This window comes from Ruegeria sp. BHSC037 (assembly GCF_059613045.1).
This window is the reverse complement of sequence record NZ_JBXWRT010000009.1, coordinates 53,726-108,378: the sequence shown is the minus strand read 5'-3', so window position 1 is coordinate 108,378 and position 54,653 is coordinate 53,726. Positions and strand designations below refer to the sequence as shown.

Genomic DNA, 54,653 nt, shown 5'->3' with positions numbered 1-54,653 from the left:
CGAAATTGCACACGTTGATGACAATCGGCGTCTGCACCTTGGGAAACTTGGCCTGCGCCCGCATCGCGCTGCACCATGCGCCAGACCGTTTCGAGCCGCGCGCGAAATAGTCGCCGATGAAAACGGCCACATGCTGGCCATTTCGGGTGACCTCCCAGGCCCGGCAATCGGGATGATACAGCGGCACATCCAGCGGCGCGAACTCCAGCCCGAACAGACGGTTGGCACAAGAAAACGCGGCCTCGATCATCCGGTCCAGTTGCAGAAAGGGCTTCAGCGCCGCCTCATCAAGGTCATGCTCGGCCTTGCGGCGCTTTTCAGCATAATAGCGCCAGTCCCACGGTTCGAGCGGACCGTTGATGCCGTCGGCCTGCATCATCTGCGTCAGCACCGCGGCATCGGCCTCGGCGCGGGCCTTGGCGGGGGTCCAGACCTGCATTAGCAGTTCGCGCACGCGCTGGGGGCTGCGGGCCATCTCGGTCTCCAGCTTGAAGGCCGCGAAATTCTCATAGCCCAGCAGCCGGGCGCGTTCCTCGCGCAGCTTCAGGATCTCGGCCGCGATGTCGCGGTTGTCGGTTTCACCCCCGTTCGCCCCACGCGCCGTCCAGGCGCGATAGGCCTTCTCGCGCAGGTCGCGCCGGGGCGAGAATTGCAGGAACGGCACGATCAGCGACCGCGACAGGGTCACGATAGGGCCATCCGCCCCCTTTTCCCGGCCCGCGGCCCGCGCGGCGTCGATCACGAAATCGGGCAGCCCGTCCAGATCATCCTCGGAAAGCGGCATGAACCAGTTGCGCTCGTCCGCCAGCAGGTTCTGGGTGAAGGCGGTGCCAAGGCTGGCCAGACGCGCCTTGATGTCCTGCATGCGGGCATCCGCCTTGCCCTGCAGGGCCGCCCCCGAGCGGACAAAGCCGCGATGGGTCAGCATCAGCACCCGCGCCTGTTCCTCGGTCAAGCCCAGGTCGTCCCGCTGCGCCCACAGGTCCGCCACCCGCCGGAACAGGGCCTTGTTCGACGAGATCGCCGCGAAATGGGCCGCCAGCTTGGGCGAAAAGTCGCGCTGCAGCGCCTCGCGCGCCGGATTGCTGTCGGCTCCGGCCACGGTGTAGAATACCGACAGAACCTTGCTCAGACCTTCACCGGCGGCCTCGAGCGCCTCGATCGTGTTGGCAAAGCTTGGCGGTTCGGGGTTAGCCGCAATCGCCGCGATCTGGTCGGTATGCGCCTGCAGCGCCTGCTCGAGCGCCGGGGCGAAGTCATCATCCGAGATCTGGGCAAAAGGCGCGATTTCAAACGGGGTCGTCCAGTCGGACAGGATCGGGTTGCTCATCGAATACTCCTTTGAGCGTCAAGCTAGGAATAGCGGCAAGGATCGTCCAGAGGCGGACGCCAGGTTTCTGGAGCGGGTGCTCTCAGCCCAATTGCCCGCAGACGGGGCAATCGGCGCGCCTTGACAGGGTGATCTTGCGGCTTTCACCGTAAAGCGCGTCATAGATCAGCATCTCGCCGCGCAGGGCCTGACCGGCACCGGCGATCACCTTGATCGCCTCGACTGCCATCATTGCGCCCACCACGCCGGGCAGCGGCCCGATCACCCCGGCCTCGGCGCAAGAGGGCGCAAGACCCGGGGCCGGAGCCTCGGGGAAGATGCACTGGTAGCAGGGCGCGCCGCTGGCCGGATCAAACACGCTCAGCTGCCCCTCCCACTGCGACAGCGCGCCCGAGATCAGCGGTTTGCCCAGCGCCACGGCGGTGCGGTTGGCCAGATATCGGGTCTCAAAATTGTCGGTTCCATCGAGGATCAGGTCATAGTCGGAAAACAGCTCGGCGGCGATCTCCTCGGTCAGACGACGGTGATAGGGGCGCACGATGACGTTGGGGTTCTGCGCCTCCATCGCCTGCTGCGCGGAGAAGACCTTGGGCATGCCGATGTCGGTATCGCGATGGATCACCTGCCGCTGCAGGTTGGCGTTTTCGACCACGTCGTCATCGATCACGCCGATCGTACCGACACCCGCGGCCGCCAGGTATTGCAAGGCCGGCGCGCCAAGCCCCCCGGCGCCGATCACCAGCACGCGCGCCGTCTTCATGCGTTTCTGGCCCGGTCCGCCCAACTCACGCAGGACGATGTGACGGGCATAGCGTTCCAGTTCGGTCTGGCTGAACTGCCCGGCGGGGGCGGGCGCAGGCTCGGCCTGCACCGAATGGGCACGACGGCGCAACGCTTTCACGATCGCGCCATACCCCGTCACCAAAGCCACCGCCCCCACCAGAATCAACCACATCGCGGCCGACCCTCCGGTGGCCAGACGGACCGGGTGCCCATCGGGCAGCACCAGATGCGACAGCACGACTCCCGCCAGTAGAACCAGAATCGAGACCCATCGCGCGGTTCGGGATGCGCCGGTCAGATAGCCCAGCCCCCACAGCCCCGCAGCCAGAATCAAGACCAACAGCATCAGCTGCGCCCGGTGGAACCGAACCCACCGGCTCCGCGTTCCGTCTGCCGCAGGCGGCCGGTCAGCTCGAACCGGGCCCGCACGACCGGCGCGACGACCAGCTGCGCGATCCGGTCGCCATGGGCGATCTCGAACCGGTCCTGCCCCGCGTTCAGCACGATCACCCCCAGCGGGCCGCGATAGTCGCTGTCGATCGTGCCCGGCGCGTTGGGCAGCGTGATCCCATGTTTCAAGGCAAGCCCCGAGCGTGGGCGGACCTGCACCTCATATCCATCCGGTATCTCGATCCGCAGGCCGGTCGGCACCAGGGCGCGCTCTCCGGGCATCAGAACGATTTTGCCCCGATCCGGCAGGTTGGCCCGCACATCCGCACCGGCGGCACCGGCCGTTTCATAAGACGGCAATGCAACCGCCGGATCGGCCTCGTCTTCCCGGATCACCCGAATTGCCACCATCGCTGCCCCCTCGTTTTCCAACTGCGTGCACCTGCAATGGGCCGGTCACCCGGCCAAAGCCGCCGCAATCCGTTCCGCCAATCGCGCAGCCACCGCGTCCTTGCCCATGCGCGGCCATTCTTCGGCGCCCTGGTCCGTGATCAGCACAACCGCGTTCTCGGCCCCGCCCATGATCCCCGTCGCCGGGCTAACGTCATTGGCCACGATCCAGTCACAGCCCTTGCGCGCCCGCTTGGCGGTTGCATGGGCGATCACGTCGTCAGTCTCGGCGGCGAAACCCACGACCAAGGCGGGCCGGCCAGCACCCAAGTGCGACACCCGCTTCAGGATGTCCGGGTTCTCGGCAAACTCCAGCGCGGGCGTGCCATCGCGGCTTTTCTTGAGCTTCCGGTCCGAGGCCCCGTCAACGCGCCAGTCGGCCACCGCGGCGGCGAACACGCCCGCATCCACCGGCAAGGCGGCATCCACCGCATCCGACATCTGCTGCGCGGTCTCGACACGCACCACCTGCACGCCGTCGGGCGGCGGCACCTCGGCGGGACCGGTGACAAAGACCACCTCGGCCCCCAGCGCCGCCAGAGCCCGGGCAATCGCGGCGCCCTGCGCGCCCGAGGACCGGTTGGCGATGTACCGCACCGGGTCGATCGGCTCGTGCGTCGGCCCCGAGGTCACCAGAATCCGCTTGCCCGTCAACGGACCGTCCGCCAGCGCCGCCTCGACCGCCGCGACGATCTCCAGCGGCTCGGACATCCGCCCGGGCCCGTATTCGCCGCAGGCCATGTCGCCATCGTTCGGCCCCACGAACCGAACCCCGTCGGCGATCAACTGACGGTGGTTGCGTTGGGTTGCCGGGTGGGTCCACATCCGTACGTTCATCGCCGGCGCGCACAGAACCGGCGTGTCCGTCGCCATCAACAGGGTCGAGGCCAGATCGTTGGCCAGCCCTCCGGCCATCTTGCCCATCAGATCGGCCGTCGCGGGCGCGACTACCACGAGATCGGCCGAGCGCGACAGTTGGATGTGCCCCATCTCGGCCTCATCCGTCAGGTCGAACAGATCGCGATAGGCCTTTTCCCCGGCCAGGGCCGCCACCGAAAGCGGTGTCACGAATTCTTCGGCCGCGCGGGTCAGGACCGGAGTGACCGAGGCGCCCCGCTCGCGCAGGCGGCGGATCAGGTCGAGCGACTTGTAGGCCGCGATGCCTCCGCCGATGATCAGGAGAATCCGTTTGGATGCCAGCATGTTCAGCCTTTCCCGGTCGCAGTCGGACCCGACACTATGCCACGCATGGCCCGAGTTCCAGCGGTTAATCCTGCGTCTCGAACGCCTTGCAGGGGTCCTCGCGATCGGCGGCGGGACTGTTGATCACCGCATCGAATTCACCGGTCAGCGCACCGTCTTCGGCCTGCCCCAACACGAACAGCCTCAGCCCCGGCTGCAGACGCGTTAGGAAGGTCGGAATGCCCTGATCCTTGCGCGCATGCCCATTGCCCGTGATCACCGCCACCGGTCCGCCGGTCTCATCCACCGCGCGCAGGATGGCGCGGGCCAGAACCGCATCGCGCAGGCGTTGGATGGCGACCAGCTGTGGCAAAATCTCGGCGGGCATGGCGTTGCAGTGGGCCGCCTGCTGCTCGGCCTCGCGCGCCGCCTGATCCTCGGGGGCCAGCGGCACGGTCAGGCCGTATCGCGCCGCATCCGCGCCCAGCGCGGTCGCGGCCCCGCGCTCCATCGCGGCCCGGGCAGCCGCACGGGGCACCATAGCTCCATAGACCGGGGCGTTCGAAGCCTGAAAAACCGGATAATACATGCTGAGCGGTGGCCATCCGGATTCGGCCCAGCGCAGGATGCGCGACAGTTCCTCGGGGTTTGACGCGGCCGTCTGCGCCAGACGCTGCGCGCCCTCTTCGGTGACCATTTCCCAAACGACGGCCGACGGCTCGATCGCTGCAATTGCCTCGGTCTGCACCACGTGATGGCGCGGGTTGTCGTGAACCTCGCCCAGAATGACCACATCGGCCTCTTTCATCAGGGCTAGAACATCGTCGGGTATGTATTCACCGGCCGCCGCCGCGCGCGCCAGACCGGTGAGGGAAACGGCAGCCGCCGTCAGAATCGCAAGAAATCTCATGCGAAGAAGTGTTGCACCTCGCGCGATTGCCCTTCAAGGCTCTTGCGCATTTTCACGAATGCCGCCGCCTCGAGTTGGCGCACGCGCTCTTTCGACAGGCCCAATTCCTGACCGAGGCTTTCCAGCGTCCGCGCCGGGTCGCGCAACTTTCGCTCGCGCACGATGAAACGTTCCCGGTCGTTCAGCGCCTGCATCGCCGTGATCAGCCATTCCCGCAATTGGCGGGTGTCGTGTCCATGTTCCACCAGTTCGGCGGCCTGCGCGCTGTCATCCTCCAGCGCGTCGATCCATTCGCGTCCATCTTCGTCGGCCGACTGCACGGCGTTCAGAGAAAAATCGGACCCAGCCAGCCGGCCATGCATCATTTCGACATCACGCAGCGGAACACCAATCTCGGCCGCGATCATCTGGTAAAGCTGGTGCCGGTCCAGTTCCAGACCATCGGACGCGGCTTCGCGCTCCAGCCGCGCCTGCACCCGGCGCATGTTGAAGAACAGGGATTTCTGGGATGACGTCGAACCGGTCCGCACCATCGACCAGTTGCGCATCACGTAGTCCTGAATGCTGGCTTTGATCCACCACACCGCATAGGTCGAGAAGCGAACCCCGCGGTCCGGGTCGAACTTGTCTGCTGCCTTCATTAGGCCCAGCCCGGCCTCTTGGATCAGGTCATTCATCGGCGCGCCATAGCGTTTGAACTTGGCCGCCATTGAAATTGCCAGTCGCATATAGGCCATAATCAATCGGTGTAGGGCCTGTTCGTCGCGCTCGTCGCGCCAAGCGTAGGCTAGGCGCAATTCGGTTTCCGCATCCAGCAATTCGGCTTTCATAGCCTGCCGGGACATCGAGAAGTCGTTCGGGTTATCCAGTGCCATGCAGCTCTCCCATCTGTCGTAGGCGCCGCCGGTCTTGCCTTGCCGACGTATGGTCGATACGCAAGGGCGCACCGGGTGGATCACTGTAAAGGTAGTAAAAAATGCATCCCGATTTAACCTTTGTGCTGGGTGGCGCGGCGTCGGGAAAATCTGCATTTGCCGAGCAACTCGTTGTTTCAAAAGGAAAAAACCGCGTCTACCTGGCAACATCACAAGTGTTTGATGATGAGATGCGCCTAAAAATCAGGCGCCATGTGGACCAAAGAGGCGACGGCTGGCACACGATCGAAGCCCCGATGGACCTGCGTCCGGCGCTGGCGGGGCTGAGCCCGGATCAGGTCTGCCTGATCGATTGCGCCACGATGTGGCTCAGCAATCACTTGCTTGCCGACAGCGATCTTGAACGGGAACAGGCCGCCCTTTTGGCCGCGCTACGGACCTGCCCGGCGCAGGTCGTGATGGTCTCGAACGAGGTGGGACACGGTATCGTTCCCGACAATGCGCTGGCCCGCAAATTCCGCGAGGCGCAGGGGCGGCTGAACATTGCCCTCGCCGCCCAAGCCGATCTGGTGGTTCAGGTCATCGCGGGACTACCGCAGGTCTTGAAAGGCCAGTTGCCGTGACCCGGTTGCATTTGGTCCGCCACGGCCCGACCCATGCCAAGACGATGGTGGGCTGGTCCGATATTCCCGCCGACCTGAGCGACCACGCGGCCCTCACGCGCCTGCACGACCACCTGCCGCGGGATGCGCTGGTCATTTCCTCGGACCTGTCGCGCGCTGCGGATACGGCCACGGCAATTCAAGGCACGCGCCGCCGCCTGCCGCACCACCCCGACCTGCGCGAGATCCATTTCGGCACTTGGGAAATGCGCACCTTTCCCGAGATCGAGGCAGAAGACCCCGAACTGGCCTTTGCCTATTGGGACAGCCCAGGCGACGTGCGGCCGCCCAACGGCGAAAGCTGGAACGCGGTCCGCGCGCGGGTCGACGCGGCGATCGACGGTTTGATCGGTATGCATACAGACGCCAATCTGGTCATCGTGGCTCATTTCGGCGTGATCCTGACCCAGGTACAGCGTGCCTTGGATCTGGACGCGCAACAGGCCTTTGCCCATCGCATCGACAACCTGTCGGTGACCGAGTTGGCCTTTGACGGCAAAACCTGGTCGGTCGGCCGGATCAATCATCTTCCGTGAATACAACGCACACAAATCAGCGTTTTACCGATGTCAGGCGCTCGGCCATCCTTGGGCCATGACATATGACCTTTTCATCGGGGACCGCCTGTTTTCAAGCTGGTCCATGCGCGGATGGCTGATGCTGGAAAAATTCGGCCTGCCCTACGCGACCCACATGATCGGCCTGTATTCGGGCACGATGGCCCGGGACATGCAGCCGCTGGCCCCGGCCCGTCTGGTCCCTGCGCTGCGCCTGCCCGACGGCACGGTGGTCGGCGAAAGCCTCGCCATCGCCGAGACGCTGGCCGAACGCCATCCCGATGCCCAGCTTTGGCCGCAAGACGCCGCAGCCCGCGCAACCGCCCGTTGGCTTTGTGCCGAGATGGTCGCCGGGTTCCATGCCCTGCGGTCGGCCTGCCCCATGCAACTCAAACACCGCTGGAAAGGGTTTGAGCCGTCCGGCGAAACCCGCGCCGATCTGACCCGGATCGAGACCCTGTGGGTGCATGCGCGCAAAATTTCGGGCATGGAGTCCGGCCCGTTGTTCGGCAGCTATTCGCTGGCCGATGTGTTCTATACGCCGGTCGCGGCCAGGATCATCGGCTACGGTCTGCGCGTATCCGCGCAGAACCACGACTATTGCATGGAGTTGTTGTCGGACCCGGCGGTTCGACAATGGCGCGCGATGGGTCTAACGGTCGACTACGACCCGTTCCCCTATGACCAGCCGCTCGACGCCGAGCCTTGGCCGATCGGCGAGGCCTCGACAGCCCGCGCAGTTGAGGCGGGGCCGTCGGTCAATGACCTCTGCCCCTATTCCGGCGAACCGGTGACCGCATTTCTCGAACTGGACAGCAAACGATGGGGCTTCTGCAACACTTTCTGCCGCGACAAAACCGTGGCCGACCCCGGAGCGTGGCCGAAATTCACGCATATGATCCGGCAAGCGATGTGACCGTTAACCATTCCTAAACCGGCGCCATGGCAGCAAGGCCCTGTTAACCACGAACAGGATCGCCATGGTCGCCCGCGCTCATACCGTTGCTTTTCAGGGGGTCGAGGCCCGCCCGGTCGAGGTGCAATGCGCCGTATCCCCCGGGCTGCCCGCCTTTTCAATCGTCGGCCTGCCGGACAAGGCCGTGTCCGAGGCCCGCGAACGCGTGCGCAGTGCGCTCAGTGCAATGGCCATTGCGCTGCCATCCAAACGCATCACGATCAACCTGTCGCCCGCCGACCTGCCCAAGGAAGGCAGCCATTTCGACCTGCCGATCGCGCTGGCCCTGCTCTGTGCCATCGACATCCTGCCCGCCGACGCCGCCGAAGGCACCATGGCTCTGGGCGAGCTTTCGCTGGACGGCTCATTGGTACCCGTGGCCGGCGCCCTGCCCGCCGCGATGACCGCCGCGGCCGAGGGCCGCACGCTGCTGTGTCCGCGCGCGTCAGGTGCCGAGGCGGCCTGGGTTGACGCAACCCAGGTGATCGGGGCCGCGTCCCTGGGCGACGTCGTGCGCCATTTTACGGGTCAGTCGCCCCTGTCGGTCGCCCAACCCGGCGAGGTCAGGTTGGAGCCCTCGACCCGCGATCTGCGCGACGTCAAAGGGCAGGAACGGGCAAAACGCGCATTGGAAATCGCAGCGGCCGGCCGTCACCACATGATCATGATCGGCACGCCGGGATCGGGCAAATCCATGCTGGCTGCCCGCTTGCCCGGCATACTGCCGCCGCTGACGCCCACCGAGGCGCTCGAGACCTCGATGATCCAATCGCTGTGCGGTATGCTGGACGAGGGCGGCATCAGCAGGACCCGCCCGTTCCGCGAGCCGCATCACACGGCATCGATGGCGGCGATCGTAGGCGGCGGAAAAGGCGCGAAACCCGGCGAGATTTCCCTAGCCCACAACGGCGTCCTGTTCATGGACGAGTTCCCCGAGTTTCCGCGTACGGTTCTGGAAACCCTACGCCAGCCCATGGAGACCGGCGAGGTCATGGTCGCCCGCGCCAACGCCCATGTGAAATACCCCTGCCGGTTCATGTTGGTGGCGGCAGCGAACCCCTGTAAATGCGGATATCTCAGCGACCCGTCCCGCGCCTGCTCGCGCGCACCCGTCTGCGGCGAGGACTATCTGGGCCGCATCTCGGGGCCGCTGATGGACCGGTTCGATCTGCGGATAGAGGTGCCGCCCGTGGGCTTTACCGACCTTGACCTGCCGCCATCCGGAGACAGCTCGGCCACCGTTGCCACGAGGGTGCAGCAGGCGCGCGTTGTTCAGGCCCAGCGCTTTCAGGACACGCCCGGCATTCGCCAGAACGCCGATATCGAGGGCAATCTGCTGGAAGAGGTCGCCGCTCCAGACGCCGAGGGCAAGGACCTGCTGGTCAAGGCGGCCGAACGGTTCGGCCTGTCGGCGCGGGCCTACCACCGCATTCTGCGTGTGGCCCGCACTATTGCGGATCTCGAGGGCGCACCCGATGTGCGCCGCCCCCACGTGGCCGAGGCGCTGAGCTATAGGATCAGCGCCCGGGTTGCGGCTTAGACCTTGGCCTCAATCGCCTGCCAGATCTTTTCGGCAATATTGGTTCCGTTGAACCGCTCCAATTCCTGGATTCCTGTGGGCGAAGTCACGTTGATTTCGGTCAGATAGTCGCCGATCACGTCGATGCCTACGAAGATCTGGCCTTTTTCCTTCAGCAGCGGTCCGATGGCCGCGCAAATCTCAAGATCACGGTCGGTCAGGCCAATCTTTTCGGGGCGACCACCCACATGCATGTTCGACCGCGTTTCACCCTCGGCTGGAACGCGGTTGATCGCGCCGACCGGTTCGCCATCTACCAGGATCACCCGCTTGTCGCCGTTGCGAACATCCGGCAGGAATTTCTGAACGATCAGCGGCTCTCGCGAGAAACCGGTGAACAACTCGTGCAACGAGGTCAGGTTGCGGTCATCCGCATCGAGGCGGAACACGCCGGCCCCACCATTGCCATAGAGCGGCTTGAGGATGATGTCGCCGTGCTTTTCCTTGAACGCCTTGATGGTCCGCAGATCGCGGGCGATCGTGGTTGGCGGAGTCAGGTCAGGGAAATCCAGAACCAGCAGTTTTTCCGGGTAGTTGCGCACCCAGAACGGATCATTCACCACCAGCGTCTGCCCGCGCAGCCGATCCAACAGGTGCGTTGAGGTGATATAGTGCATGTCGAACGGCGGGTCCTGCCGCAGCCAGACGACATCGAAATCCGCAAGATCAACCTCGCGCTCAGGCCCCAGAACCGCCGGCTGGTCAGCAACCCGCTGCACCGTCATGTCGTGACCGCGGGCGGTGATGCGCCCCTCTTGATAGGCCAGTTGATCGGGTCCGTAGTAAAACAGCTGGTGGCCGCGGGCCTGGGCTTCTTCGGCCAGCCGGAACGAGCTGTCGGCATTGATGTCCACGGCCCCGATCGGGTCCATCTGAAAGGCGATTTTCATGGCGTGTCCCTCGTGTTCACGCCAGATACATGGCCCAGCGGGGACGGGTGTTCAATGGCGATCAGCCCTGACCAAAGGCGTTTTCGACGATTTGCACTGCGCCCGTTGCATCCACCAGAGCCGCATCGAACCGGACATTGGTCAGCTGTCCGCCCGGTTCCTGCGCCAAATACTGCGCCGCCGAGGCATATATCCGGTCGATCTGGCGCTTGCTGATCCGTGCGGCGGCGCTGTCAAAGGTTTGGCTTTTCTTGACCTCGACGAACACAAGGCCCTGCGCATGCCGGACGATCAGGTCGATCTCGCCCCCCGCGCCGCGCCAACGCCTGTGACAGACCTCGAACCCTCGTCTTTCGTAGTCGGCAGCGACGCTGTGCTCGGCCGCTTGCCCGGCGTGATAGGAAACCGAGCCCTGGACCGACCGTCGCGCCATATCATCCCTTTCCCAGTTGCAGAGCCTTTTGGTAAATCGGCCGCCTTGGCAAATCATACATCTTGGACACCAGATCTGCCGCATCCCGCACCGAGTGCGTTTCCAGAGCCTGTCGCAGCGCCTCTTCTACATCCGAATCGTTAACGGCTTGTGAATGGGCGCGCTCCACCAGCAAGACGATCTCGCCCTTCACGGTGGCATCTCGATACTGCTCGAACAGCTCTAGCAAGCTACCCCGCCGGACTTCCTCGAACTTTTTGGTCAGTTCACGACAGACCGCGGCCTGTCGCTCGTCGCCCAAGACTTGCGCCAGATCCGACAGGCATGCCCCCAAACGCTTGGGGGATTCGTAGAATACCAGCGTCCCGGGAATGTCGCGCAGCGCCTCGATCCGTGTTCGGCGGGCGCCTGACGCATTCGGCAGGAAACCGGCGAAAAAGAAGGCGTCCGTCGGCAGGCCCGCCAGGGTCAGCGCCGTCACTACAGCTGACGCACCGGGGGCGCAGGTCACGGTGAATCCGGCCTCGGCCGCCTGCTTGCCCAGGTCGTAACCCGGATCGGCGATCAGCGGCATCCCCGCCTCGGAGGCGTAGGCCACCGACTTGCCCTGTGCCAGTTCGGCCATGATCCGCTCGCGCGCGCCCGTGCCGCTGTGATCGTGATAGGACAGAATGCGCCGCCCTTCGAGCGGCACGCCGTGAATCTCCATCAGCTTGCGCAGGCTTCGTGTGTCTTCCGCGGCGATCACATCCGCCGAGGCCAGAACATCCAACGCCCTCAGAGTGATGTCGCGCGCCGTTCCGATCGGTGTGGCAACGAAATACAGCCCCCCCGCCAATCTAACCTTTTGGAAATTCAATGCTGGACCCTCGCAGCGTGACGTTTATTATCGCGGCGGCACCAAACAGCAGCGTCCCGTGCCGCCGGATCAGGGAGTTTTCATCGAGATGTCCACCGTTTGCAACCCCGTTCGCAAGATCGCGAAAATCGCCATCGGCATTGCCACTGCTGCGTTTCTGGCCGCCTGCGAGCCGGGCGCGACCGGCCGGGGCCCCTCGATCGATACCTCCGAGCCGGTTCCCGTTGCGCTGCTGGTGCCTCAGTCCAGCGATCCGTCGCTGGCCCAAAGCCTCGAGAACGCCGCGCGTCTGGCGATGGCGGATCTTCAGAACGCCCGGATCGACCTGCGGGTCTATGACACGGCCGGAAATCCGAACACCGCGACCGCGTCGGCGCAGCAGGCGGTGGCCGACGGCGCCAAGGTCATTCTGGGGCCCGTCTATGCCCAGGCCGCCAATGCGGCGGGGCTGGCAGTGCTGAGCAAGAACGTGAACGTGCTTTCGTTTTCGAACAACACCAGCATCGCGGGCGGCAATGTCTTCGTGCTGGGGCCGACCTTCGACAACACGGCCCGCCGGCTGATCAATTTCGCAGGCCGGCAGGGCAAATCGAAAATGGTTGTCGTCTACAGCAACGACGCCGCCGGGCAGTTGGGACGCGCCGCGATCGCCAACGCCCTTAGTGGCAGCCGAGTCGCCAATGCCGGCGAGGTCGGCTTTGACCGGTCTCAGCAAGGCGTGATCGACGCGGTTCCGGCGATCAAGGCCACGGTGGATCAGACCGGAGCGGATTCGATTTTCCTGACCGCCACGACCGCCGGCGCGCTGCCGTTGTTCACCCAATTGCTGCCAGAGGCCGGCGTGTCCCCCGCCCTGGTGCAATATATCGGCCTGACACGATGGGACATCCCGGCGCAGACTCTGGAGTTGCCCGGGGTCCAGGGCGGATGGTTCGCCCTGCCCGATCCGGCCAAGGCCCAAGCCTATCGGCAGCGCTACAACGCGACCTATGGCGAGGCCCCGCACCCGATCAGTGGGTTGGCCTATGACGGTATCGCAGCCATCGGCGCCTTGGCCAGCCAGGGCAATTCGAACGCCCTGTCAGCGGCCGCGTTGACGCAGAACGCCGGGTTCCAGGGGGTGGGCGGCATCTTCCGTCTACGACCGGACGGCACCAACGAACGCGGTCTGGCGGTTGCCACGATCCAGAACAAACAGGTGGTTGTGATTGACCCTGCCCCACAAAGCTTCTCCGGCGCCGGTTTCTGAACCGCTTGCGCTGGCTCTGCAGCCCAGCGGCCCGCTGATCTGTGACGCCTCCGAGATTTTCGACAGCGATGCGATCGGCGCCCGGTTGTCAGCGGCCCTTATGGATACCTCTGACACGGCGGCGGCCCGCGCGGCGGTGGTGCGCGTGTTGCGCGACGCGCAAAAGGCCGGGCGTCAGGCCATTGCCGAAGCGTTCACCGCCCGCCCTTTCGACGCCCGTCCATTGACCCGGTCCTACACCTATCTGACCGACGGGCTGGTCTGCACCGCGTTGCAGGTGGCCAGCACCCGGCTGCATCCGCTGGCGAATCCGACCCAGGGTGAAAAGATCGCCGTGATGGCGGTCGGCGGGTATGGGCGTGGGGAAATGGCACCGTTCTCGGATGTCGATCTGCTGTTCCTGACGCCCTACAAGATCACTGCCTGGGCCGAAAGCGTGATCGAATCCATGCTGTACATGCTGTGGGATCTGCGGCTGAAGGTCGGTCATTCGTCGCGCACGATCCGCGACTGCCTGCGCCTGGGCGAGGATGATTTCACGATCCGGACCGCGATGCTGGAGCACCGGTTTCTGGGCGGCGACGCGGCCCTGGCCGCCGAGCTCGAACAGCGGCTGAAATCTGACCTGTTCAAGGGCTCGGAACGCGAATTCATCGAGGCCAAGCTGCACGAACGGGACGCGCGCCACCTCAAACAGGGCGAGCGCTACGTGGTCGAGCCCAACGTGAAAGAAGGCAAGGGCGGGCTGCGCGACCTGCAGTCGCTGTACTGGATCGCCAAATATATCTACGGCGTGCAAGATGTGGCCGAGCTGGTGCCTCTCGGTCTGTTTACCGCCGACGAGCTCAGAACTTTCTCCCAAGCTGAAGAATTCCTGTGGGCGGTGCGCTCCCACCTGCATCTGGTTACCGGGCGGGCGACCGAGAAATTGACCTTTGATCTTCAGGTCGAAGTTGCCGAGCGTATGGGATACGAGGACCGCGCGGGACGTCGTGCGGTCGAAATCTTTATGCAGCGCTACTTCCGCGAGGCCACCCGAGTCGGTGAGTTGACACGGATTTTTTTGACGAAGCTCGAAGCGGCCCACATGAAGAGCGCGCCCCTGCTGGAACGTATCTTCAGCCGCAAACCGCGGGTCAAGCCGGGGTACAAGGTGGTGCACGGGCGTCTGGACGTGGCCGACCCCGACAGCTTCCTGTCCGACAAGCTGAACCTGCTGCGCCTGTTCGAAGAGGGCCTGCGCACCGGTATGCTGATCCACCCCGATGCCATGCGGCTGGTCACCGCCAACCTGCACCTGATCGACGATGACATGCGTAACGACAAAGAGGCGCGGCGCATCTTTCTGGATCTGATGCTAAAACACGGCAATCCCGAACGCGCGCTGCGCCGCATGAACGAACTGGGCGTTCTTTCGGCCTTCATCCCCGAATTCGAGCCCATCGTGGCGATGATGCAGTTCAACATGTACCACAGCTACACCGTGGACGAACACACGATCCAGTGCATCACAAACCTGGCGCAGATCGAACGCGGCGAGTTGGTCGAGGCGCTGCCCTTGGCCTCGTCGATCCTGAAAGGCGGCGTGAACCGTCGGGTGCTGTATGTCGCGCTGTTGCTGCATGACATCGGCAAGGGCCGCCCCGAGGATCATTCGATTCTGGGGGCCCGGATCGCCCGCACGGTGGCGCCGCGGCTGGGGCTAAACAAGAAGGAATGCGAAACCGTCGAATGGCTGGTGCGCTATCACCTGCTGATGTCGGACATGGCGCAGAAGCGCGACATTTCCGACCCGCGCACGGTCCGCGACTTCGCCAAAGCGGTGAAAACCGTCAAACGGCTGGACCTGCTGACGGTTCTGACGGCCTGCGACATCCGCGGGGTGGGGGCCGATACCTGGAACAACTGGAAGGCCACCTTGCTGCGCGCGCTGCACGCCGAAACCAAGCGGGCGCTGGAAACCGGGATGGAGGATCTCAACCGCGCCAACCGGGGCGCCGAGGCCAAGAAGGCGCTGCGCGAGGCGCTGGCGGGCTGGTCCAAGGCCGATCTCAAGACCGAGACCGCGCGGCACTATGACCCGTATTGGCAGGGTCTGAACCTCGAAACCCATGTCGAGTTCGCCGAAATGCTGCGAGCGCTGGAACACGGCGGCGACCCCGGCGCCATGGAAATCCGTCTGCACCCCGACGAGGACCGCGACGCTACCCGTGCCTGTTTCGCCATGGCCGACCATCCCGGCATCTTTGCCCGCATCGCCGGGGCGCTGGCGCTGGCGGGGGCCAACGTCGTGGATGCGCGCAGCTACACCACCAAGGACGGTTATGTCACCGATGCCTTCTGGATCCAGGATTCCGAAGGTCACCCCTTTGACACGGCCCGCTTGCCACGCCTGACCCAGATAATACACAAGACATTGAAGGGCGAAGTGGTCGCCCGCGACGCGCTCAAGTCTCGCGACAAGATCAAGAAGCGGGAAAAGGCGTTCAATGTTCCGACCCACATCACCTTCGACAACGAAGGTTCGGAAATCTACACCATCATCGAGGTCGATACCCGCGACCGCCCCGGCCTGCTGTACGATCTGGCCCGAACTCTTGCAGCGGCCAATGTCTATATCGCCAACGCGGTGATCGCGACCTATGGCGAGCAGGTGGTGGACACGTTCTATGTCAAGGACATGTTCGGGCTGAAATACCATTCCGAGTCCAAGCAGCGCACGCTCGAGGCCAAGTTGCGCAGCGCCATCGCCGAAGGCGCCGAGCGGGCGGCCTCATGAAGCAGATCCGCCTGTTTTCGGGCCTGTTCACGGTCGGATTCTGGACCCTGGCCAGCCGCATTCTGGGATTTGCGCGCGAAATCCTTCTGACCGCGCTGATCGGCCCGGGGCCCGTGATGGATGCCTTTGTTGCGGCCTTCCGCCTGCCCAACATGTTCCGCCGATTCTTCGCCGAGGGCGCTTTCAACGCGGCCTTCGTTCCGATGTTTTCGAAACGGCTGGAAGGCGGCGAGGACGCGCAAGGGTTTGCGCAGGATGCGTTCAACCTGCTGGCAACGGCCGTTCTGGCGCTGGTCGGGCTGGCCATGGTCTTCATGCCGGGGCTGGTCTGGCTGACGGCCGAGGGGTTTTATGGCGACGAACGTTTCGATCTGGCGGTCGGTTACGGATATGTCGTCTTTCCCTACATCCTGTTCATGTCTCTGGCCGCGCTGTTTTCCGGGGTTCTCAATGCCACCGGTCGCTTCGCCGCCGCTGCTGCGGCTCCGGTCCTGCTGAACATCTTCGCCTGCACGGCACTCATCGTAGGCGCGGTAACCGGGGGCGAGGTCATCCGTTGGCTCATTGCCGTCATACCCATTGCCGGGGTCGCTCAACTGGCGTTGGTATGGGTCGCCACCGAACGCGCCGGAATTCGCATCCGGTTCGGCCGACCGAAGCTCAGCCCTGACATGCGCAAGATGGTTCGGATCGCGGTACCAGCCGCCCTTGCGATGGGGGTGACTCAGGTCAATCTGGTCGTAGGGCAGTTGGTCGCGTCAAAGACCGAAAATGCCGTCAGTTGGCTGTTCGCTGCAGACCGTCTGTATCAGCTGCCGCTGGGCGTGGTCGGCATCGCCGTGGGCATCGTGCTGTTACCCGACCTGTCGCGTCGTCTGCGCGCGGGTGACGGCGATGGTGCGCGCAACGCTTTTTCCCGCGCCGGAGAATTCACCCTCTTGTTGACTATTCCGGCAACCGTGGCCTTCGTGCTCGTCCCGGTCCCGCTGGTTTCGGTCCTGTTCCAACGCGGCCAGTTCACCCCCGAAGACACGGCTGCCACCGCACTGGCCGTGGCGGTCTATGGCGTCGGCCTGCCGGCCTTCATGCTGCAAAAGCTGCTGCAACCGCTGTTCTTCGCGCGCGAGGATACCCGTTCGCCCTTCCGGTATGCCGTGGTGGCTATGGTCATCAACGCCGTTCTGGCTTTCGGGCTGTACCCGATCGTCGGCTGGATCGCCCCAGCCATTGCGGCCTCGGCCGCCGGGTGGGGCATGGTGGCGCTGTTGGCACTGGGTGCCCGGCGCATGGGCGACGAGGCCCGTTTCGACGACAGGTTCAAGCGCCGCGCGCCCAGAATATTGGTCGCTTCAATAGGAATGGGTGTGGCGCTGGTCGTGGCAATGCAGATGTTCGGCTGGGCATTCGACATTCCGGGTTGGCGGTATCTGGCGTTACTGGCCCTGATCGTGGTCGCCGCAGTGTCTTACTTCCTTCTGGGCCACCTGCTGGGTGCGTTCCGCCTGTCCGAGTTCCGGTCCGCCCTGCGAAGGTCCTGACCGTCAATCCCGCCGGATACGCCCCACCAGCCGCGCCCATCCTCCCGGTGCCACGAAAAACGACAGCCCGAACCCGGTCGCGAACCCACCCAGATCGGCAACCCAATCCGAGGTGCCGCCGAAGATCAGGCCGAACAGCAATTGGATGCCCATCAGCACCGCGATTAACTGGAATGCCCGTGCCTGGTTCTCTCCGACCAGCGACAGCCTGCGCCATAGCAGCCAGGTGAACGCGCCGATCAGGCCATAGACCGGCGGGAAGCCCCCGACCAGCGGATAGCGCGGGTCCAGCAGCACCGCATAGGCCAGCGCCCCGCCCACGCCGGACAGCACAAAGATCACCAGCATCGCAAAACCGCCAAACACCTCGCCCACCATCTTGCCCATCGCCAAAACAAAGACGCAGACAAAAAGCGCCTGGGTAAAACTGCCTGACACGAAGGGGTAGGTGAAGAACCGGATCACATGCTCGACCGGCCAACGCCCGTTCATCACCATCCAGTCGAAGATGTCGGCCGAGAAGGAATAGCGCTGGATCGCCTCCAGCCGCCAGCCTACCGCGCCGGGTCCGCCGACCAGGCCGCGCGTGCCGAGGGTGAAGGCCAGTTCGATCCCCATGATGAACAAGACCAGCGCCACCACCACGGGTGGCAGGGGGTTCACGGGGGGTGTGTAGTGCTCGCTGCTCATCGGGCGGGCCTTTCGCGGCTGTTGACGTCCCTTTGCCTCATGGGTAAGCGACGGAGGCTTATTTTTCCAGACGGGAGTTCCCTTCCATGACCGAGACCAAGTTCACGCCGCGCGTGTTTTCCGGCATTCAGCCCTCGGGAAACCTGCATCTTGGCAACTACCTTGGTGCGCTCAAGCGTTTTGTGGACATGCAGGGGCCGGAGATGGAGACCGTGTACTGCATGGTCGATCTTCACGCGATCACCGTCTGGCAGGATCCCAAGGAACTGGCGCATTCCACGCGCGAGCTGTGCGCGGGCTTCATCGCCGCCGGCATCGACCCGGAACAGTCGATCCTATTCAACCAGTCCCAGGTGCCCGAGCACGCGCAACTGGCCTGGATCTTTAACTGTGTCGCGCGCATGGGCTGGATGCAGCGCATGACCCAGTGGAAGGACAAGGCTGGCAAAAACCAGCAGAACGCTTCTCTGGGTCTGTTCGCCTATCCCTCGCTGATGGCCGCTGACATTCTGGTCTATCACGCGACCCATGTGCCGGTGGGCGACGACCAGAAACAGCACCTTGAACTGACCCGCGACATCGCCATCAAGTTCAACCACGACTATGGCGTCGATTTCTTCCCGATCACCGAGCCGGTGATCGAGGGCGCGGCGACGCGCGTGATGAGCCTGCGCGACGGGGCCAAGAAGATGTCCAAGTCGGATCCGTCCGACATGAGCCGGATCAACATGACCGACGATGCCGACACCATCGCCAAGAAGATCCGCAAGGCCAAGACCGACCCCGACGCCCTGCCCTCGGACGTGGACGGGCTGGAAGGCCGCCCCGAGGCGCGCAACCTGGTCAACATCTATGCCGCGCTCAGCGATCAGACGGTCGAGCAGGTTCTGGCCGAGGTCGGTGGCAAGCAGTTTGGTGAATTCAAGCCGATGCTGGCCGATCTTGCGGTCGCAAAGCTGTCGCCGATCTCGACCGAGATGGCGCGGCTGATGGGCGATCAGGCCGAGATCGACAGGATCCTGGACCGTGGCGCGGAACGGGCGCGGGAGATCGCGGCTCCGATCCTCAGCCGCACCTACGAAATCGTGGGGATGGTGGGCGCCGGCCGCGCTTGAGAACCAGATGGAAACAGCAACGCCGCCCCGGATCCGGGGCGGCGTTTTTCGTTGCAGATCAGGCAGCCTGCGGGTGAAGTTTTTCCTCGACGATGGATTCGGCCACCGCATGGGGGCTGACGCCATCCACCTTGGCGCGGGTCAGGATGCGGTCCATCGTCCGCTCCAACGCCTCGAGCCGCTGACCGACCCAAGCTTCGCGGTCCTTGATCTTCAGGATTTCGGTCGCCACGTTCACGATCCCGCCGCCATTGGCCACGAAATCCGGGGCGTAGAGGATGCCGCGGTCATGCAGGCGCTGCGCGTCGACATCGGTTGCCAGCTGGTTGTTGGCCCCTCCGGCCACTGCGCCGACCTTCAGCAGCGGAATGCTGGTTTCGTTCAGGATGCCGCCGATCGCGCAGGGCGCGAAAATATCCGCCTCGGCCGCATAGACCGCATCAGGCGCGACGGCCTGCGCCGCGAACCGGTCCGCCAGCCGGGCAGTCTGGCCCGCATCGATGTCGGTAATCACCAGTTTCGCCCCTGCGTCATTCAGCAGCGCACACAGGTGTTCGCCCACATGGCCCAGCCCTTGCACCGAGATGGTCTTGCCGCTCAGGTCGTCGGACCCGAACCGATGCCGCGCAGTCACGCGGATGGCGTTGAAGATCCCGCGGGCGGTGATGGGCGACGGGTCGCCGCTGGCGAACGGGCCATCGGGCAGACCGGCGACATATTCGGTTTCGGTGCCGATCTGGGCCATGTCGGCCGGGGTCATCCCCATGTCCTCGGCCGTCCAGTACCGGCCACCAAGGCTTTGCACAACGCGCCCGAAGGCCTGCAACAGCCGGGGCGTCTTGTCCGCGCTCGGGTCGCCGATGATAACGGCCTTGCCCCCGCCCAGCGGCAGATCGGCCGCTGCGTTCTTGTAGGTCATGCCCCGCGACAGGCGCAGCGCATCGTCCAGCGCCTCGGACGGGTGACCATAGGTGCGCATCCGCACGCCGCCCGCTGCCGGCCCCAATTGCGTGGAGTGGATCGCCACAAAGCCCGAAAGCCCGCTGGCGGCGTCTTTGAATTCGACCACACGCTCGTGATCTGGCGCGTCAATCGTGGTTATTTCCATTTTGCTCCTCCGGAAAGACAGATAGAGTTTGCCACATCGGACCGAGCGATTTTCGCCAATAGATGCTGGTCAGAACATACCTCTTGGCGATAGTAATAATCTGAGCCGATTATTTTAGGGATTTTCTCCATGGACCAGATCGACCGCAAGATCGTGCGCGCGCTGCAGCAGGACGGACGAATGACCGTTCTGGACCTGGCCGAAAAGGTGGGCCTGTCGCCCACGCCCTGCGCACGACGCCTGGAGCGCCTGCGCCGCGACGGGGTGATCACCGGATATTCGGCGCAGGTCGACCCCGAGAAACTGGGCTTTGGCGTCACGATTTTCGTGTCTGTCGAACTGGAGAAACAGGACCGCAACGCCATCGACGCATTCGAACGCGCCATCCTGCGCTGTGACGAGGTGATGGAGTGTTACCTCATGACCGGCTCGCGCGACATCCTGCTGCGCGTCGTGGCGCGTGACCTGACCGCCTTCGACGCGTTTCTGGAGAACCGGCTGATGCAGATTCCGGGCATCCGCAACCTACGCTCCAACTTCGCCCTGCGCGCGATGGTCAAGCGCGACGTGTTGCCATCGTCGGCCGGATAATCTGCTGGACCTCGGGCGCGCGCGCTCCTACGGTTCGGCGGAATTGACGGAGGGCACAATGGCAGTCGGCAAGAATATCCGCACCTATTTCGATGGAACATGGCACGATGGCGATGCCCCGATCATGCGGGCCGCGGACCACGGGGCCTGGCTGGGATCATCGGTGTTTGACGGCGCGCGCTATTTTGACGGAATTGCGCCCGATCTGGCGGCGCATTGCGACCGGGTGAACCGCTCGGCCGAGGCGCTGATGCTGACCCCAACAGTGTCCACGGAACGGATGGTCGAGCTGGTCCAGGAAGGACTGGCGACCTATCCCAAGGATGCCGCGGTGTACATCCGCCCAATGTACTGGGGCATCGACGGCGACGCGACCGCGATCGTGCCGCAGGCCGGAAGTACCGGGTTCGCGATCTGCCTGGAAGAGATCCCGATGGCCCCCGAAACCGCTTCGGCCACCCTGACCACCACGCGGTTCCGCCGGCCGGTCCTGGAAAACGCCGTGGTCAACGCCAAGGCCGGGTGCCTGTATCCCAACAACGCGCGCATGCTGACCGAGGCCCGCTCCAAGGGGTTTTCCAACGCGCTGGTGGCCGATGCCCTTGGCAACGTGGCCGAAACTGCAACCGCCAACATCTTCATGGTCAGGGATGGCGAGGTCTTTACCCCCATTCCCAACGGCACCTTCCTTGCCGGCATCACCCGCGCGCGGCACATCGACAACCTGCGCCGCGACGGGGTGACCGTGCATGAAACGGTGCTGTCCTTCGACGATTTCCGTGCGGCGGACGAGGTGTTCATGTCCGGCAACATGAACAAGGTCACGCCGGTGACGGCCTTTGACGACACCCAGTACCAAGTCGGCCCCGTCACGCGCCGGGTGCGGTCCTTGTACTGGGACTGGGCCGCAAGCGCCCGTTAGTCGGCCCGACCGAGTTGCCAGACTGCGAAGGCTGGGGCATGATCGCCAAAATCTTGAGAGGACAGTCATGCGCAAGTTCCTTGTAGTTCTGGATGACAGCCGCGAATGCCTGAATGCCATGCGCTTTGCTGCCATGCGGGCGGCGCATACGGGCGGCGGCGTGACCATCCTGTCGGTCATTCCGCCGGATGAGTTCAATCACTGGATCGGCGTGTCCGAAGTGATGCGCGAAGAGGCCCGCGAACGCATCCACGCCCATTTCGAGGTGTTCGCGAAATGGATGCGCGACAAGCAGGGGATCGAACCCGAACTGGCGATCCGCGAAGGCGAGCCGGTGGCCCAGATCATCGAACATATCCGCTCGGACCCGGAAATCGGGGTTCTGGTTCTGGGGGCCGGCACGGGCAAGAAGGGGCCCGGGCCGCTGGTCACACAACTGACCCGCAACGCCGGCGGCTTGCCGATTCCGATCACCATCGTGCCGGGCGACCTGAGCAAAGAAAAGCTCGAAGAGATCACCTGATGCCCGCCACCCTGCACTTCTGGTTCGATTTCGCCTCGACCTATTCTTACCTAAGCGCCATGCGCGTAGAACGGGAGGCGGCGCGGCGCGGGGTGCGCGTGGAATGGCAGCCATTTCTGCTGGGTCCCATTTTTGCCGAACAGGGCTGGACCACCTCGCCTTTCAACATCTACCCGACCAAAGGCCGGTACATGTGGCGCGACATGGAGCGGCTGTGCGCCTTGCGCGGCCTGCCGCTGACCCGTCCGGACCCGTTTCCGCAGAACAGCTTGAAAGCGGCGCGCCTGGCGCTGGCGCTTCCAGACTCCGGCCCACGGGCCGCGTTCGCGCGGGCCGTCTTCTCGGCCGAATTCGGAGATGGCCGCAACATATCCGACGACACAGTCCTGCAGGATGCGCTGTCCCAGGCAGGCGCCGCACCCGAGATGCTGGACCAGCTGTCAGATCCGGCCATCAAGGCCGCCCTGTTCGAACAGGTCGACCGCGCCAAGGCATTGGGCCTGTTCGGCGCGCCCAGCTTCGTGGCCGGCTCGGACCTGTTCTGGGGTGACGACCGCCTGGACATGGCGATCGAGCATGCAGCCCTGGATTAGAATCGTTCCAAATCTTGACTTCCCCGCGTCCGGCGCGCATATCAGACGCAAGCGATACGGAGCGCCGCCATGTTCATCCAGACCGAATCCACGCCGAACCCGGCAACTCTGAAATTCCTGCCCGGCCAGACCGTGCTCGAGGCGGGCACCGCGGATTTCCCGACGGCCGAGGCCGCCGAAAACTCGCCGCTGGCCAAACGCATCTTTGCGGTAAAGGGCGTAACGGGTGTGTTCTTCGGCAACGACTTCGTGACCGTCACCAAGGATGACGACGTTCAGTGGGACCACATCAAACCCGCGATCCTGGGCGCGGTGATGGAGCATTACCAATCCGGCCAGCCGGTCATGGGGGCCGGGGCGGATGCGGCCTCGGGTCACGCGGAACACACCGGCGAAGATTCTGAAATCGTCAATCAAATCAAGGAACTGCTTGACAGCCGTGTCCGCCCCGCCGTGGCGCAGGACGGTGGCGACATCACGTTCCACGGATTTGATCGTGGCGTTGTCTATCTGCACATGCAGGGGGCCTGCGCGGGCTGTCCGTCTTCGACCCTGACTCTGAAGATGGGGATCGAGAACCTGCTGCGCCACTACATTCCCGAAGTGACCGAGGTTCGCCCCGTTGCCGTCTGAGCCCAAGGTTCTGGCCTTTGACACATCGGCCGCGCATTGCGCGGCCGCTTTGATTTGCGGCCCGGACATCATCGCCAGCCGTGCCGAACCCATGGCCCGCGGTCAGGCCGAGCGATTGATGCCCTTGCTGCAGGACATCCTGACCGAGGCCGGGCTGGACTGGTCCGGGCTGGACGCGATCGGCGTCGGAACCGGGCCAGGAAACTTCACCGGCATCCGCATCTCGGTCTCGGCCGCGCGTGGTCTGGCGCTGGGCCTGAACAAACCCGCAGTCGGGGTGTCGGGCCTCGAAGCCCTGGCCGCGCTGGCCCCTTCGGGCCACATTCCGGCCATCCCCGCCCCGCGGGACCAGGTCTATTTGCAGAAGCCGGGAGCCGCACCGCAAGTTCTGCCTCGGGATCAGGCAGAATCACTGGGGGCGCTGTTTACCAACAACGACCCGGAGCAGCTGGTCTGCGCGATCGCGCGCATCGCAGCGCAACGCCGTACCCTGCCGCAAACACCGCCCGCGCCGTTGTATCTGCGCCCGGCCGATGCCGCGCCGTCGCGCGACGCGCCGCCGGTCCTACTGGATCCATGACGCCACAGGAGATGGCCGAAACCCATGCCGCGGCCTTTACCCAGTCGCGCCCCTGGACCGCGTCGGAGTTTGCCGATCTGACTGCAGGCCGTTTCACGCATGTGCTCGGAAACAAATCTGCTTTTGCCCTGTTCCAGGTCATTGGCGACGAGGCCGAGCTGCTGACCATTGCAACCCATCCCGACCGCCAGAGGCAGGGACTGGCGCGGGCGCTCATGCAGGGCTGGCAGACGCGCGCCAGCGCTCTGGGCGCGTGCCGCGCGGTTCTGGACGTCGCGGCCGACAACATTCCGGCCATTGCACTCTATCAAAGTTGCGGTTATGCGCCCTGCGGTCTGCGCCGGGCCTATTACAGGCGTCCCGGGGCGAACAATGTCGATGCAATTATGATGGAGCGCACGCTGCCCTGACGAAAGCCGAGCGATTCCGAGACCAATTGGTCAAAAAGCGGTTGACCATGTCAGTTTCAGACGGCCTTAATTGCCGCTATCACAGCAGTTCTGCTCGCTCTGAGCGGGGCTGGGCGTAAGACCCGGTCCCGAAGTCATAATAAACAACGGGAGTATATGATGACCCTGATGAAATCCTTGATGGGCGCAGCCGCCGCCTTTGCACTGACGGCCGGCGCAGCCATCGCCGAACCGGCAATCATCTTCGATCTTGGCGGCAAGTTCGACAAATCGTTCAACGAAGCGGCCTATAACGGCGCCAAGCGCTGGGCCGACCAGACCGGCAAATCCTTCCGTGAAATCGAGCTGCAGTCGGAAGCGCAGCGCGAACAGGCCTTGCGCCGTTTTGCCGAAGCTGGTTCCAACCCGATCATCACCATGGGCTTTGCCATGGCCGATCCGCTGGCCGCTGTCGCGCCCGATTACCCGGACACCAAGTTCGTCGCTGTTGACGTAACCTGGCTGGACGCGCCCAATATCCGCCAGATCGGTTTTGCCGAGCATGAAGGTTCGTACCTGGTCGGCATCCTGGCGGCCATGGCCTCGAAAAACGGCACCGTTGGCTTCATCGGCGGTATGGATATCCCGCTGATCCGTCATTTCGGGTGCGGCTACGCCCAGGGCGCCAAATCGGTGAACCCCGATATCAACGTCGTCGCCAACATGACCGGCACCACCCCGGCCGCATGGAACGACCCGGTGAAGGGCTCGGAGCTGACCAAAGCGCAGATCAGCCAAGGCGCTGACGTCATCTATGCCGCGGCCGGCGGCACTGGCGTGGGTGTCCTGCAGACCGCTGCAGACGAAGGCATCCTGTCGATCGGCGTAGACAGCAACCAGAACCACCTGCACCCGGGCAAGGTTCTGACCTCGATGCTCAAGCGCGTGGACGTTGCCGTGTATGACGCCATGAAAGCAGGCGAGGACGTCGAAACCGGCGTGTTCACCATGGGCCTGGCCGAAGACGGTGTGGGTGTTGCCATGGACGAGAACAACGCGCCGCTGGTGACCGACGAGATGATGGCCGCCGTTGAGAAGGCGCGCCGCGACATCATCGACGGCAATGTCACCGTCGTCAGCTACTACGAGAACGACAGCTGCCCGGCACTGCAGTTCTGATATCGCACGGGGCGGGGGAGGCCCTCCCGTCCCGCATCCACTCATGCCGCTGTTTCGCAACGACCCGATGATCGCGAGTTCAGCGCAGCTTTTTCGGCAATCGAGGACAAGACATGACAGTCCCCGCCATCGAGCTCAAAGGGATTTCCAAAGCCTTTGGGCCAGTTCAAGCGAACAAGGACATCTCGATCAGCGTCGCCCCCGGCACGATCCACGGGATCATCGGTGAAAACGGTGCGGGCAAATCCACGCTGATGAGCATTCTTTACGGCTTCTACAAGGCCGATAAAGGTGAAATCTGGATCAACGGCAAAAAGACCGACATTCCCGACAGCCAGGCCGCGATCGCCGCGGGTATCGGCATGGTCTTTCAGCATTTCAAGCTGGTTGAAAATTTCACCGTTCTGGAAAACATCGTTCTGGGCGCCGAAGATGGCGGGCTGCTGGCCCCCTCGCTGGCCAAGGCCCGCAAAGAACTGAAAGAGCTCGAGCAGGAATACGAGCTGTTCGTAGACCCCGACAAGCGCATCGACGAGATCGGCGTGGGCATGCAGCAGCGGGTTGAGATCCTCAAGGCGCTGTATCGCAAGGCGGAGATCCTGATTTTGGACGAACCCACCGGGGTGCTGACCCCGGCCGAGGCCGACCAGCTGTTTCGCATCCTCGATCGGCTGCGCGCCGAAGGGAAGACCATCATCCTGATTACCCACAAGCTGCGCGAGATCATGGAGGCCACCGATACGGTGTCGGTGATGCGCCGCGGCCAAATGACCGCCACGGTCAAGACCGCCGAGACCAACCCCGAGGAGCTGGCCGAGCTGATGGTCGGGCGCAAGGTTCTGCTGCGCGTCGACAAGGTGCCGGCCAAACCCGGCAAGCCCATTCTGGAAATCGAGAACCTGCGGGTGACGGATTCAACCGGTGTCGAGCGCGTCAAGGGCATCGACCTGACGGTTCGCGCGGGCGAGATCGTAGGCATCGCGGGCGTCGCCGGAAACGGGCAGTCCGAGCTGCTCGAGGTGTTGGGCGGAATGCGCCCCGGATCGGGGACGATCAGGATGAACGGCGTTCCTCTGGCGTTGAGCGGGCCAGGGTCGGACGGGCAAGCGCGCCGCTCCCAGGGCATCGCCCATGTGCCCGAGGACCGGCAGCGGGAAGGCTTGATCATGGATTTCCACGCCTGGGAAAACGTGGCGTTCGGCTATCACCGCGACCCGGCCTATCAGCGCGGGATCTTCATGGACAACGCCGCCCTGCGCGCCGACACCGAACGCAAGATCGAGAAATTCGACGTGCGTCCGCCGAATGGCTGGCTGTCGGCCAAGAATTTCTCGGGCGGGAACCAGCAGAAGATCGTCGTGGCGCGCGAAATCGAGCGAAACCCCGACCTGCTGCTGGTGGGTCAGCCGACCCGCGGTGTGGACATCGGGGCGATCGAGTTCATTCACAAGCAGATCGTCGCCCTGCGCGACCAAGGTAAGGCGATCCTGCTGGTCTCGGTCGAACTGGAAGAGATTTTCTCTCTGTCTGACCGGATTGCCGTGATGTTCGACGGGCATATCATGGGCGAGCGCCTGCCCCATGAAACGGATGAAAAAGAACTGGGCCTGTTGATGGCCGGTGTTGCGGGGGAGGCCGCGTAACATGGACAAGATGCCAAAATGGGCCGACGTCATTCTGATCCCGCTGATCAGTCTGATCCTGGCCGCGATCCTGTCGACCCTGGTCATTCTGGCCATCGGCGAAAACCCGGTCGAGGCGGTGAACCTGATGGTCACCGGCGCGCTTGGGTCGACCTATGGCTGGGGCTACACCCTGTATTATGCCACCAACTTCATGTTCACCGGTCTGGCGGTCGCGGTGGCATTCCACGCGCGTCTGTTCAACATCGGCGGCGAAGGCCAGGCAATGTTGGGCGGACTGGGCGTCGCCATGGTTTGCCTGTATGTGCCGTGGCCGCACTGGAGCATCGCCCTGCTGGCGGCCATGGCCGCCGCGATGCTGTTCGGGGCGGCCTGGGCGGCGATTCCGGCCTATCTGCAGGCCAAGCGTGGAAGCCATATCGTGATCACCACGATCATGTTCAACTTCATCGCTGCGGCATTGCTGAACTACATGCTGGTCAACGTGATGCGGCCAGCCGGTTCGCAAGACCCGGCAACCGCCCGCTTTGCCGAGGCGGTACATCTGCCCACGCTGCACGAGATGCTGGCACCGATAGGAATCAACTTCTCCAAGGCCGCCCCGGCCAACATTTCGCTGATCGTGGCGCTGTTGGCCTGTGTCGTGGTCTGGGCGCTGATCTGGCGCACCCGTCTGGGCTATGAAATCCGGGCCTATGGGCATTCGGAGACCGGTGCGGTCTATGCCGGTATCTCGCCGGTGCGCATCACCATCGTGGCGATGCTGATCTCGGGCGCTTTGGCGGGTCTGATGGCGATCAACAACGTCATGGGCGAGGCCGAGCGGCTGGTTCTGAACTCGACCGAGGGCGCAGGCTTCATCGGCATCGCCGTGGCCCTGATGGGCCGCTCGCACCCGTTCGGCGTGTTCCTGGCGGCCATCCTATTCGGCTTTCTGTACCAGGGCGGCGCGGAACTGGCGCTGTGGACCTCGATCCCGCGCGAACTGATCGTGGTGATCCAGGCGCTGGTGATCCTGTTCACTGGGGCGCTGGACAACATGGTGCGCATGCCGCTTGAAAAGCTGTTCCTGGCCCTGCGCAAGGAGGCGAACTAATGGACTCCTTCCTGACACTGATTCAAGTTCTGGATTCGACCGTCCGCTTGGCCACGCCGCTGCTGCTGGCCTGTCTGGCAGGGCTGTATTCGGAACGCGCGGGCATTTTCGACATCGGCCTCGAGGGCAAGATGCTGATGGCTGCGTTCTTCTCGGCGGCGGTTGCGGCCGTCACCGGATCGGTCTGGCTGGGCCTGCTGGCCGGGATCGCAGCGTCGCTGGTGTTGTCGGCCCTGCACGGGCTGGCCTCGATCACCTTCCGCGGCAATCAGCTGATTTCGGGCGTGGCGATCAACTTTCTGGCGGCAGGCCTGACCGTGCTGATCGCACAGGACTGGTTCCAGCAGGGCGGCCGCACGCCCTCGCTGTTCGGAGGCGGCCGGTTCGAACCGATCACATTCCCCTTTGCCGAGTCGCTGAGCGGCGTCCCGATTATCGGGCCCATTTACTCCGAGCTGCTGTCGGGCCATTCGATTCTTGTATATGTGGCGTTTCTGATGGTTCCTGCCACGTGGTGGGTGCTGTTCCGCACCCGTTTTGGGCTGCGGCTGCGCGCGGTCGGAGAAAACCCCGCCGCCGTTGATACCGCAGGGGTTTCGGTGGTCGGCCTGCGCTATGCCGCCGTGGCCATCTGCGGTGTTCTGTGCGGGATCGCCGGGGCCTATCTGGCAACCGGGTTGCAGGCCGGTTTTGTCAAGGACATGACCGCCGGCCGCGGGTTTATCGCACTGGCAGCCCTGATCTTCGCCAAGTGGCGCCCATGGCACGCCATGTGGGCCTGCCTGCTGTTCGGGCTGCTGCAGGCGGTGGCGCTGCGGTTCCAGAATATCGATCTGGGAGGCATCGTGATCCCGGTGCAGGCCATGGACGCGCTGCCCTATATCCTGACGGTTGTGATCCTGGCCGGTTTCGTCGGCAAGGCCATTCCCCCGAAGGCAGGGGGCGAGCCGTACATCAAGGAGCGATAAGGCCAGTTCGGGACTGATTGGCAGTCCTGTTCGCTGCACAGCGGCATGCAGAGTTGATTTTGCATGCCGCAACCGCTCTAAAGGGGTATGCACGTCTACCTTCCCATCGCCGAAGTGTCCGTGAGCCCCTTCCTTTTGCTGGGGATCGGAATCACGGTCGGAGTCCTGTCAGGAATGTTCGGCGTGGGCGGCGGCTTCCTGATAACCCCGCTGTTGTTCCTGATCGGCATTCCGTCGGCCGTCGCCGTGGCGACCTCGGCCAAACAGGGGGTGGCATCTTCGTTTTCGGGTCTACTGGCCCATCTGAAAAGACGCACCGTCGATCTGAAGATAGGATCGGTTCTGCTGGGCGGCGGCCTGCTGGGCGCCACGATCGGAATGATCGCTTTCAACGCCCTCAAGCATCTGGGACAGGTCGATCTGGCGGTCCAGCTTTGCTATGTGGTGTTCCTGGGCCTGATCGGCAGCATGATATTCGTTGAAAGCGTGCTTTCCATCCGTCGGGCTCGGCAGGCAGGCGGTACCGTTTCCGCGGGCCGCCGTCGGCGCGGATGGATTCATGGCATGCCGTTCAAGACCCGGTTCAGGGCCTCGAACCTTTATGTCTCGATCATCCCGCCGGTGATGGTGGGCTTTGGCGTCGGGGTCTTGTCGGCCGTCATGGGCGTGGGCGGGGGGTTCATCATGGTGCCGGCCATGATCTATATCCTGGGGATGCCGACCAAGGTCGTGATCGGGACTTCTCTGTTCCAGATCATCTTCGTCGCCGGCTTCACGACGATGATCCATGCCTCGACCAATTTCAGCGTCGATATCATCCTTGCCCTTTTCCTGTTGATCGGAGGCGTCGTCGGCGCCCAGTTCGGAACCGGTCTGGGCGCCCGCCTGAGGTCCGAGCAGCTGCGCATCCTTCTGGCGGTGATGGTCATGATCGTCGCCGCCAAGGTTGGGCTGGACCTGACCATCGATCCTGTCGAACACTACAACCTGTCTGAATTTCTTGGATAGAACTTATGGTCCGGCACCGCTTCGACACTCACTCACGACCGCCCCGAGAATCCACTGGGCTTGGGCCGGCACTGTCTCCGGCCCCCGCGTTCAGCCCTGCCCCCGCAGATTCAGGAGCGTGTTGACAGCATGTATATTTACCTTCCCATTGCCGAAGTCTCCGTAAATGCCTTTCTTCTGTTGGGGCTGGGCGGAATGGTGGGCATCCTGTCGGGCATGTTCGGCGTCGGCGGAGGCTTTCTGATGACCCCGCTGCTGTTTTTCATCGGCATCCCGCCGGCCGTCGCGGTCGCCACCGAGGCCAACCAGATCGTGGCGTCGTCATTCTCGGGGGTGCTGGCGCATTTCCGACGAAAGACTGTCGATCTGAAAATGGGCTGCGTTCTGCTGGTGGGCGGCCTGTTAGGGGCCGCGCTGGGTGTCGTGGTGTTCAACTACCTCAAAAGCCTCGGCCAGGTCGATCTGCTGGTCAAGCTTTGTTACGTGGTATTCTTGGGCGTCGTCGGCGGCCTGATGTTCATCGAAAGCCTGAACGCGCTGCGCAAATCCCGCCGGGCCGGAGGGCCGGTGGCCAAACGCCGTCAGCGCGGATGGATCCATGCCCTGCCCTTCAAGATGCGGTTCCGGACCTCGGGCCTGTATATTTCGGTGATCCCGCCGGTTCTGGTGGGTCTGTGCGTCGGCGTACTGTCGGCCATCATGGGGGTCGGCGGTGGCTTCATCATGGTGCCTGCAATGATCTACCTGCTGGGCATGCCGACCAAGGTGGTCGTAGGGACATCGCTGTTTCAGATCATCTTCGTTACCGCCTTCACCACAATGTTGCATGCCACCACGAACTATACCGTGGATATCGTGCTGGCGGTGCTGCTGCTGGTCGGAGGTGTGATCGGCGCGCAAATCGGCACCGTCATCGGATCACGCATGCCCGCCGAACAGTTGCGCGTGCTGCTGGCCGCGCTTGTTCTCGCAGTCTGCGCCAAACTGGCACTGGATCTGCTTCTCCAACCGGCCGAGCTCTATTCGCTCGGCACCGACGGAGGGCACTGACGTGTTGCGCTGGATTCTAGCCATGGTGTTGCTGTCCCTGCCCGCTGCGGCAGCGCAGGAACAGGTCGTTCTGGGCCTCAGCCAGGACCGGGTCGCCATCACCGCCGATTTCGACGGTTCCGAAATTCTGATTTTCGGCGCCGTCAAGCGCGAGTCGCCCATTCCCGACGGGCCGCCGCTGGAGGTGATCGTGGCCGTGGCCGGCCCGTCCGAACCGGTCATGGTCCGCCGGAAGGAAAAGAAATTCGGCATCTGGGTCAACACCGACAGCGTCCTGGTCGATTCCGCGCCCAGCTTTTATGCCGTGGCGACCAGCGCCCCGTTCAACGAGATCATCAGCGACACCGAGGACCTGCGCTATCGGATCTCGATCAAGCGCGCGATCCGCTCGGTCGGGGCCGCGATGCATATCCGGCAGGCGCAGGACTTTGCCGAGGCGGTCGTCAGAATCCGCGAGGACGAAGGCCTGTACTCGATTCGTGAAAACACCGTTGCCGTGGATGAACAGACGCTGTTCCGCACCTCGATCGACATGCCCGCTGACCTGACCGAAGGCGACTATCTGACCCGCATCTTCCTGATGCGCGGCGGTCAGGTGATTTCGGAATTCGAAACCACCATCGACGTACGCAAGGTAGGGCTGGAGCGGTTCCTGTACAACATGTCCCGCCAGCAGCCGGTCTGGTACGGGCTGATGTCGCTGGTGATCGCGATCGCGGCGGGATGGGGGGCATCCACGGCCTTCCGGCTGCTGCGTGAAAGTTGAGGCCTAGCCGCGGCCGATATAGGGCATCGTGGTCGCCATGACGGTCATGAACTGAACATTCGCCTCGGGCGGCAAGCTGGCCATGTGCAGAACCGACCGCGCCGCATCCTCGACCGCCATCGTCGGGTCCGGCTCGCGCCCTTCGGCAATGGCCCGTTCAACCAGACCCTGCACCATCGGGGTACGCGCGTTTCCGATGTCGATCTGACCGCAGGCAATGCCGAAGGCCCGCCCGTCCAAGGACAGGCTGCGCGTCAAACCGGTTATGGCATGTTTGGTAGCGGTATAATGCACCGAGTTCGGACGCGGCACATGCGCCGCGATCGAGCCGTTGTTGATGATGCGTCCACCTTGCGGGCTCTGCCGCCGCATCGCACCGAACGCGGCGCGGGCGCACAGAAACATCCCATTCAGATTCACGTTGACGCTCTGATACCAGTCGTCCAGCGCGATCTCGTCGATCGTTCCGGCGGGCGCAAAAATGCCGGCGTTGTTGAACAGAACATCCAACCGTCCGGCCTGCACCTGAAACGCATCGAACGCTGCCGACACCGCTTGGGGGTCCGTCACGTCGGCCACCAGCGGAATAGCGTTTTCGCGCGCGGCGGCCATCTGGTTCAGCTTGTCCGCACTACGCGCCAGCAGGCCGACCTTCCAGCCCTGATCCAGAAACAGTTCAGCGGTGGCTCGCCCGATCCCCGAGCTGGCACCGGTTACGATGATCGTCTTCATGTCTCCTCCGCCTCCAGCGTAAGTTTTGCGGCCGGGACCGCGCGCAGGTCGTCAACCTGCAACGGGTGGCTCGGCTTCGAAAGCCTATTTCGCACCACCCAGATCAGCCGCTCTTGCGCCCGGGTGATGGCCACATAGGCCAGCCGTTTCCAAAGGGGTTGCCCGGCCTCAGTCCGACCCATCCGGGCGGCGGCGTAAAGGTCAGGGGCAAAGACCTGCACCGTGTCCCACTGCGAGCCCTGCGCCTTGTGGATCGTCACGGCGGCCCCATGCAGAAACGTGGCCCCCATGCGCGCGGCAAAGGGGATGAAGGGCTCTTCCTCGTCCGGTTTTTCGATCTGCACGATCGAAGCGGCGCTCACCTGCGGGTCCTCGGCCCCCATGACATGCAGCCGCGAGAACCCCGGCTTGCGCCCCGGTCCCAGATAGATCACCTGCGCGCCCTTGATCAGCCCGCGCGCCTCGAGGTCGAGCCGCTTCTTGCGGTGCTTCAGCGGCAGCTCGATCCCATCGCAAATCAACGGTTCGCCTTCCAACAGCTCGGTCTCGGGGGCCCCATGCACCTGGCGGAAGGCCTGGATCAGCCGGATACGCGTCGCGTTCCGCCAGACCAGAACCGGGCTGCGGGCCATCAGGTCGACCTCGACCCGCTGGCCCCAGACCACGCGGTCATCCGTGCGGGCGGTCTGCTCGACAAGGCGTTCGAAATCCTCGAACCCCATCGCCGGATCGGCCAGCGCATGGGCCAGGTCCAGAATGGGGTTGTCGGCCTCTTGCCGGTGCACCCGGTGCAGGATCAGCTTGCGAGGTTCCGGCAAAGCATCGAACACCATCGACCCGGACTGGTTCACCGGCGCCAACTGCGCCGGATCGCCGAACAGCAGCAGGGTGGGAAAGATCTCCTTGAGATCCTCGAACTGCCGGTCGTCCAGCATCGAGGCCTCATCGACGAACCCGATATCCAGCGGCTCGTCGCGCCGTTTCCAGCCGGTGATGAAATCCGACCCGCGCAGGCCGGCGGCGGCCAGAGCACCGGGGATGGACTTGTTGTTGGCGTAAAACGCGGCGGCGCGGTCCAGCGCCTCGTCGGTCAGGCCTTCAATCTCGGGGCGGTCGTCGTTGCCCGCCAGCCATTCGGCGATCCGCTCGTATTCCGGATCATAGACCGGCGTGTACAGAATCCGGTGAATGGTGGTGGCCGGAACACCGCGCAACCGCAACACGCTGGCGGCCTTGTTGGTCGGGGCCAGAATGGCAAGGCTGCGCTTGTCCTTCGATTTGCGGCTTTCATAGTCGCCCGAGACGATCTGAACTCCGGTCTCGGCCAGCGCCTTGTAAAGTTCGGCCAACAGCAGGGTTTTGCCCGACCCGGCCTTGCCGATCACCGCCATCACCCCCGACTCGCCTTGGCCGGGCAGCTTGAGCAGCGCATCGTCTTCCAGGTCCACGCCTGCGGTTTTCAGCATCTGGGCGATGCTGTCGAAGGCGGCGGCTTGGTCTTCGGAAAATGTGACCTTGGGCAGAGACATGGCGCGACCCTACAAGGCCGCGCCAGTCTGCGCCAGATGCGGAATCCAACGTCAGGCAGACAGTGCGAACCGATGCCGCGCGGTGGACCCAAAGGCTGTTCGGAACCACAGCCGCGACAGCTCGCGCGGGATGCCCGCCCGCTCGGCCACACGGTTGCAGTCCTCGGCCGAATAGGGCCACAGTCCGACCGAGATCTGGTCGCGCCCAGTTCCCTCCGAGCCCAGCACGATCGGAGACGACCCGATCAGGCGATAGATGCGAATCATGCGCGCATCAAAGACCCCCGCGATGTGGGTCAGGCCAAAGCCCTCCATCACTTCGCCGCCGCTCAGCATGATGGCACCGGCCGTGTGCGGGCTGGCCCCGCGCGACAGGCAGAATCGGGTCACTTCCCAGATCAGGGGGCTGCAAATCGGTCGACCTCCGGTCAGATGTCCAAACACGTCATTCACCATGACCGAGCCCGTCGTCGGCAGAATTCGCATGGACCCGCCATGGCTGCCATCCGGCTCCTCCCAGATCACATACAGCGGGTTCAGATCATCATACTGGTCCCGCTCCTCGCCTTTTTCGTTGACGTGAACGTCCCACCCCAGGCGGGTCTTGAATTGATCGGCGCGGTCGCGAAACATCCCCTCGGCCAATTTCGGAAATTTATGAAGTTCGTCAGCGTATAAATAACGCAGCATGACTTTTCCCCTTGTCGTCCAGTGCTGGAACGAAGGGGGTACAAAGCCATGGTTAATTTACTGTGTTTGGGGCGCGCGGCCCTTAAACCACTATTAATCCCCGGCTCAGGGCTTTTGCAATGGCGTGCGTGGTGTTCAACGCCCCCAGCTTGGCCCGCGCGCTTTCGATATAGACCCGCAGCGTGTGTTCGGAAATCGACAGGGAATGGGCGACCTGCGCCCGACTGTAGCCAAGGGCCAAAAGTGTCATGGCATCAATCTCGCGCGGCGACAGCGAACGAGGCGAATCCGGTTGCCGGGACCGCTCGAATTCCAGCGCCTTTCGGTTGAAGTAATGCGCGATCAGGATCAGTTCGCGGCCATATGCGCCGATGAAGGCCTGCCACGCGTCATCCGCACATGAATGGTTCACGGTAAAGAGGGCAAACTGGCCATTCGGGCCGCGGATAGGTATCGAGTAACCTTGATTGCCGACCCCGTGCGCCAATGCATCCTTCAAAAAGGCCTTGGCGACCTTGCCCGACCAGTCCAGCGCCTTCCAGTCAACCGGCTGGAACCGTTGGAAACAGCCCAGAATGACCGGATCGATGCGATGATAGTTGCGCTCCTGATAGCGCTCGGCCCAGGCGTCGGGATAGGTCGTGCACCCATATTGGTCGCCGCCGCCATCGACCCAGTGATACACGATGTGATCGATTTTCAGCTTGTCGCGAAGCCCGACGGCAACCGCGCCCAGCTCGTCAAGCGTGCTGGTGTTTTCCAAGTCCTCCAGGACCTGACTCAAATCGACCTGCGTTCCCATTCGACGGTGCCCGCGCCTCACGCTCGAGGGACGCAATCTCGGCCGCTGCAATCAGCTTCGTGTCATCAAGCTGTTCGGCCAAAGCCGTCAGCCCATTGGCAACTGCGAAGGCGTTGAGGTCCGACAGTACGTCCAGTATCCACTCATTCTGCGCCATCAGGGTCGCTCCGAAACAGTTAACGAAGGGTTAACACAACCATAACATGTGTGTGATTTTGTTGCATATTCACTTCTTTCTACTCCCCAAAAATGGCGGGTCCACAATCTCCAAGCGACTGAAGTTCAAGCAGAGGCTGCAAAACAGAAAACGCCCGCGAGTCGCCGGAACGATTCGCGGGCGTTGATGTGTTTCAACGCCCCGCTCAACCGCGGGCGTCCAAGACCTCCTCGAGGGTGCGTAGCCCGGTGCGCGGCGCCTGAACCAGAACCGACATGTTTCCTGGCTTGTGCTCGTTGCGCATCATCTTCATGTGGGCTTCGGGCAGTTCGTTCCAGGGGAACACCTCGGACATGCAGGGATCAAGCCGCCGTTCGAGCATCAGTCGGTTCGCCGCCGAGGCCTGCTTGAGATGCGCGAAATGCGACCCCTGCAGGCGTTTCTGGTGCATCCACATGTACCGAACGTCGAAGGTCAGGTTGTAACCGGTGGTGCCGGCGCAGATGACCACCATGCCGCCCTTCTTCACCACGAAGGTCGAGACCGGGAAGGTGGCTTCGCCGGGGTGCTCGAAAACCATGTCGACATTCACGCCCTTGCCGGTGATGTCCCAGATCGCCTTGCCGAATTTGCGGGCTTCCTTGAACCATTCGGCGTATTCGGGTGTGTTGACCGTAGGCAACTGACCCCAACAGTTGAAATCCTTGCGGTTGATGACACCCTTGGCGCCCAGCCCCATGACGAAGTCGCGCTTGCTTTCGTCCGAGATCACGCCGATTGCGTTGGCGCCCGCCGTGTTGATCAGCTGGATCGCGTAGGAGCCCAGACCGCCCGACGCGCCCCAGACCAGAACGTTCTGGCCCGGCTTCAGGTCATGCGGTTCATGGCCAAACAGCATCCGGTAGGCGGTGGCCAGCGTCAGCGTGTAGCAGGCGCTTTCTTCCCAGGTCAGGTGCTTGGGGCGCGGCATCAGCTGCTGCGCCTGCACGTTGGTGAATTGCGCAAACGACCCATCGGGCGTTTCATAGCCCCAGATCCGCTGGCTGGGCGAATACATCGGGTCACCGCCGTTGCATTCCTCGTCGTCGCCATCGTCCTGGTTGCAGTGGATCACGACCTCGTCGCCGACCTTCCAGCGTTTCACCTTGTCGCCCACCGCCCAGACGATGCCCGATGCATCCGAGCCCGCGATGTGATACGGGGCCTTGTGGCCATCAAAGGGGCTGATCGGTTTGCCGAGCGAGGCCCAAACGCCGTTGTAGTTGACGCCCGCCGCCATCACCAGAACCAGCACTTCGTGGCTGTCCAGCTTGGGCACATCGACCACTTCCAACTGCATCGCAGTGTCGGGCTCACCGTGGCGCTCCTTGCGGATGGCCCACGCATACATCTTCTTCGGCACATATCCCATCGGCGGGATTTCACCCATTTCGTAGAGGTCTTTTTCCGGTGCCTCGTAGGACGCGATGCCGCTGTCGGTGTCCAAAGCCATTGTGGCCTCCTCTGTCAAACATGTTCGCCGCGACGCAGAATCGCGCGCTTCATAGGCTGGAATATTGGCCCATGAGTAATTTTGCAACCCATTTCGGATCATTATTGAAATTTTATGACCCAGCAGCCGCAGAAATTTCTTTTGCAGCCGCAGAACCATCCGGGTCTTCGCTGATGGGCGCTGAGGCGGCATAATACTGCATCAGATCCAGCCGCTCGACCGATGGCGACAGCATACCGTTGTTTCTGCTCAGTATTCGCCGTTCAACCAGTTGTTCGATCGCTGGCGAAATAGCTTTCAGGTCTTCGTCCGTCGCGCCTTCCCGCCGCATCAGTTCGGCGATGCGTGACTGAACGTCAGACTCGGAGATGGTGCCGTTCTCGCGAACGAGCCAACACGCGGCGGGCGCTGGTACCAAAGGAATCGCCCGACCGATCCGACGCATCAGTTCTCGGGCCAGATCCGTCATCAAGTCCGGGCCAGCTTGTTTGCGGAACTCCTGCAGCGAAATGGGCAGGCCGTACCGAACCGAGGCCAAGCCGAACCGCTTGTAGCGCCCGATGATACGGCGCCATACCTGTTTCAGGCTCCACCTTGTGATCACGCCGATCCGAGCGCGAAACCGCCGTTCGCTGCCCAGGGCGGCAGCGGTCAGGATCGTATCCTCCAGCACCCTGTCATAGTTCAGCGCAACCGGCACGAACACCACATCCCGCCCATCGGGGCTGGTGCCGTCGATGATGTATTTCAGCAGCCCTAGCTTGGGTCGGCCCAGCGCCCCGGTCAGGCTTAGGCCACCTTCAGGAAACATCGCCTGCGTGACACCGGCATTGGTGGCCAAGCGCACATAGCTGGCCAGAACCTGCCGGTAGAGTTCGCTGCCGGACTTGCGCCGGATGAAATAGGCTCCCATCGCGCGGATCAACCGGCTGAGCGGCCAGACCCGTGCCCACTCGCCCACCGCATAGGACAGCGCCGACTGTTGGGCGGCCAAATAGGTCACCAGAACATAATCCATGTTGCTCCGGTGATTCATTACAAAGACCACGGTTGCTTTGGGATCGATCTCCTTCAATGCGGCCTCGTCCTCGTGGCTGAGGCGGACATTGTAGAACGCGTTGCTCAACCACCGAGCCAACCGAATGGCAAAGCTGAAATACATGAAGGCCGAAAACGACGGGACGATTTCCCGGGCGTATCGCCGGGCCTGCTCGAACGCGACCGCTTCGGGGATACCATGTTCTTCGGCGTGGTGCTGAACAGCCTGACCAACCTGCGGGTCATAGATCAGGCGTTGGATCATGTCATGACGCTCGGCCAGTTTGAACGGCTGGATTGGCCGTTGCAGGCGCTGGTTCAACCGTTCAACAGCCCGTTCAAGCCGGCGGCGAAAGAACCAGCGCACCGACGGGAACAGGAAATGCGAGGCAAAAGTGACCGCGGCAAACACCACGATCAGAACAAACAGCCAAATCGGTAGCTCAACGGTCTGCGTCATGCCGGCACAGTGCCACCAAACCGCCGCCGTCACAATCGGCAGCACGCCGTACATGCCGCAACGCAGCGAATTGACATGTGCTGAAAATTGCGCTTTAGAACCCATGAGAGAAATATTGTTACCCATCGACGCATGAGGCTCTGACCATGACGCAGACGCAGAAAGACCGCCCCTGGCTCATCCGAACCTATGCCGGTCATTCCACGGCCAAAGCCTCGAACGCGCTGTACCGGTCTAACCTGGCCAAAGGGCAGACCGGTTTGTCGGTTGCCTTCGATCTGCCGACGCAGACGGGTTATGACAGTGATCACACCCTGGCCCGGGGCGAGGTCGGCAAGGTCGGGGTGCCGGTCTGCCACCTGGGGGACATGCGGGTTTTGTTCGATCAGATCCCGCTGGAGCAGATGAACACGTCGATGACGATCAACGCCACAGCCCCTTGGCTGCTGGCGCTGTATATCGCGGTGGCCGAGGAACAGGGCGCCGATGTGTCCAAGCTGCAGGGCACGGTACAGAACGATCTGATCAAGGAGTATCTCAGCCGCGGCACTTATGTCTGCCCACCCAAGCCCTCGCTCAAGATGATCGCGGATGTGGCCGAGTACTGTTATTCGAACGTACCGAAATGGAACCCGATGAACGTGTGTTCCTATCACCTGCAAGAGGCCGGCGCGACGCCCGAGCAGGAGTTGGCCTATGCGCTGGCCACCGCCATCGCGGTCCTGGACGAGTTGCGTCCCCGCGTTCCGGCCGAGGATTTTCCGGCGCTGTGCGGCCGCATCTCGTTTTTCGTGAATGCGGGCATCCGATTTGTCACCGAAATGTGCAAAATGCGGGCCTTCGTCGATCTTTGGGACGAAATCCTGCAACAGCGCTATGGCGTGGAAAACCCCAAGTTCCGCCGATTCCGCTATGGTGTTCAGGTCAACTCGCTGGGCCTGACCGAGCAGCAGCCCGAAAACAACGTCTATCGCATCCTGATCGAGATGCTGGCCGTGACCCTGTCGAAAAAGGCGCGCGCCCGGGCGGTGCAATTGCCCGCTTGGAACGAGGCACTGGGCCTGCCGCGCCCCTGGGACCAGCAATGGTCGATGCGGATGCAGCAAATCCTGGCTTATGAGACAGACCTGCTGGAATATGACGACCTGTTCGACGGCAACCCGGTGGTCGATGCCAAAGTCGAGGAACTGAAGCAGGGCGCCCGGGCCGAGCTGGCCAATCTGGAGTCGATGGGCGGTGCGGTTGCGGCGATCGACTACATGAAATCGCGGCTGGTGGATTCCAACGCCGAGCGGCTCAACCGGATCGAGCGCAACGAGACCATCGTCGTCGGCGTGAACCGCTGGACCGAGGGTGAGCCCTCGCCGCTGCAGACAGAGGATGGCGGGATCATGGTCGTCGATCCGGCGGTCGAACAGGAACAGATCGATCGCCTGAACGACTGGCGTGCCGCCCGCGATGACGCCGCCGTGGTCGCGGCGCTGGCCGATCTGCGCGCCGCCGCGCAATCGGGCGCCAACATCATGGAGCCCTCGATCGCCGCGGCCAAGGCCGGCGTCACCACCGGCGAATGGGCCGAAGAGATGCGGCGCGTCTTTGGCACCTATCGTGGCCCGACGGGCGTTTCGGGGTCGGTCTCGAACAAGACCGAAGGCTTGGACGACCTGCGGGCGGCGGTGGATGCGGTCAGCGACCGCATGGGGCGTCGCCTGAAATTCCTGGTGGGCAAGCCGGGGCTGGACGGCCATTCCAACGGTGCAGAGCAGATCGCCTTCCGCGCCCGCGACTGCGGCATGGACATCACCTATGACGGCATCCGCCTGACCCCCGAGGAAATCGTGAAGTCGGCCATGGATCAGCAAGCTCATGTGATCGGCCTGTCGATCCTGTCGGGCAGTCACCTGCCGTTGGTTCAGGAAGTTATGACACGCCTGCGCGAAGCTGGCTTGGGTGATATTCCCGTTGTCGTCGGGGGCATTATCCCGGACGAAGACGCGGATCGCCTCAGATCGATGGGTGTTGCCAATGTCTATACTCCCAAGAATTTCGAACTGAATGCGATCATGGGAGACATCGTGGCGTTGGCAGATCGAAAAACGATCGCCGCAGAATAAAACAGAAATGAGCGCGCTTATTATTCGATTTCAGTAAAAAAGATTAGAAAACAAAGAAAGTTCTCCTTACCGTGTGCGGACAATTCGCAACCGAAATTGACAGGTACGGGGAAAATGGCGATCAATCTTGAAAAAATGTCGCGTCAGGAACTTCTGGAATTGCGCGGCCAAATCGACACGGCCTTGGAGAATGCCGAGGCCCGCGAGCGCGAAGAAGCCCTGAAAGCGGCTGAACAGGCCGCGGCGGCTTATGGGTTCTCGCTGTCGGACCTGACGGTGAAGGCGTCCAGATCTGGAAAGAGCGGCAAAGCCAAGGCAAAATACCGGAATCCGGCTGACCCTTCGCAAACTTGGACGGGGCGCGGGCGCAAACCGAAATGGGTACACGAAGCGCTGAAAGCCGGAGCAGATATAACCGATCTCGAAATCTGAATGAGGGTTTTGTACCAAAATGACAATTCACATTGGCGCCGAAAAAGGTGAAATTGCCGAAACCGTGCTTTTGCCCGGCGACCCCTATCGCGCGAAATGGGCAGCGGAAACTTTCCTGAGCAATGTCCGCCAGATCAACGATGTGCGCGGAATGCTGGGATTCACCGGCGAATGGAAAGGCAATCCGGTCACCATTCAAGGCAGCGGAATGGGAATGCCCTCGCTGTCTATTTACGTCAATGAACTGATCCGGGACTACGGTGCGAAAACCCTGATCCGCATCGGCTCGTGCGGTGGCATGCAGGAAAACGTCAAACTGCGCGATGTGATCATTGCGATGACGTCAACGACGCTCAGCACGCCGTCTCGGGGCATCATGAAAGAGATCAACTTCGCGCCCTGCGCCGACTGGTCGCTGTTGCAGGCGGCCGTGCAGGCGGCCGAGGCGAAAGGAACCCCGATGCATGTCGGCGGTATCTACTCGTCGGACGTGTTCTATGACGAACGCCCCGACCTGAACGAGCAGATGGTGCGCCACGGTATCCTGGGTGTCGAGATGGAGGCCGCCGAGCTGTATATCCTGGCCGCACGGCACAAATGCCGCGCTCTGGCGGTTCTGACCGTGTCCGATCACCTGCTGACCGGCGAGGCCCTACCCTCGTCCGAACGCCAGAGCAGCTTTGGCGACATGGTGGAAATTGCGCTGCACGCCGCCTTCCCGAACGCCTGAAGCCAACCGGCCCGGGGCTATTCCCGGGCCTCAGCGCCCGTGCGAGCGGTCATAGCCATTGGGCGCCGGGCTTTGCCATCCGGTCAACGTCCCCTCGGCAGGCGCAAACACTTCGACAAGCAGCGGATGACAGGCGGCGGTGTCCGATGAATGCTCGGCCGAGCAATCTCCGCCCGGGCATGCGCTGAGGTTGCCCAGCAGGTCGATCTCGGCGAAAAACTCCAGATAGTCGCCCGGACGCACCGGCGACGCCTTCATGAAATATTGCCCGGTATCGCGGGTGAAGCCGGTGCACATGAACACGTTCAGCACGTCGTGCACGGCCGGCTCGGCCTCGGCCAGCGAAAGGCCCAGATGGTCGGCCAGCGCCCGGGTCAGGTTGGAATGGCAGCACTGGTGATACTGCGAGCCCGACAGAAGATTGCCGGTGTAGGGGTCGCAACGCGTTCCGATCACGTCATGCACCGATCCGCCATATTCGTCGATGCCGTACCAGTCCAGCGTGTCGGCCACGATCGTCGCCATGGGGCGCAGATGGGGAAAGCTGGACCACAGCCGCTCGCCCGTCGTCACGTGGGTTCCGTGCAACGCGCGGGTCTTGCCTGAATAGAAACGCTCGGACAGGTCGTGCAGGCTCCACAGGTTCAGGTCACCGACCTGCGGGCCCTCGACCGAAGTAATGCGAAAGAAATGCCTAGCCGGAACCTCGAAACACCGCGCATCGCGTGGCGGGACCAAAACCTCGCCCGTTTTGCGCGCGGTTGACCGGGCCGCCCCAAGCAGCGGCATGTCCGGCGCCGGGAGGCTGTCATTGGGATAGCAGATCACCGGAGCGATGGCCCGGCGGGCGGCGGCGTCGGGTGGTGCGTTCATCATGCTGCGTCCGTCCATGTTTTCGACACAGTGACGCAGATCGCGGCGGCGGGAAACCCCAAGGAGTCGCTGACACCGAAATGTCAGGTTCCGGTTCGCTCGCACTGGTTCGGCTGCGTCTCGGAACGGGACACGGCACCGCAGAATGCACAGCTCCAGATCCCGTCCTTCCGGTGTCGCCGCCACCGACAGTCCCGCGTCAGCGCCGACGTGCGCGATCGCCAAAAGAAATAGGCGAATACACCGGCGGCGAGCAGGAGCAGAAGAATAGGCATGCCCCTGCTTCGCTCACATCGTGCCGATGTTCAAGCCCAACCCCAGCCGCACATCAGGCCGCGTTGGCGTATTCGAACAGTTCGGGTTCCTTGTCCTCGGCGTGTTTCGCCGGCGCGGGTGTATAATAGGCCCAAGCCTGCTCCAGCAACTTCAGGGCTTCGGTTGCATCGGTTTTCGCGGTGCTGTTTTCGGTTTTCATCGGAGTGATCCTGTTTCCAATCCGTCACTCCTCCCCAGCGCCAAACATAAGCCCGACCGGGGCGGCGCACATCCGATGATTTCACATGTGGGCCATGCACTTGCCGCAATGCGGCAAGTGCGGTCTTGGTTCGGGGTCAAACGGTGCGTTCGACCATCAGCTTCTTGATCTCGGCAATCGCCTTGGCCGGGTTCAGACCTTTGGGGCAGGTCTTGGCGCAATTCATGATCGTGTGGCAGCGATACAGCTTGAACGGATCCTCGAGCTGATCCAGACGCTCGCCCGTGGCCTCGTCACGGCTGTCGATGATCCAGCGATAGGCATGCAGCAGCGCGGCGGGGCCAAGATAACGGTCGCCGTTCCACCAGTAGCTGGGGCACGAGGTCGAGCAGCTGGCGCACATCACGCATTCATACAGGCCGTCCAGCTTCTTGCGGTCCTCGATCGACTGCCGCCACTCTTTTGCGGGCCGGTTGGTCTTGGTTTCCAGCCACGGCATGATGCTGGCGTGCTGCGCATAGAAATGCGTCAGATCGGGGATCAGGTCCTTGACCACCGGCATGTGCGGCAGCGGATAGATCTTCACGTCGCCCTTGATCTCGTCCATGCCGTAGATGCAGGCCAGCGTGTTGATCCCGTCGATGTTCATCGCGCAGGAGCCGCAGATCCCCTCGCGGCAGGACCGGCGGAAGGTCAGCGTTGGGTCGATCTTGTTCTTGATGTAGATCAGCGCATCCAGGACCATCGGGCCGCAATCGTCCATGTCGACGAAATAGGTGTCGACCCGCGGGTTCTGGCCATCGTCCGGGTTCCAGCGATAGATCTGGAACTTGCGCACGTTGCTCGCCCCTTCGGGCTTGGGCCAGGTCTTGCCCGTCGTGATGCGCGAATTCTTGGGGAGGGTCAGTTGTACCATGTGTTCCTCTCCTTAGAAGGTCCGCGCCTTGGGCGCGATCTTTTCAAGGCTGATGCCGCCCTGTTCTTCGGGCGTCAGCGGATCGACGATGACCGGGCGATAGCTCAACTCGACCGAGTTGCCCTCGACCCGCGCCACGGTGTGCACGCGCCAGTTCTCATCGTCGCGCTCGGGGAAGTCCTCGTGCGCGTGGGCGCCGCGGGATTCCTTGCGCGCCTCGGCACCAACGATGGTGGCCAGCGCGTTGGGCATCAGGTTGGTCAGCTCCAGCGTTTCCATCAGGTCGCTGTTCCAGACCAGGCTGCGGTCGGTGACCTTCAGGTCGTCCAGCTTTGCCGCGATCGCGGTCATCTTCTCGACGCCTTGCGCCAGCGTCTCGGCGGTGCGGAACACGGCTGCATCTTCCTGCATGGTCTTCTGCATTTCCAGCCGCAATTCGGCAGTCGGGGTCGCGCCGTTGGCGTTGCGCAGCGCGTCGAACCGGTCGAAGGCCTTGTCGACCGACGCCTTGTTCAGCACCGGGTTCGGCGCTTCGGGGTCCACCACCTTGCCGGCGCGGATCGCGGCGGCCCGGCCGAACACCACCAGGTCGATCAACGAGTTCGAGCCCAGCCGGTTGGCGCCGTGCACCGAGGCGCAGCCGGCCTCGCCCACGGCCATCAAGCCGGGCACCACGGCGGTGGGGTTGTCGGCGGTCGGGTTCAGCACCTCGCCCCAATAGTTGGTCGGAATGCCGCCCATGTTATAGTGCACCGTCGGCAGAACCGGGATCGGCTCCTTGGTCACGTCGACGCCGGCAAAGATTTTGGCCGATTCAGAGATCCCCGGCAGCCGCTCGGCCAGAGCCTCGGCCGGCAGGTGCGACAGGTTCAGGTGGATGTGATCACCATTCTTGCCCACACCCCGCCCTTCGCGGATTTCCATCGTCATGCAGCGGCTGACATAGTCACGCGGGGCCAGGTCCTTGTAGTGGGGCGCATAGCGCTCCATGAACCGTTCGCCTTCCGAGTTGGTCAGATATCCACCCTCGCCGCGCGCGCCTTCGGTGATCAGACAGCCCGAGCCATAGATGCCGGTCGGGTGGAACTGCACGAATTCCATGTCCTGCAGCGGCAGACCCGCGCGGGCCACCATGCCACCACCATCGCCGGTGCAGGTATGGGCCGAGGTCGCGCTGAAATAGGCGCGGCCGTAACCGCCCGTAGCCAGCACGACCATCTTGGCGTTGAAGACATGCATGGTACCGTCGTCCAGCTTCCAGCAGACGACGCCCTGGCACTGACCGTCCTCGGACATGATCAGGTCGATCGCAAAATACTCGATGTAGAATTCCGCGTTGTTCTTCAACGACTGTCCGTACAACGTGTGCAAGATCGCGTGACCGGTCCGGTCGGCGGCGGCACAGGTGCGCTGCACCGGCGGGCCCTCCCCGAATTCAGTGGTGTGGCCACCGAAGGGGCGCTGATAGATCTTGCCTTCCTCGGTCCGGCTGAAGGGCACGCCATAGTGCTCCAGCTCATACACCGCCTTGGGCGCCTCGCGCGCCAGGTATTCCATCGCGTCGGTGTCACCCAGCCAGTCCGAGCCCTTGACGGTGTCATACATGTGCCACTGCCAGTGGTCGGGGCCCATGTTCGACAGCGACGCCGCGATGCCGCCCTGTGCCGCGACGGTGTGCGAGCGCGTCGGAAAAACCTTGGTCACGCAGGCCGTGCGCAGCCCCTGCTCGGCCATGCCCAGCGTGGCCCGCAGCCCGGCCCCACCGGCGCCGACGACAACCACGTCATATTCGTGCGTTTCGTATTCGTATGCAGCCATTTCTTTCAGCTCCGGGGTGTTAGAGGGCGATGCGGGCGATGGCAAAGATGCCAGCGGCGGCCGCGCCATAGGACAGACAGGTCACGAGGATGATCAGAACCTTTTCAAGCGTGCCGTGCACATAGTCCTCGATCATCACCTGCGCGCCATCGGCGAAGTGCTTGAAGCCAACGGCCAGCGTCAGCGCCGCAACGATGGCCGGGAACGGGCGCGAATAGTAGTCCAGCATCACGTCATAAGGCTGGCCCAAGGTCGGCCCGAAGGTAAAGACGAACAGCGGCACGAGGATCAGCAAGGCAACCGAGCTGACCTTCATCGCCCAGAAATGCTGGGTGCCGGATTTGGCCGAGCCCAGGCCAAGGGCACGTTTGCGGTCGGTAAGGTAACGCATGTCAGGCCTCCGGTTATGCAACGATCAACAGGGTGACGAGGGTCAGAACGACCGATCCGATCACGACCGCCCAACCCAGCTTGTAGGCAGTGGGCAGGTCCAGCCCGACGGCGTTGTCCCAGATCAGGTGGCGGATGCCGGCCAGGGTGTGGTACCACAGCCCCCACAGCGACAAAGCCATCACCAAGTCGCCCAGCAACGACGTAATCACGGCATTGGCGGTCGCATAGGCCTCGGGCGAGGTGGCCGCGGCCAGGAACCACCACACGATCAGCAGCGCCGCCACCAACATGGCGTTGCCGGTGATCCGCGTGAGGATCGAGGTGACAGAGGTCAACTGTGGACGATAGATTGACAGATGCGGCGAAAGCGGGCGGTTCCCCCGATTGACATCGGCCATGGCGGCTCCTTTTTGGGTTGGCTACCGAAGGTTTTACTGCTTTTTACATCTCTGTCACGCGCCGCAGGTGCAAAAAAGAGCAAATTGCGCGCAAATGACCCTATTGGCCGTTTTTTGTGATCACGCAAAATATTCCTGTGATCACAAATCTCATCGCTACCCGTCAAGTTTAGCGTTTTCAGGCCGCAAGCGATGTGATCACGAATCTTTTTCCGTCACTTGACCCTAGCCGTCTGCCGGGTGACTTCGCGCAGCAGTTTCTTGCGGATACGTTCGGGATAGTCTTCAAAACCCGCAGCCGAGACCACGAAGGCACCTTCGCCCACGATGACGTTTTCATAGAAATAGGCGGTCAGATCGGGCTCGCTTTCCTCGATGGCGATGGCGTTCACGGTGATCCCCTGACGGCGCAGCAGGTCGTGTATTTCGGTCGGCTCAATGCCTTCGTTCGACACCCCGTCGCCCGAGATGTCGATCAGGCGGCGCTTGCAGTCTGGTACGTCCAGAAAACTGTTCACGGTCATTTCCAACGCCTCGCCGATCGCGGTCGAGAAGTTGCGCCACACGCGGGGATCGGTCGCCACCTGTTCCGCAAATGCGTCCACCGCGGCGAACCCGTCGATGCGGGTCCAGGGGATAGTGATGCGCTGGCGCGACGCGCCGGTCCATTGCACCAGCATCAGCCGGGCCTGGCCGCGCACCAGCGCCTCGGACACGACCGGGTCGCGCAACCCGGCCGCCAGCCCATCCATCTGGATGCGGTATTCCGAACTGTCGACCGAGCCGGAAACATCCACGGCCAAAGCCAGCGCCAGATCGCAGGCCGACGCCGGGCGGCCGAGACAGAGCGCAGCAGCAAGGATACGCAGAAAAGACATGAGCCGAACCTAGCACGGTTCGGCCCGGTCGGGATCACAAGACTGTGGGGGTCAGCCCGCTCAGATCGGCATCAGCGCCCAATAGTCCAGATCCAGCAGCACGTCGGGGCTGTACTTTCCATCCTGGCCGCGCAAGGCAAAGGGCTCGCCGCCCTTGGTCGCCACCAGTCGCAGGCGGATGGCACCCACACCCGGCACACCGGTTTCGGCCTTGTCCAACACCTCGGACCACGCCTTGATGGTGTCTCCGGCGAAACAGGGGTTGGCATGGGCACCGCCGTTCAGGCCGACGATCATCTGCGCATTGGCCAGCCCGTTGAAGGACAAGGCGCGCGCCATCGAGATCACATGGCCGCCATAGATCAGCCGCCCATCGGGTCGGAAAGTCAGGTCGAAATGCACTTTGGCGGTGTTCTGCCACAAGCGGGTGGCCAGCATGTGCTCGGCCTCTTCCACGGTCACGCCGTCGACATGGTCGATGGTTTCGCCGATCTGGTAGTCACCCCAGCGGTGCGGTTCACCTGCCAGAGCAAAGTCATATTTGCAGAAATCCAGCCCGTTCGGCACCATGAGGTCGCGGGGCTCCAGCGCCTTTTTCAGGTCCGGCACCACGGTTTCCGGGGCAGGCGCATCAAGGTTCGATTTCCGCACCATCACCCAGCGCACATATTCGATCACCACCTCGTCGCGCTGGTTCAGCCCGCGCGTGCGCACCCAGACCACGCCGGTCTTGCCGTTCGAGTTCTGTTTCAGCCCGATGACCTCGGATTCCGACCGCAGGGTGTCTCCGGGATAGACGGGCTGCAGCCAACGCCCCTCGGCATAGCCCAGGTTCGCGACCGCGTTCAGCGACACATCCGGCACCGTCTTGCCGAACACCACGTGGAACGCCGCCAGATCGTCGATCGGGCTTTGCGGCAGGCCGCAGCTCCGGGCGAACTCGTCCGAGGAATAGAGCGCGTGGCGCGCGGGATAGAGCGCATGATAGAGCGCGCGCTCACCCACCGTCACGGTGCGGGGCACCGCATGGTGCAGCACCTGCCCGATGGCGTAATCCTCGAAAAAGCGGCCCGGATTTGTTTTTGCCATTACTGCTGTCCCAGTTTCATGTCAGGGGAATAATCGGCCGCGACCTGCTTGGTCACGGCCTGCGCACAGCGCATCTTGTTGGTGGACGGGTCGAACGCATAGGCCGGAGAGCCGTGCAACTCCCACCCTTCGGCCAGCGCCTCGGACACCTTGTGGCAGAAGGCCGAGGTGTCCTCTTCGGTCAGCAGTCGATAAAGTTTCGCCATCAGATCACCCGCCTAGCCCGGGAACGGAGACGGGCCGACCAGCCCGTGAATGTAGCCGATGACGCCCAGCAGCACGATCGAGGCCACGAAGAACATCGCATCCTTGCCCAGCGTTCCCGGCTCGCCCGGGGTCCAGTCGGGCTCGGACTTGTTGATGACGATCACTTCGACCACCGCCCATGCCAACAGGCCGCCGAACAGGATGATCGACGCCAGATCACCATTGACCAGCAGATGCGCAAAGGCCCAGAGCTTGAACCCGCCCAGCATCGGATGACGCACCTTGTTCAGCAGTCGGCCCTTGGTTCCGGCCGGGCTCATCATCCAGATCGCGATTAACACCAGCAGGTTGTTGATGTGGATCATGAAGCTGGGTGGTGCCCAGACATGGATGAAATCGGTCATGCGATAGCCGAAAATCATCAGCAGGATCGACACGACCAGCGCACCCGCAACGGCCCCCTTGCCGGCGTCACCCATGGCCGCGCGGCGGGCGGGCATCAGGCGCTTGAACAGATGTGCGGCCCACCAAAGCGCCACACCGAGAATGAGAAGAACGAAGCCCATGCTGGCTTACCCCGCTTGCAAAGCTGATATCGCCTCTGCTTTTGCCAGAATTTCGCGGGCAGTTACAACGTGCAGATTTTCCACGATCTTGCCATCGACCACGGCAACGCCCTGCCCCTTGGCCTCGACCTCTTCGAAAGCGGCGATCTGACGGCGGGCTAGGTCGATCTCAGCCTCGGAGGGGGCGAAGGCGGTGTTGGCGGCCTCGACCTGCGCGGGATGGATCAGGGTCTTACCGTCGAAACCCATGTCGCGGCCCTGCGCGCATTCGACGGCCAGCCCCTCGTTATCCTTGAAGGCGTTGTAGACACCATCGACGATCAACAGCCCCTCGGCCTTGGCGGCCAGCAGGCACAGACCCAGCGAGGTCATCAGCGGCAGGCGGTCGGGGCGGAATCGGGTCTGAAGCTCTTTGGCCAGATCGTTGGTGCCCATGACAAAGCCCGCCATCAGCGGGTGGGCCGCGATCTCGGCCGCGTTCAGCATGCCGCGCGGGGTTTCCATCATCGCCCAGATCGGCAGGTCGCCGGTGATTGCGGCCAGCGCATCGACATCGGCGGCCGAGTTGACCTTGGGCAGCAGCACCACGTCGGCATCCATCTCGCGCACGGCCTCGGCATCGGCGCGGCCCCAAGGGGTGTCCAGACCGTTGATTCGCACGATCTTGACGCGCGGGTCATAGCCGCCCGACGCCAGCGCGGCCTTGAGCGTTTCACGTGCGTTCTCTTTTTCATCGGCGGCAACCGCGTCTTCCAGGTCGAAGATGATGGCATCGACGGGCAGCGAGCGCGCCTTGTCGAGCGCCCGTTCCTTGGAGCCTGGAATGTAGAGAACGGATCGGTAGGGGCGCTGGCGCGGGTCCATGGGAACCTCTCGTTGAAATAAAGTTGCGCAGAATGGGGCATTTTTTGCCGGAAAGTTCAAGCGCAAAATCGCCGCATTGCAGCATGCGACGCAACGCCCGGTGGTTTTACCGCAATTGCAGAGGGTTCCGGCAGCCTTGGTCCAGTCAACAGGCACAGGGGGCCGGAAATGAATCAGCGGTTGTTTCAGATGACGATGGGGCTGGGAATCATGGTGCTGGCGGCGCAGCAGGTACAGGCGCAAACGTCGAACTGTGCGCCACGACCGGACGTGCTGCAGCGGTTGGCAGAGACCTATGGCGAGACCCGGCGCGGTATCGGCATGGCGCGGCAGGGTGCGGTTATGGAGGTCTTTACCTCGGACGAAACCGGCACTTGGACGATCACCGTGACACTGCCCAACGGGCTGACCTGCCTGGTGGCCGCGGGCGAGGCCTATGAGACGCTGGCCGATGCCCTGCCTCCGAACACATGACAGTCAGATCAGCGCGTCCCAGATCAGCTTTGACCCGGTCAGGGTCAGCAGAACATAGGCGATGCCGAAGAACAGCCGCTCGGACATCATCCAATGGGCGCGCACGCCCAGCCAGGCGCCGAGGATGGCGAAAGGGGTCAGCAGCAGGTCGGCCCAAGCGGTCTGCAGGGTGAACATGCCCAGATAGGCATAGGGGACGAACTTGGCGATGTTGATGACCCAGAAGACCAGCACGGTGGTGGCCTGGAACTCGGTCTTCGTCAGGCGCTGTGTCAGCAGATAGACGGCGGCGGGCGGGCCGCCGGCGTGGCTGACGAAGCTTGTGAAGCCGGCGACCAGCCCCGCGAACAGCCCGGCCGGAGGCGGCAGGCGGTTGGCGAAGCCGCGCACCCAGCCGCGGGTCTGCGCCACATGCCAGACAACGAAGCCCACCGAAATGCCCCCGATCAGCAGGCGCAGCAGGTCTTCATCGGTCGCCCGGTACAGCAGCGCGCCCAGCGCCACGCCCGGCACCGCGCCCAGCATCAGCAGACGCGCGTCGGGCCAGTTCCACCGTTTCCAGTAGGGGCGCAGGGTGGCCAGGTCGATCACCATCAGGATCGGCAACATTAGCGCCAGCGCCTGCCCCGGATCAAGGATCAACGCCAGAATCGACGACGACGCAAAAGCCACGCCCGAGCCGAAGCCACCCTTGGAAATGCCCGCAAAGATCACGGCCGGGATCGCCACGGCAAAAAACATCAGGTTCAATTCGACCATGCGGCGGCCTCGAAACGGCTTGTCCTGTGGGTGGTTTAGCGCAACCGGCCCGGGGCAGGCAAACGGTATGCGGTCGCATGCCGCGCCGCAGAACCCTTGCGCAACGGCGTTTTAGCGACTAGCAAAACCGCGATTTCAAAACCGACCGGAGACAATCCAAATGGCCAGACCCAAGATCGCGCTGATCGGCGCAGGTCAGATCGGGGGCACGCTTGCCCACCTCGCAGCAATGAAGGAACTGGGGGATGTCGTTCTGTTCGACATCGCCGAGGGCATCCCGGAAGGCAAGGCGCTGGACATCGCCGAATCCGGCCCGTCCGAGGGCTTTGACGCCAAGCTGAAGGGCACCCAGTCCTATGAGGACATCGCAGGTGCAGACGTCTGCATCGTGACCGCCGGCGTGCCGCGTAAGCCGGGCATGAGCCGTGACGACCTGCTGGGCATCAACCTGAAGGTGATGAAGTCGGTCGGTGAAGGCATCGCCGCCCACGCCCCCGACGCCTTCGTCATCTGCATCACCAACCCGCTGGACGCGATGGTCTGGGCGCTGCGCGAGTTCTCGGGCCTGCCCCACAACAAGGTCTGCGGCATGGCCGGCGTGCTGGACTCGGCCCGCTTCCGCCACTTCCTGGCCGAAGAATTCGACGTGTCGATGAAGGACGTCACCGCCTTTGTTCTGGGCGGCCATGGCGACACGATGGTGCCTTCGGTGCGCTATTCGACCGTTGCCGGCATCCCGCTGCCCGACTTGGTCAAGATGGGCTGGACCACGCAGGAGAAGCTGGACGCCATCGTCCAGCGCACCCGTGACGGCGGCGCCGAGATCGTCGGCCTGCTGAAGACCGGCTCAGCCTATTACGCGCCCGCCACCTCGGCGATCGAAATGGCCGAAGCCTATCTGAAAGACCAAAAGCGCGTTCTGCCCTGCGCGGCCTATTGCGATGGCGAGTTGGGCGTGAAGGGCATGTATGTAGGCGTGCCTACCGTAATCGGCGCCGGCGGCATCGAGCGGATCGTGAACATCCAGTTGAACGCGGAAGAACAGGACATGTTCGACAAGTCAGTCAACGCCGTGAAGGGTCTGGTTGAGGCCTGCAAAGGCATCGACAGCTCGCTGGCGTAACACTCGGCTCGGGTCACCGGGGCTCCGGTGGCCTCGTCAAACAATCGATCGTCGCCCCGCTGGTGCCCACCGGCGGGGCGTTTCGATTGACAGGACGGTCAGCGAAACATCCCAAGCCATCGCGCCACCAGCAACAGCACCCCTCCCAGGGCCACCAGCAGCAAACAAACAACCCAGAATGCGTTCGGGTCTTGGGCCCCGGGGATGCCGCCGACGTTGATCCCCAGCATGCCAGCCACCAGACCCAGGGGCAGAAATACGGCGCTGACAACTGACAATACCAGCATACGGTTGTTCATGCGTTCGGCACGTTCATCCATCAGCTGGTCGAGAATGATCTGAACCCGTTCGCGCACGGCCGCCAGATCTTCGCCAATGCGGTAGATGCGCTCCGAGGCTTCGCGCAATCTCGACCGGTCATAGGGCTGCAGCCAGGGCAAATCTTCGATCTCGAGCGTCGTCAACGCATCGCGCTGTGGCACCAGGTATCGCCGCAGAACGATGGATGACCTGCGGATCGCCGCGAGTTCAGCCCGGGAAATCTCAGCGTCCGGCTCCAACAGCAACTCCTCGAGGTCATCCACGCGTTCGTTCAGATCGGTGATGGCGGGCTCGGCCCGGTCGGCCAGCCGCAAGGCCAACCGCGCGACGAAGTCACCTGGCGATCGCGGTGCCTGCCCACGATCGATTGCCGCCAGCATGTCCGCAACCGCATCCAGTGGGCGGCGCCAGACACCGATGATCTTTGTTTCCGTCAGCCACAGTCGGACCGAGATCATGTCCTCGGGCGGCTGCCCCTCCAGCAGGTTCACGCCCCGCAGGTTCAGGATGACGCCTCCGCCATGCACGGTGCAGCGGGGCCGTGTTTCGCCGGCCATCAGCGCATCTATCACGAACTCATCCAGCCCGGCGGCGCGGAGCAGCGCAACCGTGCCTTCTCCCTCAAGACGCAAGTGCTGCCAGGCAAACTGCTCTTCCGGACCGCGGGGTGACCAAGCGGGAAAGCCATCGGCATCCAGCAGCCGCGCATTGCCAGATCCATCGAAGATCATGGTCATCGTGTCGGGAAGGGAAGGAGTGGTCACTGTCATCCGCTCAGTCATTTCTTATTCGACCCAAGTATCTTGACGGATCAAGACAGGTCCAGACAGGTTAGCGGCCAAGCGCGCCGGCGCCAAGTCATTCGAATTCGGCGAGGCCCGATACTCCACCGCGATCCGAGCCAGTACTGTTGGCGCAAACGGCTTAGAAGGCGGCTCTTGAATGTATTTTTGCGACAGATTCTCGGCGGGTCGAATCAACATCAACCAACTCATCTTTTGTGATCACACCCCAAAATGCCGTGATCACAAAAACGGAAAATCCTCGG

Annotated in this window: 58 protein-coding genes (1 of these 58 cut by a window edge); 27 read left to right on the top strand and 31 right to left on the bottom strand. The window is 63.1% G+C overall.

Annotation, left to right across the window (positions count from 1 at the left end; genetic code table 11):
- The 6 genes from AC2FMN_RS10800 to AC2FMN_RS10775 form a co-directional block, all read right to left on the bottom strand.
- A protein-coding gene (locus AC2FMN_RS10800) for a M3 family metallopeptidase (RefSeq protein WP_496688130.1) crosses the window boundary here: on the bottom strand, positions 1 to 1,330 show its 5' portion. Its footprint begins 686 nt before the window's first position; only the first 1,330 of its 2,016 coding nucleotides appear in the window; the start codon lies at positions 1,328 to 1,330; its stop codon lies off the left edge, out of view.
- A gap of 82 nt (positions 1,331 to 1,412) precedes the next feature.
- The gene (locus AC2FMN_RS10795) at positions 1,413 to 2,459 is read right to left on the bottom strand and encodes a HesA/MoeB/ThiF family protein (protein ID WP_496688128.1); all 1,047 of its coding nucleotides are present in this window, start codon (positions 2,457 to 2,459) and stop codon (positions 1,413 to 1,415) included.
- The gene (dut, locus tag AC2FMN_RS10790) at positions 2,459 to 2,914 is read right to left on the bottom strand and encodes a dUTP diphosphatase (protein ID WP_496688126.1); all 456 of its coding nucleotides are present in this window, start codon (positions 2,912 to 2,914) and stop codon (positions 2,459 to 2,461) included. The genes AC2FMN_RS10795 and dut overlap by 1 nt, the downstream gene beginning before the upstream one ends.
- 45 nt (positions 2,915 to 2,959) lie before the next feature.
- Entirely contained in the window at positions 2,960 to 4,156 is a 1,197-nt protein-coding gene (gene coaBC / locus AC2FMN_RS10785; RefSeq protein WP_496688124.1) for a bifunctional phosphopantothenoylcysteine decarboxylase/phosphopantothenate--cysteine ligase CoaBC, read from the bottom strand.
- 64 nt (positions 4,157 to 4,220) lie between these two features.
- A complete protein-coding gene (locus AC2FMN_RS10780; RefSeq protein ID WP_496688122.1) occupies positions 4,221 to 5,045 on the bottom strand; it encodes a ChaN family lipoprotein in 825 nt (274 codons plus the stop codon).
- Entirely contained in the window at positions 5,042 to 5,920 is an 879-nt protein-coding gene (locus AC2FMN_RS10775; RefSeq protein WP_496682065.1) for an RNA polymerase factor sigma-32, read from the bottom strand. The genes AC2FMN_RS10780 and AC2FMN_RS10775 overlap by 4 nt, the downstream gene beginning before the upstream one ends.
- Before the next feature lie 101 nt (positions 5,921 to 6,021).
- On the opposite strand from AC2FMN_RS10775, the gene cobU reads away from it, so the two are divergent.
- From cobU to AC2FMN_RS10755, 4 genes are all read left to right on the top strand, one after another.
- Positions 6,022 to 6,543 (top strand): bifunctional adenosylcobinamide kinase/adenosylcobinamide-phosphate guanylyltransferase, encoded by a 522-nt coding sequence (gene cobU / locus AC2FMN_RS10770; protein ID WP_496688120.1) that lies wholly within the window; start codon positions 6,022 to 6,024, stop codon positions 6,541 to 6,543.
- Positions 6,540 to 7,118, top strand: coding sequence for a histidine phosphatase family protein (locus AC2FMN_RS10765; protein WP_496688119.1), 579 nt, complete (start codon positions 6,540 to 6,542; stop codon positions 7,116 to 7,118). Before cobU ends, AC2FMN_RS10765 begins: the two co-directional genes overlap by 4 nt.
- Before the next feature lie 58 nt (positions 7,119 to 7,176).
- The gene (locus AC2FMN_RS10760; protein ID WP_496688117.1) at positions 7,177 to 8,055 is read left to right on the top strand and encodes a glutathione S-transferase; all 879 of its coding nucleotides are present in this window, start codon (positions 7,177 to 7,179) and stop codon (positions 8,053 to 8,055) included.
- A 64-nt stretch (positions 8,056 to 8,119) separates the two neighbouring features.
- Positions 8,120 to 9,634: a YifB family Mg chelatase-like AAA ATPase gene (locus AC2FMN_RS10755; RefSeq protein WP_496688116.1), complete on the top strand. Its 1,515-nt coding sequence runs from the start codon at positions 8,120 to 8,122 to the stop codon at positions 9,632 to 9,634.
- Here AC2FMN_RS10755 and gshB read toward each other — a convergent pair.
- The 3 genes from gshB to rsmI form a co-directional block, all read right to left on the bottom strand.
- On the bottom strand, positions 9,631 to 10,563 hold the full coding sequence (gene gshB / locus AC2FMN_RS10750; protein WP_496688115.1) for a glutathione synthase: 933 nt from the start codon (positions 10,561 to 10,563) through the stop codon (positions 9,631 to 9,633). The two genes, AC2FMN_RS10755 and gshB, sit on opposite strands and share 4 nt — an antisense overlap.
- 61 nt (positions 10,564 to 10,624) lie before the next feature.
- Entirely contained in the window at positions 10,625 to 10,996 is a 372-nt protein-coding gene (locus AC2FMN_RS10745; RefSeq protein WP_496688114.1) for a YraN family protein, read from the bottom strand.
- A 1-nt stretch (position 10,997) separates the two neighbouring features.
- Entirely contained in the window at positions 10,998 to 11,855 is an 858-nt protein-coding gene (gene rsmI, locus AC2FMN_RS10740) for a 16S rRNA (cytidine(1402)-2'-O)-methyltransferase (protein WP_496688113.1), read from the bottom strand.
- An 88-nt stretch (positions 11,856 to 11,943) separates the two neighbouring features.
- Between rsmI and AC2FMN_RS10735 the strand changes: the two genes are divergently transcribed.
- The 3 genes from AC2FMN_RS10735 to murJ are packed head-to-tail and all read left to right on the top strand — an operon-like array spanning position 11,944 to position 17,421.
- Positions 11,944 to 13,104, top strand: coding sequence for a penicillin-binding protein activator (locus tag AC2FMN_RS10735; RefSeq protein WP_496682086.1), 1,161 nt, complete (start codon positions 11,944 to 11,946; stop codon positions 13,102 to 13,104).
- On the top strand, positions 13,064 to 15,883 hold the full coding sequence (locus AC2FMN_RS10730) for a [protein-PII] uridylyltransferase (RefSeq protein WP_496688111.1): 2,820 nt from the start codon (positions 13,064 to 13,066) through the stop codon (positions 15,881 to 15,883). The genes AC2FMN_RS10735 and AC2FMN_RS10730 overlap by 41 nt, the downstream gene beginning before the upstream one ends.
- Entirely contained in the window at positions 15,880 to 17,421 is a 1,542-nt protein-coding gene (gene murJ, locus AC2FMN_RS10725) for a murein biosynthesis integral membrane protein MurJ (protein ID WP_496688109.1), read from the top strand. The genes AC2FMN_RS10730 and murJ overlap by 4 nt, the downstream gene beginning before the upstream one ends.
- A gap of 3 nt (positions 17,422 to 17,424) precedes the next feature.
- Here the strand turns inward: murJ and AC2FMN_RS10720 are convergent, their stop codons facing one another.
- On the bottom strand, positions 17,425 to 18,111 hold the full coding sequence (locus AC2FMN_RS10720; RefSeq protein ID WP_170342144.1) for a rhomboid family intramembrane serine protease: 687 nt from the start codon (positions 18,109 to 18,111) through the stop codon (positions 17,425 to 17,427).
- Between the two features lie 86 nt (positions 18,112 to 18,197).
- Here AC2FMN_RS10720 and trpS point away from each other — a divergent pair, with 86 nt between their 5' ends.
- Positions 18,198 to 19,226: a tryptophan--tRNA ligase gene (gene trpS / locus AC2FMN_RS10715; RefSeq protein WP_490359977.1), complete on the top strand. Its 1,029-nt coding sequence runs from the start codon at positions 18,198 to 18,200 to the stop codon at positions 19,224 to 19,226.
- A gap of 58 nt (positions 19,227 to 19,284) precedes the next feature.
- Here trpS and AC2FMN_RS10710 read toward each other — a convergent pair whose 3' ends face one another.
- Complete coding sequence (locus AC2FMN_RS10710) at positions 19,285 to 20,334, bottom strand: Glu/Leu/Phe/Val family dehydrogenase (protein ID WP_496688108.1); 1,050 nt, start codon at positions 20,332 to 20,334, stop codon at positions 19,285 to 19,287.
- A gap of 129 nt (positions 20,335 to 20,463) precedes the next feature.
- On the opposite strand from AC2FMN_RS10710, the gene AC2FMN_RS10705 reads away from it, so the two are divergent.
- From AC2FMN_RS10705 to AC2FMN_RS10640, 14 genes are all read left to right on the top strand, one after another.
- Complete coding sequence (locus AC2FMN_RS10705; RefSeq protein ID WP_496682099.1) at positions 20,464 to 20,925, top strand: Lrp/AsnC family transcriptional regulator; 462 nt, start codon at positions 20,464 to 20,466, stop codon at positions 20,923 to 20,925.
- A gap of 58 nt (positions 20,926 to 20,983) precedes the next feature.
- A complete protein-coding gene (locus AC2FMN_RS10700) occupies positions 20,984 to 21,847 on the top strand; it encodes a branched-chain amino acid aminotransferase (RefSeq protein ID WP_496688106.1) in 864 nt (287 codons plus the stop codon).
- Between the two features lie 67 nt (positions 21,848 to 21,914).
- Positions 21,915 to 22,370, top strand: a complete 456-nt coding sequence (locus AC2FMN_RS10695) for a universal stress protein (RefSeq protein ID WP_005978853.1) — start codon at positions 21,915 to 21,917, stop codon at positions 22,368 to 22,370.
- Positions 22,370 to 22,963: a 2-hydroxychromene-2-carboxylate isomerase gene (locus AC2FMN_RS10690; protein WP_496682103.1), complete on the top strand. Its 594-nt coding sequence runs from the start codon at positions 22,370 to 22,372 to the stop codon at positions 22,961 to 22,963. The genes AC2FMN_RS10695 and AC2FMN_RS10690 overlap by 1 nt, the downstream gene beginning before the upstream one ends.
- 69 nt (positions 22,964 to 23,032) lie before the next feature.
- Positions 23,033 to 23,596, top strand: coding sequence for a NifU family protein (locus AC2FMN_RS10685; RefSeq protein ID WP_496682105.1), 564 nt, complete (start codon positions 23,033 to 23,035; stop codon positions 23,594 to 23,596).
- Positions 23,586 to 24,176, top strand: a complete 591-nt coding sequence (gene tsaB / locus AC2FMN_RS10680; RefSeq protein WP_496688104.1) for a tRNA (adenosine(37)-N6)-threonylcarbamoyltransferase complex dimerization subunit type 1 TsaB — start codon at positions 23,586 to 23,588, stop codon at positions 24,174 to 24,176. Before AC2FMN_RS10685 ends, tsaB begins: the two co-directional genes overlap by 11 nt.
- Positions 24,173 to 24,586 (top strand): GNAT family N-acetyltransferase, encoded by a 414-nt coding sequence (locus AC2FMN_RS10675; protein ID WP_496688101.1) that lies wholly within the window; start codon positions 24,173 to 24,175, stop codon positions 24,584 to 24,586. The genes tsaB and AC2FMN_RS10675 overlap by 4 nt, the downstream gene beginning before the upstream one ends.
- Before the next feature lie 159 nt (positions 24,587 to 24,745).
- Positions 24,746 to 25,744: a BMP family lipoprotein gene (locus AC2FMN_RS10670; protein ID WP_496682109.1), complete on the top strand. Its 999-nt coding sequence runs from the start codon at positions 24,746 to 24,748 to the stop codon at positions 25,742 to 25,744.
- A gap of 113 nt (positions 25,745 to 25,857) precedes the next feature.
- Entirely contained in the window at positions 25,858 to 27,387 is a 1,530-nt protein-coding gene (locus tag AC2FMN_RS10665; protein ID WP_496682111.1) for an ABC transporter ATP-binding protein, read from the top strand.
- A gap of 1 nt (position 27,388) precedes the next feature.
- Positions 27,389 to 28,483, top strand: a complete 1,095-nt coding sequence (locus tag AC2FMN_RS10660) for an ABC transporter permease (RefSeq protein WP_496682113.1) — start codon at positions 27,389 to 27,391, stop codon at positions 28,481 to 28,483.
- Positions 28,483 to 29,451: an ABC transporter permease gene (locus AC2FMN_RS10655; protein ID WP_496688098.1), complete on the top strand. Its 969-nt coding sequence runs from the start codon at positions 28,483 to 28,485 to the stop codon at positions 29,449 to 29,451. Before AC2FMN_RS10660 ends, AC2FMN_RS10655 begins: the two co-directional genes overlap by 1 nt.
- 87 nt (positions 29,452 to 29,538) lie before the next feature.
- Positions 29,539 to 30,459 carry a sulfite exporter TauE/SafE family protein gene (locus tag AC2FMN_RS10650; RefSeq protein WP_496688095.1) on the top strand — a complete coding sequence of 307 codons (921 nt, stop codon included), beginning with the start codon at positions 29,539 to 29,541 and terminating at the stop codon, positions 30,457 to 30,459.
- A 129-nt stretch (positions 30,460 to 30,588) separates the two neighbouring features.
- Positions 30,589 to 31,509: a sulfite exporter TauE/SafE family protein gene (locus tag AC2FMN_RS10645; RefSeq protein ID WP_496682119.1), complete on the top strand. Its 921-nt coding sequence runs from the start codon at positions 30,589 to 30,591 to the stop codon at positions 31,507 to 31,509.
- Between the two features lie 22 nt (positions 31,510 to 31,531).
- A complete protein-coding gene (locus AC2FMN_RS10640) occupies positions 31,532 to 32,275 on the top strand; it encodes a TIGR02186 family protein (RefSeq protein ID WP_496688192.1) in 744 nt (247 codons plus the stop codon).
- A 3-nt stretch (positions 32,276 to 32,278) separates the two neighbouring features.
- Here the strand turns inward: AC2FMN_RS10640 and AC2FMN_RS10635 are convergent, their stop codons facing one another.
- From AC2FMN_RS10635 to AC2FMN_RS10605, 7 genes are all read right to left on the bottom strand, one after another.
- Positions 32,279 to 33,007 carry an SDR family oxidoreductase gene (locus tag AC2FMN_RS10635; RefSeq protein WP_496688092.1) on the bottom strand — a complete coding sequence of 243 codons (729 nt, stop codon included), beginning with the start codon at positions 33,005 to 33,007 and terminating at the stop codon, positions 32,279 to 32,281.
- A complete protein-coding gene (locus tag AC2FMN_RS10630) occupies positions 33,004 to 34,536 on the bottom strand; it encodes an ATP-dependent DNA helicase (RefSeq protein WP_496682124.1) in 1,533 nt (510 codons plus the stop codon). The genes AC2FMN_RS10635 and AC2FMN_RS10630 overlap by 4 nt, the downstream gene beginning before the upstream one ends.
- A gap of 51 nt (positions 34,537 to 34,587) precedes the next feature.
- On the bottom strand, positions 34,588 to 35,226 hold the full coding sequence (locus AC2FMN_RS10625) for an acyl-homoserine-lactone synthase (RefSeq protein ID WP_496682126.1): 639 nt from the start codon (positions 35,224 to 35,226) through the stop codon (positions 34,588 to 34,590).
- Between the two features lie 82 nt (positions 35,227 to 35,308).
- Positions 35,309 to 36,028 carry a helix-turn-helix transcriptional regulator gene (locus tag AC2FMN_RS10620; protein ID WP_496688090.1) on the bottom strand — a complete coding sequence of 240 codons (720 nt, stop codon included), beginning with the start codon at positions 36,026 to 36,028 and terminating at the stop codon, positions 35,309 to 35,311.
- Positions 35,967 to 36,185, bottom strand: a complete 219-nt coding sequence (locus tag AC2FMN_RS10615; RefSeq protein WP_496682143.1) for a hypothetical protein — start codon at positions 36,183 to 36,185, stop codon at positions 35,967 to 35,969. Before AC2FMN_RS10615 ends, AC2FMN_RS10620 begins: the two co-directional genes overlap by 62 nt.
- 205 nt (positions 36,186 to 36,390) lie before the next feature.
- Positions 36,391 to 37,677 carry a crotonyl-CoA carboxylase/reductase gene (gene ccrA, locus AC2FMN_RS10610; protein ID WP_496682128.1) on the bottom strand — a complete coding sequence of 429 codons (1,287 nt, stop codon included), beginning with the start codon at positions 37,675 to 37,677 and terminating at the stop codon, positions 36,391 to 36,393.
- A 112-nt stretch (positions 37,678 to 37,789) separates the two neighbouring features.
- On the bottom strand, positions 37,790 to 39,175 hold the full coding sequence (locus AC2FMN_RS10605) for a 1-acyl-sn-glycerol-3-phosphate acyltransferase (protein ID WP_496688088.1): 1,386 nt from the start codon (positions 39,173 to 39,175) through the stop codon (positions 37,790 to 37,792).
- A gap of 146 nt (positions 39,176 to 39,321) precedes the next feature.
- On the opposite strand from AC2FMN_RS10605, the gene AC2FMN_RS10600 reads away from it, so the two are divergent.
- From AC2FMN_RS10600 to deoD, 3 genes are all read left to right on the top strand, one after another.
- Positions 39,322 to 41,289 (top strand): protein meaA, encoded by a 1,968-nt coding sequence (locus AC2FMN_RS10600; protein WP_496688085.1) that lies wholly within the window; start codon positions 39,322 to 39,324, stop codon positions 41,287 to 41,289.
- A gap of 114 nt (positions 41,290 to 41,403) precedes the next feature.
- Positions 41,404 to 41,721, top strand: a complete 318-nt coding sequence (locus AC2FMN_RS10595) for an H-NS histone family protein (protein WP_496682133.1) — start codon at positions 41,404 to 41,406, stop codon at positions 41,719 to 41,721.
- A gap of 19 nt (positions 41,722 to 41,740) precedes the next feature.
- Positions 41,741 to 42,451, top strand: a complete 711-nt coding sequence (deoD, locus tag AC2FMN_RS10590; protein WP_496682136.1) for a purine-nucleoside phosphorylase — start codon at positions 41,741 to 41,743, stop codon at positions 42,449 to 42,451.
- Between the two features lie 30 nt (positions 42,452 to 42,481).
- Here deoD and AC2FMN_RS10585 read toward each other — a convergent pair whose 3' ends face one another.
- From AC2FMN_RS10585 to AC2FMN_RS10535, 11 genes are all read right to left on the bottom strand, one after another.
- Positions 42,482 to 43,327, bottom strand: coding sequence for an urea carboxylase-associated family protein (locus AC2FMN_RS10585; protein WP_496688190.1), 846 nt, complete (start codon positions 43,325 to 43,327; stop codon positions 42,482 to 42,484).
- A gap of 325 nt (positions 43,328 to 43,652) precedes the next feature.
- Complete coding sequence (locus AC2FMN_RS10580) at positions 43,653 to 43,799, bottom strand: hypothetical protein (protein WP_496688082.1); 147 nt, start codon at positions 43,797 to 43,799, stop codon at positions 43,653 to 43,655.
- Between the two features lie 136 nt (positions 43,800 to 43,935).
- Complete coding sequence (locus AC2FMN_RS10575) at positions 43,936 to 44,715, bottom strand: succinate dehydrogenase iron-sulfur subunit (RefSeq protein ID WP_496683194.1); 780 nt, start codon at positions 44,713 to 44,715, stop codon at positions 43,936 to 43,938.
- A gap of 12 nt (positions 44,716 to 44,727) precedes the next feature.
- Complete coding sequence (gene sdhA / locus AC2FMN_RS10570) at positions 44,728 to 46,533, bottom strand: succinate dehydrogenase flavoprotein subunit (RefSeq protein WP_496683195.1); 1,806 nt, start codon at positions 46,531 to 46,533, stop codon at positions 44,728 to 44,730.
- 19 nt (positions 46,534 to 46,552) lie between these two features.
- A complete protein-coding gene (gene sdhD / locus AC2FMN_RS10565) occupies positions 46,553 to 46,924 on the bottom strand; it encodes a succinate dehydrogenase, hydrophobic membrane anchor protein (protein ID WP_149776948.1) in 372 nt (123 codons plus the stop codon).
- A 13-nt stretch (positions 46,925 to 46,937) separates the two neighbouring features.
- Positions 46,938 to 47,324, bottom strand: a complete 387-nt coding sequence (gene sdhC, locus AC2FMN_RS10560) for a succinate dehydrogenase, cytochrome b556 subunit (protein ID WP_149776949.1) — start codon at positions 47,322 to 47,324, stop codon at positions 46,938 to 46,940.
- Positions 47,325 to 47,539: 215 nt separating this feature from the next.
- A complete protein-coding gene (locus AC2FMN_RS10555; RefSeq protein ID WP_496688079.1) occupies positions 47,540 to 48,202 on the bottom strand; it encodes a DUF1194 domain-containing protein in 663 nt (220 codons plus the stop codon).
- A gap of 60 nt (positions 48,203 to 48,262) precedes the next feature.
- Entirely contained in the window at positions 48,263 to 49,291 is a 1,029-nt protein-coding gene (locus tag AC2FMN_RS10550) for a MaoC family dehydratase (RefSeq protein WP_496688077.1), read from the bottom strand.
- Complete coding sequence (locus AC2FMN_RS10545; RefSeq protein ID WP_496688075.1) at positions 49,291 to 49,497, bottom strand: DUF1737 domain-containing protein; 207 nt, start codon at positions 49,495 to 49,497, stop codon at positions 49,291 to 49,293. The genes AC2FMN_RS10550 and AC2FMN_RS10545 overlap by 1 nt, the downstream gene beginning before the upstream one ends.
- Positions 49,498 to 49,509: 12 nt before the next feature.
- Positions 49,510 to 50,064 (bottom strand): NnrU family protein, encoded by a 555-nt coding sequence (locus AC2FMN_RS10540; protein WP_496683211.1) that lies wholly within the window; start codon positions 50,062 to 50,064, stop codon positions 49,510 to 49,512.
- Between the two features lie 6 nt (positions 50,065 to 50,070).
- Positions 50,071 to 50,928 (bottom strand): HpcH/HpaI aldolase/citrate lyase family protein, encoded by an 858-nt coding sequence (locus AC2FMN_RS10535; protein WP_496688072.1) that lies wholly within the window; start codon positions 50,926 to 50,928, stop codon positions 50,071 to 50,073.
- A 168-nt stretch (positions 50,929 to 51,096) separates the two neighbouring features.
- Here AC2FMN_RS10535 and AC2FMN_RS10530 point away from each other — a divergent pair, with 168 nt between their 5' ends.
- Positions 51,097 to 51,402, top strand: coding sequence for a hypothetical protein (locus AC2FMN_RS10530; protein WP_496688069.1), 306 nt, complete (start codon positions 51,097 to 51,099; stop codon positions 51,400 to 51,402).
- Between the two features lie 3 nt (positions 51,403 to 51,405).
- Here AC2FMN_RS10530 and AC2FMN_RS10525 read toward each other — a convergent pair whose 3' ends face one another.
- Positions 51,406 to 52,161 (bottom strand): sulfite exporter TauE/SafE family protein, encoded by a 756-nt coding sequence (locus AC2FMN_RS10525; protein WP_496688066.1) that lies wholly within the window; start codon positions 52,159 to 52,161, stop codon positions 51,406 to 51,408.
- 160 nt (positions 52,162 to 52,321) lie between these two features.
- Here AC2FMN_RS10525 and mdh point away from each other — a divergent pair, with 160 nt between their 5' ends.
- Complete coding sequence (mdh, locus tag AC2FMN_RS10520; protein ID WP_496683221.1) at positions 52,322 to 53,284, top strand: malate dehydrogenase; 963 nt, start codon at positions 52,322 to 52,324, stop codon at positions 53,282 to 53,284.
- A 98-nt stretch (positions 53,285 to 53,382) separates the two neighbouring features.
- On the opposite strand, the gene AC2FMN_RS10515 is transcribed toward mdh, so the two are convergent.
- Entirely contained in the window at positions 53,383 to 54,375 is a 993-nt protein-coding gene (locus AC2FMN_RS10515; protein WP_496688063.1) for a zinc transporter ZntB, read from the bottom strand.
- Positions 54,376 to 54,653 lie beyond the last annotated feature (278 nt).

Bases quoted from the DNA above. Each gene is read 5' to 3' on its own strand.
- deoD (WP_496682136.1), top strand. From the start codon at position 41,741: ATGACAATTCACATTGGCGCCGAAAAAGGTGAAATTGCCGAAACCGTG.
- AC2FMN_RS10675 (WP_496688101.1), top strand. From the start codon at position 24,173: ATGACGCCACAGGAGATGGCCGAAACCCATGCCGCGGCCTTTACCCAG.
- AC2FMN_RS10625 (WP_496682126.1), bottom strand. From the start codon at position 35,226: ATGCTGCGTTATTTATACGCTGACGAACTTCATAAATTTCCGAAATTG.
- AC2FMN_RS10540 (WP_496683211.1), bottom strand. From the start codon at position 50,064: ATGGGCTTCGTTCTTCTCATTCTCGGTGTGGCGCTTTGGTGGGCCGCA.
- AC2FMN_RS10650 (WP_496688095.1), top strand. From the start codon at position 29,539: ATGCACGTCTACCTTCCCATCGCCGAAGTGTCCGTGAGCCCCTTCCTT.
- AC2FMN_RS10690 (WP_496682103.1), top strand. From the start codon at position 22,370: ATGCCCGCCACCCTGCACTTCTGGTTCGATTTCGCCTCGACCTATTCT.
- AC2FMN_RS10755 (WP_496688116.1), top strand. From the start codon at position 8,120: ATGGTCGCCCGCGCTCATACCGTTGCTTTTCAGGGGGTCGAGGCCCGC.
- AC2FMN_RS10695 (WP_005978853.1), top strand. From the start codon at position 21,915: ATGCGCAAGTTCCTTGTAGTTCTGGATGACAGCCGCGAATGCCTGAAT.
- AC2FMN_RS10735 (WP_496682086.1), top strand. From the start codon at position 11,944: ATGTCCACCGTTTGCAACCCCGTTCGCAAGATCGCGAAAATCGCCATC.
- gshB (WP_496688115.1), bottom strand. From the start codon at position 10,563: ATGAAAATCGCCTTTCAGATGGACCCGATCGGGGCCGTGGACATCAAT.
- AC2FMN_RS10660 (WP_496682113.1), top strand. From the start codon at position 27,389: ATGGACAAGATGCCAAAATGGGCCGACGTCATTCTGATCCCGCTGATC.
- AC2FMN_RS10670 (WP_496682109.1), top strand. From the start codon at position 24,746: ATGACCCTGATGAAATCCTTGATGGGCGCAGCCGCCGCCTTTGCACTG.
- AC2FMN_RS10780 (WP_496688122.1), bottom strand. From the start codon at position 5,045: ATGAGATTTCTTGCGATTCTGACGGCGGCTGCCGTTTCCCTCACCGGT.
- AC2FMN_RS10525 (WP_496688066.1), bottom strand. From the start codon at position 52,161: ATGGTCGAATTGAACCTGATGTTTTTTGCCGTGGCGATCCCGGCCGTG.
- AC2FMN_RS10645 (WP_496682119.1), top strand. From the start codon at position 30,589: ATGTATATTTACCTTCCCATTGCCGAAGTCTCCGTAAATGCCTTTCTT.
- AC2FMN_RS10580 (WP_496688082.1), bottom strand. From the start codon at position 43,799: ATGAAAACCGAAAACAGCACCGCGAAAACCGATGCAACCGAAGCCCTG.
- sdhA (WP_496683195.1), bottom strand. From the start codon at position 46,533: ATGGCTGCATACGAATACGAAACGCACGAATATGACGTGGTTGTCGTC.
- sdhD (WP_149776948.1), bottom strand. From the start codon at position 46,924: ATGCGTTACCTTACCGACCGCAAACGTGCCCTTGGCCTGGGCTCGGCC.
- mdh (WP_496683221.1), top strand. From the start codon at position 52,322: ATGGCCAGACCCAAGATCGCGCTGATCGGCGCAGGTCAGATCGGGGGC.
- AC2FMN_RS10720 (WP_170342144.1), bottom strand. From the start codon at position 18,111: ATGAGCAGCGAGCACTACACACCCCCCGTGAACCCCCTGCCACCCGTG.
- AC2FMN_RS10530 (WP_496688069.1), top strand. From the start codon at position 51,097: ATGAATCAGCGGTTGTTTCAGATGACGATGGGGCTGGGAATCATGGTG.
- ccrA (WP_496682128.1), bottom strand. From the start codon at position 37,677: ATGGCTTTGGACACCGACAGCGGCATCGCGTCCTACGAGGCACCGGAA.
- AC2FMN_RS10515 (WP_496688063.1), bottom strand. From the start codon at position 54,375: ATGACAGTGACCACTCCTTCCCTTCCCGACACGATGACCATGATCTTC.
- AC2FMN_RS10595 (WP_496682133.1), top strand. From the start codon at position 41,404: ATGGCGATCAATCTTGAAAAAATGTCGCGTCAGGAACTTCTGGAATTG.
- AC2FMN_RS10620 (WP_496688090.1), bottom strand. From the start codon at position 36,028: ATGGGAACGCAGGTCGATTTGAGTCAGGTCCTGGAGGACTTGGAAAAC.
- AC2FMN_RS10535 (WP_496688072.1), bottom strand. From the start codon at position 50,928: ATGGACCCGCGCCAGCGCCCCTACCGATCCGTTCTCTACATTCCAGGC.
- coaBC (WP_496688124.1), bottom strand. From the start codon at position 4,156: ATGCTGGCATCCAAACGGATTCTCCTGATCATCGGCGGAGGCATCGCG.
- AC2FMN_RS10745 (WP_496688114.1), bottom strand. From the start codon at position 10,996: ATGGCGCGACGGTCGGTCCAGGGCTCGGTTTCCTATCACGCCGGGCAA.
- AC2FMN_RS10545 (WP_496688075.1), bottom strand. From the start codon at position 49,497: ATGGCGAAACTTTATCGACTGCTGACCGAAGAGGACACCTCGGCCTTC.
- AC2FMN_RS10775 (WP_496682065.1), bottom strand. From the start codon at position 5,920: ATGGCACTGGATAACCCGAACGACTTCTCGATGTCCCGGCAGGCTATG.
- dut (WP_496688126.1), bottom strand. From the start codon at position 2,914: ATGGTGGCAATTCGGGTGATCCGGGAAGACGAGGCCGATCCGGCGGTT.
- AC2FMN_RS10760 (WP_496688117.1), top strand. From the start codon at position 7,177: ATGACATATGACCTTTTCATCGGGGACCGCCTGTTTTCAAGCTGGTCC.
- AC2FMN_RS10555 (WP_496688079.1), bottom strand. From the start codon at position 48,202: ATGTCTTTTCTGCGTATCCTTGCTGCTGCGCTCTGTCTCGGCCGCCCG.
- sdhC (WP_149776949.1), bottom strand. From the start codon at position 47,324: ATGGCCGATGTCAATCGGGGGAACCGCCCGCTTTCGCCGCATCTGTCA.
- AC2FMN_RS10615 (WP_496682143.1), bottom strand. From the start codon at position 36,185: ATGGCGCAGAATGAGTGGATACTGGACGTACTGTCGGACCTCAACGCC.
- AC2FMN_RS10710 (WP_496688108.1), bottom strand. From the start codon at position 20,334: ATGGAAATAACCACGATTGACGCGCCAGATCACGAGCGTGTGGTCGAA.
- murJ (WP_496688109.1), top strand. From the start codon at position 15,880: ATGAAGCAGATCCGCCTGTTTTCGGGCCTGTTCACGGTCGGATTCTGG.
- cobU (WP_496688120.1), top strand. From the start codon at position 6,022: ATGCATCCCGATTTAACCTTTGTGCTGGGTGGCGCGGCGTCGGGAAAA.
- AC2FMN_RS10655 (WP_496688098.1), top strand. From the start codon at position 28,483: ATGGACTCCTTCCTGACACTGATTCAAGTTCTGGATTCGACCGTCCGC.
- AC2FMN_RS10685 (WP_496682105.1), top strand. From the start codon at position 23,033: ATGTTCATCCAGACCGAATCCACGCCGAACCCGGCAACTCTGAAATTC.
- AC2FMN_RS10630 (WP_496682124.1), bottom strand. From the start codon at position 34,536: ATGTCTCTGCCCAAGGTCACATTTTCCGAAGACCAAGCCGCCGCCTTC.
- AC2FMN_RS10635 (WP_496688092.1), bottom strand. From the start codon at position 33,007: ATGAAGACGATCATCGTAACCGGTGCCAGCTCGGGGATCGGGCGAGCC.
- AC2FMN_RS10705 (WP_496682099.1), top strand. From the start codon at position 20,464: ATGGACCAGATCGACCGCAAGATCGTGCGCGCGCTGCAGCAGGACGGA.
- AC2FMN_RS10700 (WP_496688106.1), top strand. From the start codon at position 20,984: ATGGCAGTCGGCAAGAATATCCGCACCTATTTCGATGGAACATGGCAC.
- AC2FMN_RS10600 (WP_496688085.1), top strand. From the start codon at position 39,322: ATGACGCAGACGCAGAAAGACCGCCCCTGGCTCATCCGAACCTATGCC.
- AC2FMN_RS10795 (WP_496688128.1), bottom strand. From the start codon at position 2,459: ATGCTGTTGGTCTTGATTCTGGCTGCGGGGCTGTGGGGGCTGGGCTAT.
- AC2FMN_RS10640 (WP_496688192.1), top strand. From the start codon at position 31,532: ATGGTGTTGCTGTCCCTGCCCGCTGCGGCAGCGCAGGAACAGGTCGTT.
- trpS (WP_490359977.1), top strand. From the start codon at position 18,198: ATGACCGAGACCAAGTTCACGCCGCGCGTGTTTTCCGGCATTCAGCCC.
- AC2FMN_RS10550 (WP_496688077.1), bottom strand. From the start codon at position 49,291: ATGGCAAAAACAAATCCGGGCCGCTTTTTCGAGGATTACGCCATCGGG.
- AC2FMN_RS10605 (WP_496688088.1), bottom strand. From the start codon at position 39,175: ATGACGCAGACCGTTGAGCTACCGATTTGGCTGTTTGTTCTGATCGTG.
- AC2FMN_RS10585 (WP_496688190.1), bottom strand. From the start codon at position 43,327: ATGATGAACGCACCACCCGACGCCGCCGCCCGCCGGGCCATCGCTCCG.
- AC2FMN_RS10575 (WP_496683194.1), bottom strand. From the start codon at position 44,715: ATGGTACAACTGACCCTCCCCAAGAATTCGCGCATCACGACGGGCAAG.
- AC2FMN_RS10665 (WP_496682111.1), top strand. From the start codon at position 25,858: ATGACAGTCCCCGCCATCGAGCTCAAAGGGATTTCCAAAGCCTTTGGG.